This window comes from Streptomyces sp. NPDC058872, assembly GCF_042743065.1.
GTDB lineage: Bacteria > Actinomycetota > Actinomycetes > Streptomycetales > Streptomycetaceae > Streptomyces.
The window spans coordinates 1-56,167 of the sequence record NZ_JBHYMK010000019.1 but is presented as its reverse complement, the minus strand read 5'-3'; the positions used below and the strand labels follow the sequence as shown (position 1 = coordinate 56,167).

Here is a 56,167-nt window from a genome sequence, read left to right as displayed (position 1 = left end):
GGCCACCGCCCAGCGGGACGTCACGGGGGCCCGCGGCCCCCAGCGCCTCGGCACCCGACTCGCCGACCCGTTGCCGGGCGACGGGACGCGCCGTGCCGAGGTCCGCCTCTACGACTACGCGAGGGACGCGTTCATCGTCCGGACCGTCAACCTCGACACCGGGGCCGTCGAGTCCTCCGTCGCGCGGCGCGGCGTCCAGCCCTCCGCACACCCCGACGAACTGCGCGAGGCAGTGGAACTGATCCTCGCGAGCCCGCTCGCCGAGGGCCTCAAGGAGGACTACGCGGACGCCACCGGCAAGAAGCTCACCTCCGCCGACCAGCTGTGGTTCAACGGCGACGTCTACCGCACCTACCGCGAGGCGGACGTCCCCGCGCAGCTCGTCCGGTGCGGGCAACACCGGTGCGTCCGGCTCGTCACCAAGGTCCTGAACGGACCCTGGATCAACACCCGGAACCTGATCGTCGACCTCTCCACCAGGACCGTCACCCGCGTCGGCTGACCGCCGCGCCTCCCCATCGACCCGCGACACGCACGAGGGAGTATCCGCCCATGCCCACCCAGCGAAACCGGCGCACCCGCACCCGGGCCGCCGCCCTGACCGCCGTCGCGCTGCTGGCCGCCACCACGGCCGCGGCAGCACCGGCCACCGGCGCCACCCGGTTCCCCGAACCGCCGCCCGCGCTCCCGACGAGCAACCCCGCACCCGCCGCCTCCGGGTGCTCCACCGCCTACCGCATCACCCAGAAGCTCTCCGGCGGCACCACCTGGCGCATGTGCTGGCGCTACGACATCGACGCCGGACTCGTGCTCGACCGGATCACCTACCAGCCGCCCGGTGCCAGGGTGCCCATTCCCGTCCTCAACAGTGCCCGACTGGCCCAGATCCACGTGCCGTACGACGACGGCGGAGCCGAGTACGACGACCTCACCGGCGCCGGCTTCGGCTGGGGCCTGCAGAACCTCAAGCCGGCCGAGTGCCCCGGCGGGACCCTCACCACCATCAAGGTGCCCGAGGTCGGAGACGTGAAGGGCCTGTGCACCACCACGCGGGCGCGCGGGCACGCCTACCGGATGGCGAGTGACGGCGGCTCCAAGGTCTGGCAGGCACAGGCCAAGGACCTGCTCGTGTACACCGTCAACAAGACCGGCTGGTACGAGTACATCACCGAGTGGCGCTTCACCGCCGACGGCACCATCGGCACCAACGTCGGTGCCACCGGCAGCCTCTCGCCCGTCGACTACGACGCCACCGACGACCGCGGCTGGCCCCTCGGCAAGGGTTCCCGCGACTACGCCACCAGCCACGCCCACAACATCTTCTGGAAGCTCGACTTCGGTCTGGACGGCTCCACCAAGGACCGGATCGAGCAGTACGACTCGACCGTCACCACGCCCACCGGCGGCGGCGGGCCCACCGTGAAGACCAAGCGCACCGTCATCACCAAGGAACTCGCCGGCGACGCCAAGAACATGCGCTGGTGGCGGGTGGTGAGCGGGACCGGCAAGAACGCCGACGGCCACGCCCGCTCGTACGAGATAGCGCCCGGCCACACCGATACCCACGCGGGTCGCGCCTTCACCCGGCACGACGTGTACTTCACCCAGTCCCGCGCCTGCGAGAGGTTCGCGAGCAACAACATCGGTGGCTGCGCCTCCCCTGCCGGCGACAGCGTCGACACCTGGGTCAACGGCGAGACCCTGACCCGTCCCACGGTCTGGGTCAACATCGGGTTCCACCACATCGCCCGTGACGAGGACCAACAGCCGATGCCGGTCCACTGGCAGGGCTTCCAGCTCGTGCCCAGGGACGTAACCGCTATGAATCCGCTCACTCCGCCCGATCTCGCCTCCGAGAACGGACGTCCCGATCTGGGGAGTTGAGCGAGCAGCCTGACGATCCGGCTGCACCGCCTCCCGCTCGCGGAGTACCCTTCCTTGATCGTTGTCGGAGTGGTTGGAACGGGCGTCCAGGAGCAGAAGGCGGTGCGCGGGTGAGCTCGGGAGGTCTGGAGCTGCCCCCAGGTGACGCGGGTCACGAAGGGGGGCCGGCCGACCCCGCGGAGGCACCGCCGGGCGCGACCGTGCCGCCGGGCACGGTCGCCGTCGCCCGGCCGGTCGAGATAGGGGCGGAGCTCGAATGGGGGCCCGAGGCCTGGAGCGAGGTCCGCACCCGGGCCCAGCGCGCCGGCCGCGCCTACATCTGGCTCAACCTCGTCGAGCAGCGGTTGCGGGCCGTGGTCGCCGCCGTCCTGCGGCCCGTGTACGAGCCGGTGCACGGCGAGGAGTGGGTGGTGGCCGCGGCCGGACCGGCCGGCCAGGAGTGGGTGCAGCGGGCCGTCGCCGTCCGCGAGGTCTCCCGGCGCAAGGGCTATCTCCTCGACCCCGCCGACGACAACGTGCTGAGCTTCCTCACGCTGCCCCAGCTACGCGAGCTGATGGTGCAGCACTGGCCCTGCTTCGAGCCCTACTTCGACGACCGGCGCGAGGTCGAACTCGCCCTGGACGAGCTGGAGGTCACGCGCAACGTGGTCTCCCGCAACCGGGCGCTCTCGCTCACCGTCCTCGCCCAGTCCGAGCGTGCCTCCGCCCGCATCCTGGAGATCCTCGGCGGCGGCGCCGGCGTGCCGTCCGCCGACCGGCTGCCCGTGGACGCGGTCGAGGACCTCGTCGGCGACCGGTACGCCGACGTCGTCTCCGTCCACCCCGACCGGGTCCGGCTCCAGCGGCAGCTCCCCGCCGAAGACCTCTTCGGCGGCGCCCGCCGCCTCGACGCCACCGGCATAGGCCTGAACCTGCTCGTGCAGAACTTCTCCGGCCGCCGCATGGTCCGGCTCGCCGAGTCCGGCTGTCGGACCCGGCTCCTCTTCCTCAACCCCGCCAGCAGTGCCATCAAGCGGCGTGAACGCGAACTCGGTTTGAAAAAGGGGGAGTTGAGTCGTTCCGTTGAAATGAACATCCTGCACATGCGTCGGGTCCGCTCGAAGCTGCGCGACCCCGGAGCCTTCCAGATCCACGTCTTCGACGAGACCCCCCGCTTCACCGCCTACCTGGTGGACGGCGACGGAGCCGACGGGGTCGGCGTCGTCCAGTCCTACCTGCGCCGGGCCCGGGGCATGGAGGCCCCGGTCCTCGTGCTGCGGGGCGGCGGACGGAACGTGGTCCGACACGGCCAGTCCTCCCGTGACGGGGACCACGGACTCTTCGAGACGTACCGGGAGGAATTCGAATCGGTCTGGCTCGACTCCCGGCCCGTCTCCTGAGCCCGCACCGGGGCCGGTCGAAGACGTTGTCAGTGGCGCGTGCGAGGGTGGTCAGCACCACGGGGGAGATCACGTAAGGAGGACCCGATGGCTTGGCACGGGAAACCACTGGTCGGCTTCGACCTGGAGACCACCGGCACCGATCCGCTGGAGGCCCGGATCGTCACCGCCTCGATCATCGGCTTCCACGACGGACGGGTGGTCCGGCAGCGTGACTGGCTGGCCGACCCGGGCATCCACATCCCGGAACAGGCATCCGCGATCCACGGCATCAGCAGCGAGCGGGCAGCCGCCGAGGGACGGCCGGTGCGGGAGGTGGCCGACGAGATCGCCCGGACCCTGACCGACTACTGGGCGCAGGGCGTGCCCGTCGTCGCCTACAACGCCTCCTTCGACCTCACGCTCCTCGCCGCCGAGCTGCGCCGCCACGGACTCCCCTCCTTGGAAGAGCGGCTCGACGGGGTGGGCATCGGCCCGGTCATCGACCCCTACACCATCGACCGGGCCGTCGACCGTTACCGCCGCGGCAAGCGGACCTTGGAAGCGGTCTGCGAGGAGTACGGCGTGCTCCTCGAAACCGCCCACCAAGCCGCCGCCGACGCGCTCGCTGCCGTCCGGGTCGCCGTCGCGATAGCCGAGCGCCACCCCCGGGTGGCCGAACTGGAACCCGCCGAGCTCCACCGGCGGCAGATCGGCTGGTACCGGGCCTGGGCCGAAGACTTCCAGGCGTTCCTGCGCCGCAAGGGCGATCCGGAGGCGGTCATCGACCCGATATGGCCGCTGCGTTCGGCCGTCGCGACGGCCGGCTAGCCGTTCCTTCTGGCGGACGCTCCTAGCCGTTCTCCTTGAAGAAGGAGAGCAGCAGCTCGTTCGTCCTCTCCGGTCGGTCCAGCTGGAGCCAGTGGCCCGCGTCCTCGATCCGCTCGTAGCGCCAGCTGCCCGCCACGTACGCACCCGTCCGGGACATCGAGTGCTCGGTGAGGAAGCGGTCGCCCGTCGACCACACGCCCATCACCGGGACCGTCTCCGGCAGGGGAGCCAGCGGCAGGTCGGCGCCGAACTGGACCTCCGGCGGCAGGCCCGCACGGTAGATGTTCAGTGCGGCCGTCAGCGCGCCCGGCGCGCGCAGCGGCTCGATCACGGCTTCCGCGTCCGGATGCTCGCCCAACATCTCCCGCAGATGGGCGAAGTCGTCCCGGGCGAGCCAGTCCTCCGCCACCCCCGCCAGTTGGAACAGCAGCATGTACCAGGACCGTTGTTTCTGTTCCCAGCCGGCGGATCGGATGGCCGCCAGGTGCCCCACCGACAGCAGGCTCAGGCTTCGCACCCGGTCCGGCACCGCCTGGGCGAGACCCTGGGCGATGCCCGATCCCCAATCGTGGCCCACCACATGGACCCGGTCGAGTTCGAGGCGGGCGAGGAGCTCGACCACATCGCCGACGTGCTTGGCCGGGTGAGAGGCCTCGGGGCCGCCCTCGGGCCGTTCGGAGGCGCCGAACCCCCGCAGGGTCGGCACGACGCACCGGTAACCGGCCGCCACGAGGGCCGTCACCTGATGCCGCCACAGATGACGGCTGTCCGGGAAGCCGTGGAGGAGCAGCACCGCCGGCCCCCCGCCGCTCACCTCGACGTCGAGGGTCACCTCTGACAGTTCGACTCGCACTCCCCCACCCCTTTCGACGAAGAGCGTCCGACCCGGAGGGCCGGTCCCGACCATGGTGTCAGAACGGGTGCCAACGGACCTCGGGATCGCCGTCCCGCAACGAGGCGACCCGCCGCTCGAACTCGACCCGCGCCCTCGGATTGGTCGGCGCGTGCTGTGCCACCCATGCGCAGCTCGCGGTCTCGCGCGCCCCGCGCAGCACCGCACACCCTTCCCACTGCCGGACGTCCCAGCCGTACGCCTCGGTGAACGCCTCGTACGCGAGCGGGTCCAGGCCGTACCGGTCCCGGGAGAGGGCGAGGACCACGAGGTCGTGCTCCCGCAGATCGGAGGAGAAGGTCTCCAGGTCGACCAGGACCGGCCCGTCCGGACCCACGTGGACGTTCCGCGGGAGTGCGTCGCCGTGGATCGGACCGGGCGTCAGGCGGGGCGTCAGCGCGGCTGCCGCAGGGGCGAAGGAATCGCGCCGCTCCCGCAGGAACGCCGCATCGGCCGGGGCGATCGCGTCCCCCGCGAGTCGCAGCCATCGCTCCACCCCGCCGAGGAGTTCGCGGCGGGGCAGCGTGAACCCCTCCGGCGCGGGCAGCGCGTGCACGGCCCGGAGCAGGGGGGCGAGGTCACGGGGCTCCGAAGGGCGCACCGCCCCGGGCAGTCGGTGCCAGAGGGTGACCGGATGTCCCATGACGAGCCGTGGCTTCTCCGCGGCGGCCCGGACCGCCGGAACCCCCGCCGCTTCCAGCCAGGACGCCAGCGCGAGTTCCCGCTCCGCCCGCTCGAACAGCTCCGCGTCCCGGCCCACCTTCACCACCAACTCGCCCACGGCGAAGACCGCGTTCTCGCCCAGGGCGATCAGTCGCGCCTCGGTGGCGGACAGCCCCGTCGCCGCCAGCACCTCCCGGGCCCGCGCCTCGTCCATCGACCTCTCCCTTCAGCACGCCGGTGCACCACAGTCTTCCATCCCGGCGCCTCGCCCCACGGCCGGCCGACCGAGGGGCGAGGCGCCGATACCGTGGCAGTTTTCGGACAGGGGTGGCGGATCGTGCGCGATCGCCGTTCATCGGACAGAGGGGTCCTGGTGAGAAGGGGCGATGTCCCGTGCCCGCTATATGAGCAGATGGTGGATTCGCGATTACGAAGCCTTGTTGAATAAGTCACAGATGCATGAAGGGGCTTCTCTGGAATCCCTTCCATCGGACAGGGTTCGAACCGGTCACCGCGCCGCCCCCCACGAGGCGCGGTGACCGTTCTAGATTGGGTCCATGACGACGAAGGCGTATGCGGCCCTGCTCCGGGGCGTCAACGTGGGCGGGCACCGGAAGGTCCCCATGGCGGAGCTCAGGAACCTCGCCGAAGAACTCGGGCACACGGACGTCCGCACCCACCTCCAGAGCGGGAACGTCGTCTTCGTCACCGATGCGGGTGCCGACGAGGAACGGCTCGGGGCCGCGCTGGAAGAAGCCGTCGAGGACCACTTCGGCTTCCACGTCGACTGTCTCGTCCGCGACGGCGACTACCTCGCTTCGGTCGCCGAGCAGTGCCCCTTCCCGGCCACCGAGCTGGCCGGGAAGCAGCTCCACGCCGTCTACTGCTCCGGTCCCGTCGACCCCGAGCGCTTCACCGCCGTCGACCGCGAGGCCCACCTCCCCGAGGAGTTCGCGCTCGGTGACCGGGTGCTCTACCTCCGCGCCCCCGAGGGGCTCGGGAAGTCCGGGCTGGCTGCTGCGATCCACCGCCCGTCCGTCCTGAAGGGGCTCGTGACCACCACCCGCAACTGGAACACGGTGCGCAAGCTCGTCGAGATGACCCGGCGGGACTGAAGCGAAATGGCCCACTTCCCGACCCTCTGATTGGACCATGGAGGAGGGCCATTGAATGGCTAGGTTCGACGGCATGACGAACGCCGCACACACCGGGAATCCACCCCGTTCCACCGTCGACTTCTACTTCGACCCGGCCTGCCCCTTCGCCTGGATCACCTCCCGCTGGATGCTGGAGGTCGAGCGCCACCGGGACATCGACCTCCGTTTCAAGCTCATGAGCCTCTACCTCCACAACGAAGGCAATTCCCTGCCCGACTGGTACCGCGCACTGGTCGACGCCTCCATCGGCCCGGTTCGCGTGGCGGTCGCCACCGCCGAGCAGCACGGAGAGGAGCTCCTGCGCCCGCTCTACACCGCGTACGGCACCCGCATCCACGAGAAGAAGCAGAAGGACTTCCAGGCAGTGGTCGTCGAGTCCCTCGCCGAACTCGGCCTTCCGCCGGAGCTCGCTGCTGCCGCGCACGACCCGGCCCACGACGACGCGGTCCGCCGCAGCCACGACCGGGGCAAGGATCCCGAGGCGGGGGCGTACGTCGGCACGCCCACGATCCACATCGACGGCACCGTCTGGTTCGGTCCGGTCCTCAGGGCCGTCCCGCGGGGCGAGCGCGCCGCAGAGCTCTTCGACGGCTTCCGTGCGCTGGCCTCCCACCCCGACCTCTTCGAGCTCAAGCGCACCCGCACCGGCGGCCTCGACTTCGGATAGGGCGGCCCCGAAAGCTCCGCCCGCAGGTCGCGAGGGATTTTCGAAACGCATCCGACCGGTGGGCCACCCCACCCGCGGGAATCCCCTCCGGGTGTCGCGAAAGTTCAAGACCGGGCCCGGGCCCGCTTCGTACCGTCGGCGGCATGAACGAGATCCACACCCACCTCACCGTCTGTGCGGCCGAGGCGAGCCGGGTCGCCCGCGCCGTCATCGACGACCAGCTCGACACCCCCTCCGTCTGTGCCGACTGGACGGTCCGCGCACTCGCCAACCACCTGGTGCTCTACTCCGCACACGGGCTGGAACACCGTGCCCTGCGCACCCCGCTCCCGGAGGAGACCGTCCAACGGGACTTCGCCGCCGAGCCCGGCTGGGCCGAGGCGTACGGGGTCCAGCTCGACCGTGCCCTGCTCGCCTGGCAGCGCCCCGGCGTCTGGGACGGAGAGGTCGACACCGGCTACGTCACGATGCCGGCCACCACCATCGCCTCGCTCGTCGTCAAGGAGCTGGCCCTGCACGGCTGGGACCTGGCCCGCTCCACGGGCCAGGACTTCGTGGTGCCCGAGGCCACTGCGGGCTTCGTCCTCCGCGTCGTCGAAGAGCACGCCGAGGTCTACCGCCAGTACGAGGGCTTCGACTCGCCCGTCGACGTTCCCGACGACGCCCCGGCGTTCGACCGGGCCCTGGCGGCGAGCGGACGGAACCCGAAGGCCTAGTCCGCATCCGCGCCCAGAGCCGCACCGGCCTCCGGGCGGACGGAGACCGCACCGGCCTCCGCACGGACGGAGCCGCCGTCGCCGTGCTTCCTAGGCCGTCCGCGCGGCCGTCCGGCCCGTCGCCTGCGCCCCGTCGTACCGCTCCACCAGCAGGCGGGCCAGTTCCGGGGCCGGTCCCAGGACGGCGGCCAGGGCGTCCGCCCCGGTCGCGCCCGCCGCGATGCGGTCCGGGAGGCGGCCGGGGGCGATGACGTACGGCGCCACGGCCACCCGTCGGACGCCGGGCTCCGCACGCAGGGCGCTGACGGCGTCCTGCGTGCGGGGAAGGGATGCGGAGGCGAACGCGGGCCGCACGGAGCACCAACCGGTGCGCCGCAGCTCCCGCGCCGTTTCTGCGATCGCCGCGATCGCCTCCGGGTCTGTGGAGCCCGCCGAGGCCAGGACGACCCCGGTCGTGCTCTTGTCCCCGGGCGTGAGCCCGGCTTCGTACAGGCGTCGCTCGACCGCCGAGAGCAGCAGCGGCGAAGGCCCGAGGACCTCTCCCTGGCGGATGTCCAGGGAGGGGGGAGCCTGGCGCAGCACCGCCGGAATGTCGGCCTTCGCGTGGAAGGCCCGGGTCAACAACAGGGGCAGCGCCACCACCTCGCGCACCCCCTCGGCGGCGAGCCGGTCCAGCACACCGGGCACCGACGGCAGGGTGAAGTCCAGGAACGCCGTTTCCACGCGCAGTCCGGGGCGGAGCTCCCCGGCGCGGTGCACCAGCGCCTGGACGGTCGCCGCGTGCCGCGGGTCGCGGCTGCCGTGGGCGATCACCAGGAGCACGGGCGCGGAGTGCTTCCGCGCCGGGGCGCCGGCGGACGGGGGGAGGACGAGGCGGTTCACGGCGGGACTCAGCCCCTTCCCAGGAGGCCGCGGCGACGGAGCACCGTGCGCTCCAGCGGGCTGAAGACCAGCAGGTCGACGGCGATGCCGACGATCAGGATGAGGATGATCGCCAGGAAGATCCCCGCCATGTCGATGTTGTTGCGGCCGTTCTCCAGGAGCTGGCCGAGTCCGAGGCCCAGATCGGGGGAGGACGCGATGATCTCGGCGGCCATCAGGGAGCGCCAGGAGAACGCCCAGCCCTGCTTCAGGCCGGCGAGGTAGCCGGGCAGCGCGGCCGGCATCACGACGTGCCAGGCGCCCCGGAGGCCCGTCGCCCCGAGCGTCCGTCCCGCCCGCAGGAAGAGCGGTGGCACCTGGTCGACGCCGGCGACGAGGCCGTTGGCGATCGACGGGACGGCGCCGAGCAGGATCACCGCGTACATCATGCGGTCGTTCAGGCCGAGCCACAGCACCGCCGGCGCGACCCAGGCGACCGAGGGCAGGGACTGGAGTCCCGCGAGGATCGGGCCGATCGCTGCGCGCACGAACTTCACGCGGGAGACGAGCAGGCCCAACGGGGTGCCGATGGCGAGCGCGAGGAGGAATCCGAACAGGGCCCGCGACACGCTGGTCCACAGGACGTCGAAGAGGGTGCCCTGGAGCCACATCGTGGTCAGGCTGTCCCACACCGCGGACGGGGCGGGCAGCTTGAACTCCTCGGTGACCCGGAGGGACACCAGCAGCTGCCACACCACGAGGACCAGCGTGACGGCCACCACGGGCGGCAGGACCTTCTTGACCAGCACCTCACGGACCGGGGTCCGCTGGATCTGCACGCTGTCGAGGGCGTCCAGACCGGCTTCGAGGCCGGCGAGGTCATCGGTCTTGGGTGCCTTCGGGGAGGCTTCAGTGCTGGCCATGGCGACGGATCTCCCCACGCAGGTGCTCGGTGATCTCAAGGGACAGTTCCGCGACGGCGGAGTCCTCGATGCGGCGCGGTTGCGGAATGTCGATGGTCCACTCGTGTGCGATCCGGCCGGGCCGGGACGAGAGGAGGACGACGCGCTCGGCCAGCCGCACGGCCTCGCGCACGTTGTGGGTGACGAAGAGCACGGACAGCTTCGTCTCCCGCCAGATCCGGGTCAGTTCGTCGTGCAGCACGTCCCGGGTGATGGCGTCGAGCGCGGCGAACGGCTCGTCCATCAGGAGCAGGTCGCTGTCCTGGGCGAGCGCACGGGCCAGCGCGACCCGCTGCCGCATGCCGCCGGACAGCTCGTGGACGCGCTTGCCGTACGCGCCGTCCAGTCGGACGAGGGAGAGGAGCCGCTCGGCCTCGTCACGGCGCTCGTTCTTGGGCACCTTGCGCAGCCGCAGAGCCAGTTCGATGTTCTTGCCGGCGGTGAGCCAGGGGAACAGGGCGTGTTCCTGGAACATCAGGGCCGGCCGACCCCCCGGGGTCTCGATGGAGCCCGCGGACGGCCGGTCGAGCCCGGCGACCAGGTTGAGCAGCGTGGACTTGCCGCAGCCCGAAGCGCCCAGAAGGGTGACGAACTCGCCGGGGGCGACGTCCAACGAGATGTCGTCGAGGACGAGCTGCCCGCCGGCGGGTCCGCCGAAGGACTTGGAGACGCGTTCGATGCGGGCGGCATGGGAGACCGTCGTGCGGTCCTCGGCCTTGGCGAGCGTCGCGGTCGTGGCCATGGTCGTCACCTCCTGGGGGTTGGGCTGCGGGCTTGTTACTTCGCGCCGAGACCGGCGTCGGAGACCTCGGGCTGACCCGCTGCCCTCAGGACCTCGTTGAGCGGTTCCAGCCGGTAGATGCCGGACAGATCGGCCTCTTCCAGCAAGCCGGCACGCACCGCGCGGTCGGTCTGGGTCCGCAGGGTGGTCGCCAGGGGGTCGTCGGTGAACCGGATGGACGGCCATGCGGCGTCGATCACCCCGGCGTCCAGCGCCTTGCCCGAGAGGTCCTTGAGCTTGGCGTTGGCCGAGGCCTTCGCCTCGTCGGGATGGGCGTTGATCCACGCATTGGTCGTGACCGTGCCCCGCAGGAAGGCCTCGACGACGTCCGGGTGCTCCGCCAGGAACGTCCGCGACACGATGATGTTCGTGATGACGAACTTCTCGTCCGGCCACAGTTCGGCCTCGTCGAGCAGCACCTTCGCGCCCTTGGCGACCAACTGGGAGGCGGTCGGTTCGGGGACCCAGGCGCCGTCGACGGCGCCGGAGGCATAGGCGTTCGGGGTGACCTTGTTGTCCGTGCGGACCACCGAGACGTCGCCCTTGCCGCTCTGGGCGTCGACCTTCCAGCCCTTCTCGGAGATCCAGTGGAGGAAGGCCACGTCCTGCGTGTTCCCGAACTGCGGGGTGGCGATCCTCTTTCCCTTGAGGTCGTCCACCGTCTTGATCCTGGCCGGGTTCACCACGAGCCTGACGCCGCCGGAGGCGGCACCGCCGACGATCCGGAGGTTGCTGCCCTTGGTCTTCACGTACCCGTTGACGGCCGGTGACGGCCCGATGAAGCCGATGTCGACGGAACCGGCGTTCAACGCCTCGATCTCGGAGGGGCCGGCGTTGAAGACGGTCGTGACCAGTTCCGTGCCGCCCAGTTCCCGCTGGAGGAAGCCCTCCCGGTCACCGACGAGGGCGGTGGCGTGGGTGAGGTTGGGGAAGTACCCGACCCGCACGCTGGCGGCGGACAGCTTCGTGCCCTCGGCCACCACCTTCTTCGCGTCGCCCTTGGCCTGGGAGCCGTACCCGCACGAGGCGAGGAGGCCCACCAGGAGCGGGAGGACCAGCGCCAGGCGGTGGCGGGGGACGGGACGGGTGGTGGCAGGCACGGGAAGGGTTCCCCTCGATTCAGCTTCTGCGAGGTCTGTGTCTCTGTCGTTCGTGGCGGAACGGGTGGAGCGGGCGCACACCGCACGCGAGGTGCAGTGGGGTCAGCAGGCACATCGGGCCACACCTCCGCTGCCGGCGCCGAGGGCGCCGGAACCGATCCGGCCGCCCTCCTTGGCGAAGCCGGCGTAGAAGTCCTGGCTCGACATCAGAAGTCCCAGCCCTCTTCCCCGTCCACGGCGGCGACGGCCTTCGTCGTGGCGAAGGACTCGCCCGCCATGCCGGCCGCGAGCGTGGTGCCGTCCGCCGGGTCGATCAGCAGAAACGATCCGGTGCGGCGGGAGTCCGCGTACGCGTCGACCGCGAGCGGCTCGGCGGTGCGCACCCGCACGCGGCCGATGTCGTTGGCGACCAGCTGGCCGGGGCTCGGGTGCTGGGAGAGGTCGTCCAGGGTCAGCCGCGAAGGGATGTCCTTCACGATCGCCTTGACGGTGCGCGTGGTGTGCTTGAGCAGGACCCGCTGGCCGACGACGAGCGGTTGGTCCGCCACGTGACAGACCGTGGCCTCGACGTCCTGGCTGGCGGTGGGGGCGTCACCGCTCGGCGCGAGCAGGTCGCCGCGCGAGATGTCGATGTCGTCCGCGAGCCTGATCGTCACGGACTGCGGGGCCCAGGCGATGTCCACGGACTCGCCGAGCGCGTCGATCGCGGTGATCGTGGTGGTCCTGCCGGAGGGCAGGACGGTGATCCGTTCGCCGACGCGGAAGGCACCGGCGGCGATCTGACCGGCGTAGCCCCGGTAATCGGGGTGCTCGGCGGTCTGCGGACGGATCACGTACTGCACCGGGAAGCGCGCGTGGCAGGTCGTCAGGTCGTGGCTGACCGGGACGGTCTCCAGGTGCTCCAGGACGGTCGGGCCGCCGTACCAGTCCATGTGGGCGGACGGTTCCACGACGTTGTCACCGGCGAGCGCCGAGATGGGGATCGCGGTGATCTCCGGGACCCCGAGCTCGGAGGCGTACGTGGTGAACTCCTCGGCGATCGAGGCGAAGACCGACTCCTGGTAGTCGACCAGGTCCATCTTGTTCACGGCGAGGACCACGTGCGGGACGCGCAGCAGGGCGGCGACGGCCGCGTGGCGGCGGGTCTGCTCGACGACGCCGTTGCGGGCGTCGACCAGGACCAGGGCCAGGTCGGCGGTGGAGGCGCCGGTGACCATGTTGCGGGTGTACTGCACGTGCCCGGGGGTGTCGGCCAGGATGAACCGGCGCCGGGTGGTGGCGAAGTAGCGGTAGGCGACGTCGATGGTGATGCCCTGCTCGCGTTCGGCCCGCAGGCCGTCGGTGAGGAGGGCGAGGTCGGGAGCCTCCTGGCCGCGGGAGCGCGAGGCGTGCTCGACGGCCTCCAGCTGGTCGGCGAGGACCGACTTGGAGTCGTGGAGCAGCCGGCCCACCAGGGTCGACTTGCCGTCGTCGACGGAGCCCGCGGTGGCGAAGCGCAGCAGGGTGGTGGCCGCCAGCTGTTCGGACAGCTGCTCGGTGGACGTGCTCATGGTTAGAAGTACCCTTCGCGCTTGCGGTCTTCCATGGCGGCCTCGGACAGCTTGTCGTCGGCGCGGGTGGCGCCCCGCTCGGTGAGCCGGGAGGCGGCGATCTCGGCGATGACGTCGTCCAGCGTGGTGGCGTCGGAGTCGACGGCGCCGGTGCAGGACATGTCGCCGACGGTGCGGTAGCGGATCAGCCGCTTCTCCACGGTCTCGGTGTCCTTCGGGCCGCCCCACTCGCCGGCGGTGAGCCACATGCCGTTGCGGGCGAACACCTCGCGCTCGTGGGCGAAGTAGATCTGCGGGAGCTCGATCTCCTCGCGCTGGATGTACTGCCACACGTCCAGCTCGGTCCAGTTGGACAGCGGGAAGACGCGGACGTGCTCGCCGGGGGCGTGCCGGCCGTTGTAGAGCTGCCACAGTTCGGGGCGCTGGCGGCGCGGGTCCCACTGGGAGAACTCGTCGCGGAGGCTGAACACCCGTTCCTTGGCGCGGGCCTTCTCCTCGTCCCGGCGTCCGCCGCCGAAGACCGCGTCGAAGCGGTGCTGCTGGATGGCTTCGGTCAGCGGGACCGTCTGCAGCGGGTTGCGGGTGCCGTCCGGGCGTTCGCGGAGCTTGCCGGCGTCGATGTACTCCTGCACCGAGGCGACGTGCAGCCGCAGCCCGTGCCGGGCCACCACGCGGTCGCGGTACTCGATGACCTCGGGGAAGTTGTGCCCGGTGTCGACGTGCAGGAGCGTGAAGGGAACCGGTGCCGGGGCGAAGGCCTTCAGCGCCAGGTGCAGCATGACGATGGAGTCCTTGCCGCCGGAGAACAGGATCACCGGCCGCTCGAACTCGCCCGCCACCTCACGGAAGATGTGGACCGCCTCGGACTCCAGGGAGTCGAGGTGCGACAGCGCGAACGGACTGTCCGTGGTGTCGTGAGCATGGGCAACGGTGGTCACAGCAGACCCCTTTCGGTGAGCAGCGCGTGGAGCTGCGCCGCGGACTCCTGCACGGTCTGGTTCTGGGACTCGATCCGCAGATCGGGCGTCTCGGGCACCTCGTACGGGTCGTCGACCCCGGTCAGACCGCTGATCTCGCCGGCGGCCTGCTTGGCGTAGAGGCCCTTGACGTCGCGGACGGAGCAGACCTCGACCGGGGTGGCGACGTGCACCTCCACGAAGGCGGTGCCTTCGGCCTGGTGGCGCTTGCGGACCGCCTCGCGGCTGTCGGCGTACGGGGCGATGACCGGGACGAGGACCTTCACGCCGTGCGAGGCGAGCAGTTCGGCGACGAAGCCGATGCGCTGCACGTTGGTGTGCCGGTCCGCGCGGTCGAAGCCGAGGCCCGCCGAGAGGAACTCGCGGATCTCGTCGCCGTCCAGGATCTCGACCCGGTGGTCCTCGTCGCGCAGTCGGCCCGCCAACTCGTGGGCGATCGTGGTCTTGCCGGCACTCGGCAGGCCCGTGAGCCAGATGGTGGCACCGGTCACGTGGTTCTCCTGGGGGGTGGTGTCGGTGGTGGTCATCAGCCGTGCAGCCCGCATTCGGTCTTGGCGCGTCCCGCCCAGCGTCCGGCGCGGGCGTCCTCGCCCTCCAGGACGCGTCGGGTGCACGGGGCGCATCCGACGGAGGCGTACCCGTCCGTGAGGAGCGGGTTGGTGAGGACGCCGTGCTCCGTCACGTAGGCGTCGACGTCGTCCTGGGTCCAGCGGGCAATGGGGGAGACCTTGACCTTCTGGCGCTTCTCGTCCCAGCCGACGACCGGAGTGTTCGCCCGGGTCGGGGACTCGTCGCGGCGCAGACCGGTGGCCCATGCGCCGTACGCGGTGAGGCCCTCTTCCAAGGGCTTCACCTTGCGCAGTGCGCAGCACCGGTCGGGGTCCCGGTCGTGCAGCTTCGGGCCGTACTCGGCGTCCTGCTCGGCCACGGTCTGACGGGGGGTCAGGGTGATGACCTTGACGTCCATGACGGCGTCCACGGCGTCGCGGGTGCCGATGGTCTCCTCGAAGTGGTAGCCCGTGTCGAGGAAGACGACGTCCACGCCGGGCTTGACGCGCGAGGCGAGGTGCGCGACGACCGCGTCCTCCATGGAGGAGGTGACGCAGAAGCGGTCGCCGAAGGTGTCCACGGCCCAGCGGAGGATGTCCAGGGCGGAGGCGTCCTCCAGGTCACGGCCGGCCCGTTCGGCGAGTGCCTTGAGGTCGGCCGTGGTGGCGTCCTGATCGATCGTCATGTTCTTTCCCTCCCAGGGGTCGTTCCCGAAGTCGTCGGGGCGAGGAGCCCCAGGAACTTCAGCTGGAAGGCTCGACTGCACGCGGCGCATTCCCAGGCGCCGTGACCCTGCTCGTTCGGACGCAGGTCCTCGTCCCCGCAGTAGGGGCAGAAGAAGGGGGCCGCACGCTCGCTCATGCCGCACTCCTCGTCTTGTTCGTGGTGGTCACGACAGCGCCTCCTCGGAGGCGCGGGCCGCCCAGGTCGCGAACCGCTCGCCGTTCTCCCGCTCCGCCTGGAAGCGCTTGAGGACCCGCTCCACGTAGTCCGGGAGTTCGGCCGCCGTGACCTTGAGGCCCCGGACCTTGCGGCCGAAGCCGGCCTCCAGGCCGAGTGCGCCTCCCAGGTGCACCTGGTAGCCCTCGACGCGGTTGCCCGCGTCGTCCAGGACCAGCTGGCCCTTGAGGCCGATGTCCGCCACCTGGATCCGGGCGCAGGCGTTCGGGCAGCCGTTGATGTTGATCGTCAGCGGCTCGTCGAACTCCGGGATCCGGCGCTCCAGTTCGTCGATGAGCGAGGAACCGCGGCCCTTCGTCTCGACGATCGCGAGCTTGCAGAACTCGATGCCGGTGCAGGCCATCGTGCCGCGGCGGAAGGGCGAGGGGGTGACGCGCAGGTCCAGCGCCTCCAGGGCGGCGACGATCGACTCGACCTGCGCCTCTTCGACGTCGAGGACGAGCATCTTCTGCTCCGCGGTGGTGCGGACCCGGCCGGAGCCGTGCGCCTCGGCGATGCCGGCGATCTTCGTCAGGGTGGCGCCGTCGACGCGGCCGACGCGCGGGGCGAAGCCGACGTAGAAGCGGCCGTCCTTCTGGCGGTGGACGCCGACGTGGTCGCGCCAGCGGCCCGCGGGCTGCTCGGGGGCGGGGCCGTCGCTGAGCTTCCGCTTCAGGTACTCGTCCTCCAGGACCCGGCGGAACTTCTCCGGGCCCCAGTCGGCGACCAGGAACTTCAGGCGGGCGCGGTTGCGCAGCCGGCGGTAGCCGTAGTCGCGGAAGATGGAGATGACGCCCTCGTAGACGTCGGGCACCTCGTCCAGGGAGACCCAGGTGCCGAGGCGGACGCCGAGCTTCGGGTTGGTGGAGAGGCCGCCGCCGACCCACACGTCGAAGCCGGGGCCGTGCTCGGGGTGCTCCACGCCGACGAAGGCGATGTCGTTGATCTCGTGCGCCACGTCCAGGAGCGGCGAGCCGGAGACCGCGGACTTGAACTTGCGGGGCAGGTTGGAGAAGTCCTTGTTGCCGACGATCCGCCGGTAGATCTCCTCGATGGCGGGGGTGCCGTCGATGATCTCGTCCGCGGCGATGCCGGCCACGGGGGAACCGAGGACGACGCGCGGGGTGTCGCCGCAGGCCTCGGTGGTGGACAGGCCGACGGCCTCCAGCCGGTTCCAGATCTCGGGCACGTCCTCGATCCGGATCCAGTGGTACTGGACGTTCTGCCGGTCCGTGATGTCGGCGGTGCCGCGGGCGAACTCCTCGGAGATCTCGCCGATGACCCGCAGCTGTTCGGTGGTCAGCCGGCCGCCGTCGATGCGGACGCGGAGCATGAAGTACTCGTCGTCCAACTCCTCCGGCTCCAGGACCCCGGTCTTGGTGCCGTCCAGACCCTGCTTGCGCTGGGTGTAGAGGCCCCACCAGCGCATGCGCCCGCGCAGGTCGTTGGGGTCGATGGAGTCGAAGCCGCGCTTCGAATAGATCGTCTCAATACGTGTCCGCACATTGAGACCGTCGTCGTCCTTCTTGAACTGCTCATTGCCGTTCAGGGGGGTGAAGTGCCCCACGGCCCACTGGCCCTCGCCGCGGTGCCGCCCGGCCTTGCGGCGGGCGGTGGCGGGAGTGGGGTTTTCCGGGGTGGCGGCCATGGCGTTTTGTCCTTCGGGACTGCGAGAGGGCGGCTCTGACCTGCACACTCGCGCTCAGGTCAGAGGGTGGCGCGTCAGTGCGCAGCAGGGTGGGGCAGAAAGAGATTGCGGCGGTGCTGGTTCTCTCAGCGCGCCGAACAGATGGCGCTGGACATGCGGCCGAGGTCGACGTGCCGCCGACTCACCAAGGCAATTCCAGTTCCAGACATGACGGAAGCGTGTCACGGGACTTTGGACCCAGTCCAGCAACGTCCATAATGTGGACGTACTAGTCTCGCCCTGCGAGACGGTGTGCTCCAGGTCACGCACAAGGGGCCCTGCTCGGGCCCCTTGCTGTGGATCGGTGTGCGGCTCGGGCGTACGGCCGCATGTGGTGCGGACGTGCGGTTCAGGCGTGGGCGCCGGGCCAGGGGCCGGGGGTCTCGCTCTCCGCCACCTCTTCCACCGTGGTGTCGAAGAGGCGGAAACCGCGCCGCTCGTAGTTGGCCATGGCGTGCGGGCCGTCGAGCGAGCAGGTGTGCAGCCAGACCCGCTTCGTCGCCTCCCGCCCCGGCCAGCGTTCGGCCAGGTCCCAGGCGCGTGCGGCTCCGTAGGAGAGGAGGTGTCCCCCGATCCGCCGGCCCCGGAAGGCCGGGATCAGGCCGAAGTAGACGATCTCCACCACGCCGTCGTCCTGGGGGTCCAGCTCCACGTATCCGGCCGGCGTGCCCTTGTCGTACGCCACCCAGATCTCGGCCCCCGGCTTCTCCACGATCTCCTGCCACTGCTTGTACGTCAGCGAGAGCCGGTCGTTCCAGCGGATGTCGCCACCGACCGCCGTGTAGAGGAAGCGGCTGAACTCCGCCGAGGGCACCTCTGCGCGCCGGACGGCCACGTCGTCCCCCTCCGGCGGGGTGGCCGGACGGAGGTCGGACGGCGAGGTCTGTTCGAGGGACCAGGTGGTGAGAGTGATGCTCATGGGGTCATCGCATCATGCGGAGCGTCCAATTCCCAGGGCGGGGTGCAGCGCGAGAACCCTTCGGAGACGCCTGTCCACATGGTGGACAGGCCCGCTCCGTCCCCGAGGCGGCCCGGCCGGAGCCGCCGGTGCGCCCCGCATCCTCCTTGTCCCCGGCCCGTACCCCTCGGGACGTCCCGCTCCGCCCACCGGGAACCGCCGGTGCCCCCGGAGGCCTAACCCGGCACGGTTCCGGCCCGGACCGCCGGGGCCGTCGAATGGGGCAGCAGGTCCTCGGGGCGCTCCGGGCCCAGGACCTCCACCGCGATTTCTTCCCGGAAGCGGTACGGGCGGTGCGCCAGGACCCCCGCCAGGTTCCGCCGCACCCGGGACATCTCCGCCCGTACGGTCACCGTCCTCGTCCGGTCCCCGAAGACGTCCTCCGCCAACTCCGCCGCCGTCCGACCGTTCCGGTGCAGCGCCAGTGCGTAGAGCAGTTCGGCGTGCCGGGGGCTGAGCTCCTGTTGCCAACTGCCCGCCGCCCCCGAGACGGCCACCGTCCAGCGGCGCGGCCGGCTGAGGTCCAGCACCACCCGGCTCGCCGCCGCCTCCGGCCCTTCGGGAAGGTGCTCCTCCTCGACCCGCAGCAGCCAACCGCCCGGCAGCGGCTCCACCGCGCACACGCCGAGCGAGGGCAGCCAGACCCGGCCGGCCCGGAACGACTTGGGCAGCGGGACCCGCTCCGTCGGGGCGAGCCCCGTCACCGCCGCCGTCCAACCGTGCGGGTCCACCGCGATCGCCCGGCCGCCCACCCGACACAGGATCGGGGCGGCCACCGCCCGCAGCCGCTCGATCGACCGGTGGTGCCGCTCCCGCATCTCGGCCTCGGCGAGCCGGGCCACCGAGTCGACCAGCGCCAGCATCGCCGGGTGGAAGCTGGACGCGGGGCCGCTGACGTCCAGGATCCCCAGCAGTCGTTGGTCGCGCGGATCGTGCAGGGGGGCGGCGGCGCAGGTCCAACGGTGCAGGGCCTGCACATAGTGCTCGGCGGAGTGCACCCGCACCGCCCGGTCCATTGCGAGCGCGGTGCCGACCGCGTTCGTGCCGGTGGCGCGCTCGGTCCAGGCCGCGCCCTCCTCCAGACAGATGCCGTTCGCCTTCCGCAGGACCGAGAGGTTCCCCTGGCGCCACAGCACCCGGCCCTGCTCATCGGTGATCACCATGATCTGCAGGGAGGCGTCGGCGATGCCCGCGAGCCCCCCGCTGAGCGTCTGCATCACCTCGGAGAGCACCGTGTTCCTACGGCGCTCCTCCAGTTCCTCCCGCTGGAGCAGCACGGTGTCCGTGCCCTTGTCCGGGTCCAGGCCGAGCCTCGCCATGCGCTGCCAGGACGCGTTGATCACCGGGCGGGGCGCGATCGGCGGTCTCCGGCCCGCCAGGGTCTCTTCGCGCACCCGGTGCAGCAGCCGGTCGGCCCGGGCGGCGTCCATGGCGGCGAGCCGCCCCATGTCGAGCTGCGTGTTCTTCATCGGTCTCTCCCAGCCACCCGGGGTGCTGTATCGGTTCTGCATGGGGCAGATGCCCGGAGTGTCGGTGCCCATCGTGCCGTCCGCGACCGTCCGACGAAGCCCGGTTCGGGCAATCCTGCAACCCCTTGCAACTCTGGCGGCCGACCGACTCCCTGCGGGAGAGTGGGCAGAAGCGGCGGGTGGTGCCGTGTCGGCGCAGCACCACCCCCGCTTTTCCGCGCGTGCCGGCCCGATCGGTGCGACACACCCTTCGGGTCCACCCCTGGCACGCGCGGCCCCGCGCCCCCGGACGCCTCCTCAGACCTCTGCCCGAGCCCGCTCCACCAGGGACCGCAGGTCCAGGGTGTGCGGGAGCGTCCCGAGCGCCGCACCACCGTCCCCACCGAGCCGTGCCGCACAGAACGCGTCCGCAACCTCCGGCGGAGCCCACCGCACGAGCAGCGCGCCCTGGAGCACCAGCGCCAGCCGCTCCGTCAGCCGTCGGGCCCGCGCCTCGATGCCCTCCAGATCGGCCAGCTCGACGAGCACCCCCCGGATCGCCCGGTCCAGACGGTGGTCCGCGCCCCGCGCCGCCCCGACCTCCCGCAGCACCGCATCGAGTGCGGCGGGCTCGGTCCGCAGCGCCCGCACCACGTCCAGCGCCTGCACGTTCCCCGAGCCCTCCCAGACCGAGTTGAGCGGCGACTCCCGCAGCAGCCGGGGCATCCCCGACTCCTCCACGTAGCCGTTGCCCCCCAGGCACTCGAGCGCCTCCGCCACCACCGGAGTGCACCGCTTCGTCACCCAGTACTTCGCCGCCGGCACCGCGAGCCGCAACAGCGCCCGCTCCTCCTCCGTGCCGGCGTCGTACGCCGCTGCGAGCCGCAGCCCGAGCACGGTCGCCGCCTCCGATTCCAGCGCCAGATCGGCCAGTACGTTCCGCATCAGGGGCTTCTCGACGAGCAGCCCGCCGAAGGCGCTCCGGTGCGTGCAGTGGTGGACGGCCTGCGCCACCGCCTGCCGCATCAGCGCCGCCGAGCCGAGGACGCAGTCGAGCCGGGTCGCCGCCACCATGCCCATGATCGTCCCGATCCCGCGCCCCTCCTCGCCGATGCGACGGGCCCAGGTCGTGCCGTCGAACTCCACCTCCGCAGAAGCGTTCGACCGATTGCCCAACTTGTCCTTCAACCGTTGGATCGCGAAGGCGTTGCGCGAGCCGTCCGCGAGCACCCGGGGCACCAGGAAACAGGTGAGTCCCGCCGGAGCCTGTGCGAGGACCAGGAAGGCGTCCGACATCGGCGCCGAACAGAACCACTTGTGCCCGGCCAGGACGTACTCGCCGTCGACCGCCAGCGGACGGGCCTCCGTCCTGTTCGCCCGGACGTCGCTGCCGCCCTGCTTCTCCGTCATCGCCATGCCGAGCAGCACCCCGGGCTTCTCCGCCACCGGACGGAGCTCCCGCGCGTACACGTGGGAAACGGCCGCCGGCTCCCACACCGCCGCGAGCTCCGGCTCGGCGCGCAGCGCGGGCACCGCGGCGTGCGTCATCGACAGCGGACAGCCGTGCCCCGCCTCCGCCTGCGAAGCCACCAGGAAACCGGCCGCGCGCCGCACGTGCCCCCCCGGCCGGTCCCACGCATGGGTGAGCCCGGCCGCCACGGAACGGCCCAGGAGCCGGTGCCAGGCCGGATGGAACTCCACCTCGTCGATCCGCCGGCCGTACCGGTCGTGGGTCCGCAACCGGGGCGGGTTCTCGTTCGCCTGCTCGCCCCACTCCCGCAGCTGAGCCGATCCGGTCGCCCGTCCCAGCACCTCCAGTTCCTCGCGCACCTCGGGCAGGAGGTCCGGGTCGAGGTGCCGCTCGACCGCCTCGCTCAGCGCCCGGTCGCTCGTGAAGACGTCGTACCCGACCAGGGGCGGGACCTGATTGGTCACGGTGTGGGTGCTCGCTGCCATGCCGATACGGTAAGCAGGTGCAGGCAGCAAGAGAAACACCCGATCGGCCCGAGCGGCGCCCGTGGAGCAGGCTCCACCGCGCGCGCGTCCTCTACCGCAACGTCTCCAAGCGGAAGATGGGCTGGCTGCTGCTCAAGGACACCGTCAATTCGTGCATCGAGTACCGGATCCTCGGCCTCGCCGCCGAAGCGGCCTTCTTCACGCTGCTGTCCCTGCCGCCGCTGCTGCTCGGCCTCATCGCCCTCCTCGGGTACGCCGACGACTGGACCAACACGGACACCGTCGCCAGCATCCAGGAGAACATCCTCCACGCTGCCGGAACGGTCCTCTCCGACCGGGGCGTCCACGACATCGCCAAACCGCTCCTGGACGACGTCACCCAGGGCAAACGCCCCGAGCTCATCTCCCTCGGCTTCGCCATCGCCCTCTGGTCCGGATCACGGGCGGTGAACGTCTTCATCGACACCATCACCGTCATGTACGGGCTCGACGGCCACCGCGGCATCGTGAAGACCCGGCTCCTGGCCTTCCTCCTCTACATCGTGGCCCTCGTCATCGGTGCCGTCGTGCTGCCCCTCGCGGTCGTCGGTCCCGACCGCGTCGTCGAGCTCGTCCCCTGGGGCACCGAGCTCGTCGCCGTCCTCTACTGGCCCGCCGTCATCCTGCTGTCCGTCGCCTTCCTCACGACGCTCTACCACGTGTCCGTCCCCGTCAGGTCGCCCTGGATCGAGGACATCCCCGGCGCCCTCGTCGCGCTCGGCATGTGGGTGCTCGGCAGCTTCCTGTTGCGGATCTACCTCACCAGTCAGGTCGAGGGGCCGACCATCTACGGCTCGCTCGCCGCCCCCATCGCCGTTCTCCTCTGGATCGGCATCTCGGCCTTCGCGGTCCTCGTCGGCGCCGCCGTGAACGCGGCGATCGACCGCGTCTGGCCCTCCGTCGCCACGGCCGCCGCCCGCGAGGCCAACGAGCGGGCCCGCGCCGTCCAGGCCGCCGAACTGGTCGCCCGCGTGCGTGCCGAGGAGGAGGACGTCGACGAGGACGACCCGGACATGCCCTCCGAGTTTCCCGAGCGCTGGTCCAAGTTCCTCCCGCCGGACGACGTGAAGTCCCGCCTCCACTCGGGCTGGGACAAGGACTGAGGCACACGGCGGGTACAGGTCGAGGGCGCGCCCCGGCACCCGCGCGTCACCACCGGCCGGTTCCCTTCTTCACCCCCGCGTTGTCCGGTCCGCAAGCTCCTCCTGGTCCACCTCCGGACCCGCCACCCTCAGCCTCCGATCACCTGACGCCCCCCGGGGAGACCTCATGCCGCTGCCGACGCGCCCCGTTCGGCCGCTCGCCCTGCCCGTCACACTGCTCCTGGCCACCGCCCTGATGGCCGCCGGCCTGACCGGCTGCTCCGTGCTGTCCCCGTTCAACACATGTGACGACACGGCAGCGCGGCTGAAGGACCTGCGCTCTCAGCCGATCCTGAACTCCACCCCCGAAGGGGCGACCGCCCCGGTGGGGCTCGACTCGGTCGACTCGCGCTGCATCGACGACACCGGCGACGCCTGGCTGTACGCCGCCCGCGTCTACGCCTTTCCCGGCTCCCCGCAGGAGGTCGTGGATTTCTACCGCACCGCCGCCAAGGCGGACGGTTGGCACCTCCAGCACGACCCCTCAGACTCGAGCACCCCCGAAACAACGGCGGGACTGTGCTTCACCAAGGGCGGGGACGGCGAAGCCCTCCTGCTGACCGTGCAGTTCACCAGGGCCAGCGACCTGGAGTTCGCGTACGACTACGACGCCGGGCCGGAGTTCGATGCGGGCTCCGGATTCGAGATAGAGGTCGGATCCGAGACGGACGGGGCGAGAACCGGCTGCTTCGACTGACGCCCTCGGTCTTCACGGACAGGCGGGAGGGCGGACCGCAGCCTGCCCTGCCCCGAGGTGCCGGCGACGGGGGCAGGCAGGCTCGAATCGTGCCGCTCCGGAGGCTGCTGGTCAGCCGGTGACGGCGACCGGGGCGTCCCAGGCGTCGCGGGTCGAGGGTGATGGTGCAGCTGTCGCGGGTCTCCCTGCGGTTGGCCTTGCGCTGGTGGCCTCGGCTGTGGTCGGTGTACGGCTTCGGGTCCCAGGGCCAGTACGACCGCGACGGCCGTCTCCGCCAGCGCTGCGTAGCGGCCTTTTCCGGACAGCCGGTGCTTTGGCATTTCCCTACCCCGTCCGGCATGTCCGGCTCCTGTCTCCGGAGCCGGTTCCACACCTATCCGGAGGTGGCGCGCCCACAGCGGCTTCCGGTTCGGCGCCGTGTAGGTCAGGCCCTGTCGGAGGAGCCGGGATGTGAGGCCGGTTCGTCTGCTGCACGTGTCGGGCGGGTGAGGTCTCGGATTTAATCGGTGGTGCCCTGCCCCGGGGCGGGGCTATGGTTCTGTTCGTTCCGAGGCGCGACCATGTCGCCACCCGGGGAACGGTGTCGGTTCGTTGAGGAAAGACCGGAGGTGAGGACAGTGATGACTGTCACGGTGACGGGCTCTGCCCGCATTCAGGAGTTCATCGTTCGCACCCCCGTGGCCTCCGGCTGACACCCACTCGATCCGCGCGCTCGGAGCGCGCCGCCGGGGCCACCCTTCGAAGGGTTTCCCCTTGTTCCACGCTTCGTTCCGTCCGTCTTCTGTTTCCGACGGCCGTCACCCGCTCGCTCCCTACGGTTGGGACGAGCGCTGGGCCGCCGACTTCGAGCCGTACGCCGGCCGGGGTCTCCTTCCCGGTCGGGTCGTACGGGTCGACCGCGGTCAGTGCGACGTCGCCACCGTCGAGGGCCTGGTCCGTGCCGACACGTCCTTCGTGACCCCGCACGATCCGCTGCGGGTCGTCTGCACCGGAGACTGGGCCGCCGTCGATCCGGTCGATGCCGGCGATCCCCGCTACGTCCGGGCCTGTCTGCCGCGCCGTACGGCCTTCGCGCGTTCCACCTCCTCCAAGCGCTCCGAGGGCCAGGTCCTCGCCGCCAACGTCGACCACGCCGTCATCACGGTCTCCCTGGCCGTCGAGCTCGACCTCGGCCGGATCGAACGCTTCCTCGCCCTGGCCTGGGAGTCCGGGGCCCAGCCGACCGTCGTCCTGAGCAAGGCCGACCTGGTGCCCGACCCGGTCGGACTCTCCTACCTCGTCGAGGACGTGGAGACGGTCGCGCCAGGCGTGCAGGTGTTGCCCGTCAGTTGCACCACCGGTGAAGGGCTCGACGTGCTGGCCGCGACGATCGCGGGGGGCACGACCGTGCTCCTCGGAGTCTCCGGTGCGGGCAAGTCGACCCTGGCCAACACGCTCGTCGGCGAGGAGATCATGACCGTGCAGGCGGCCCGTGACGTCGACGGCAAGGGTCGTCACACGACGACCACCCGCAACCTCTTCGTCCTTCCCGGCGGGGGCGTCCTCATCGACACCCCCGGGCTGCGCGGGGTCGGTCTCTGGGACGCCGAAACCGGTGTCGGCCAGGTCTTCTCCGAGATCGAGGAGCTGGCGGGGGACTGCCGCTTCCACGACTGCGCGCACGACGCGGAGCCGGGTTGCGCGGTGACGGCGGCGATCGAGGAGGGGGCGCTGCCCGCGCGCCGCCTGGAGAGCTACCGCAAGCTGATCCGGGAGAACCGCCGGATCGTGGCCAAGACCGACGCCCGGGTGCGCTCCGAAATGCTCAAGGAGTGGAAGCGGATCGGCGCGGGGGGACGTGCGGCCATGGAGTTCAAGCGGCAGGGCCGGATCCGCTAGCGCCGAGGCCGCGTACCCACCCGCAGCGCGATGTCCGAAAACCGCGAGGCGGGTGGGTGCGGTGCCCCGCACACTGGGAGCCATGAGGGACGACGACACCCGCTACGAGGCGGTCAGCAGCAGGGACGCGCGGTTCGACGGAGAGTTCTTCTTCGCCGTCCGGACCACAGGCATCTACTGCCGCCCCAGTTGCCCCGCCGTCACCCCGAAGCGGCAGAACGTGTCGTTCTACCCCACCGCAGCAGCCGCCCAGGGGCATGGCTTCCGCGCCTGTCGCCGCTGTCGGCCGGACGCCGTGCCCGGCTCGGCCGAGTGGAACGCACGGGCCGATGTCGTCGGGCGCGCCGTGCGGATGATCGGCGACGGCGTCGTCGACCGCGAGGGCGTGCCCGGACTCGCCGGGCGCCTCGGCTACAGCACCCGGCAGGTCCAGCGCCAGCTCACCGCCGAACTGGGGGCCGGGCCCGTCGCGCTCGCCCGTGCCCAGCGGGCACACACCGCGCGCCTGCTGCTGCAGACCACCGGGCTGCCCGTCACCGAGATCGCCTTCGCCGCGGGCTTCGCCAGCGTCCGCCAGTTCAACGAGACGATGCGCACCGTCTACGCCCGCACTCCCACGGCCCTGCGGGCGGAGGCGGGCAGCGGTGCGGGACCCCGCACCGCGCTCGCCGCCGGCGTGCCGCTACGGCTGGCCCACCGGGGGCCGTACGCCGCCGGGGAGGTCTTCGACCTGCTCGCCGCCGAGGCCGTGCCCCGGGTGGAGGAAGTCGTCGGCGCGCCCGGCACCCGCACCTACCGGCGTACGCTCCGCCTCCCGTACGGCACCGGTGTCGTCTCCGTCGACGAGCGCTCCGCCGGCCGCTGGCTGGAGGCCCGCATCCACCTCACCGAACTGCGCGACCTCGCCACCGCGGTGCACCGGCTGCGTCGCCTCTTCGACCTGGACGCCGATCCGTACGCGGTCGCCGAGCGCCTCGGTGCCGCCCCCGGGTTCGCCGCCGAGGTGGCCGCCCGGCCCGGGGTCCGCTCTCCGGGCACGGCCGAGCCCGAGGAGTTCGCCCTGCGGATCGTCCTCGGCGCCGAAGAGGCGGCCCGGGTCGTCGAGCGGCACGGCACCCCGCTGGCCGTCGCCTGCGGTGACCTCACCCATGTCTTTCCCGAACCGGCCGCCCTCAGCGACCACCCCGTTGCGGGACCGTTGGCCCGGGCCCTCGTCGACGGATCCGTACGCCTCGACCCCGGTGCGGACCGCGAAGAAGCCGCGCGTGCCCTGGCCGCCGTTCCCGGGGTGACCGCCGGGACCGTCGCCCTGATCAGGATGCGGGCCCTCGGCGACCCGGACGTGCCGCTGGTGGCCGGGGCCGGGGGCGAGGAGTGTCGGCCGTGGCGCTCGTACGCGGCGTGCTACCTGGGCGCGGCCCCCTGGGGGGCGTAGCCCTCCAGGCCCCAACTGTGGATCCGGCGCGGGCGGATCCGGATCACCTCCTCGCTGAAGTGCGGGCCCAGCCCGTGGGGACCCACGAGGAGCTCCGCCTCACCGCGGATCTCCACGCCCCGCACGCGCCAGGGGCGGGTGCTCAGGAGGTCGTCGACCACCAGTGCCACCTTCGGGTTCTGCTGCAGGTTGCGCCACTTCTTCGTCCGGCCCATCGCGCTGCCGCCCACCAGGACCGTGCCGTCGTCCTGCGGGAAGAAGACCACGGGGTTGGCCTGCGGCTGGCCGGACGGGTCGACGGTCGCCATCCGGCCGAGCCGCCGTCCGTCCGTGAGGTAGGCGCGTTCGGTCTCGTCGAAGCCCTGGAAATCCCTCATGCGTCCAGGATCACGCAGATCGACTCCGGACGAACCGGTGCCGAGGCGGACCGGTGATGAGGTGAACCGGTGCCGAGGCGGACCGGTGGGAGGGGGCGGGCTCAGCCCCAGATCACCGCGCCCGCCCAGGCGCCCACGACCAGCAGACAGGCGAACAGCTCGACGAGCACGCTGGTGCCCGCCGCCCGCATCACCGCCCGGGTCGCCGCCCCGGCCTGGCCGTGGCCCCCGAGGCGGAGCCGCTCCGAGAGGTAGACCCCGCCGACGAAGCCGGGGATCGCGCCGAGCACCGGAATCAGCACGAAGCCCAGGAGGGCGCCGACCCCGGCGTACGCCACCATCCGCCGGGTGATGCCGACCCCCCGCAAACGGCGTGGCGGCAGCTGCCAGACCACCACCTGGGTGAGGAGGAGCAGACCGGTCGAGGAGGCCAACAGGATCCAGGCGAGGTCCGTGCGTTCGTGCAGCGACCACCAGAGCATCGCGGCCCACACCAGCCACGTCCCCGGCACGCCGGGCGCCAGCACCCCGAACAGGCCGAGCAGCATCACTGTCGCGACCATCAGGAGCTGCCACACACCCACGCAACCCAGCCTGCACGACGCCACCGGTCCCCGCAGGTCGCGCAGGGCGTACGGGGTACGGGGTACGGGGCCGGCACCCGCCCTCCCGGCCCGGGACTGACGACCTCGGGGGCACGGTCGACGTCCGGGGCGCCCGGAGGCCCGCCCCGAAGCGCCTCCCGCCCGGCCGGGCGACCGCACCCCTTCGAAGCGCCGGTCCCGTGCCCGGGCTCAGTCGCGGGCGACCCAGCCCTTCTCGTAGGCGTGCCAACCCAGCTGCAGCCGGGTCGTGACCCCCGTCAACTCCATCAGTCCCTTGACCCGCCGCTGTACCGTCCGCAGCCCCAGGTCCAGCTGCTTCGCCACGCTGGCGTCCGTCATGCCGGCCAGGAGCAGCGACAGGATCTCCAGGTCCATCACGTCCGGGCCCGGGGCCTCGTCCTCGGTGATCTGCGCACCCGCGCCGAGCCGTAGCGGCAGGGCCTCCCGCCACACCGATTCGAACAGGCCCGTCAGGGATTCCAGGAGCCCGCTCGCGTGCACGACGATCGCCGAGGGTTCTGCGCCCCGCCCGGTCAGCGGCACCATGGCCAGGGACCGGTCGGCGATGACGAGCTTGGTGGGAACGCGGTCCGCGACCCGGACCCTCTCCTCCCGGCCCAGTGCCGCCGAGAGTTCGAGGAGCCCCGACGGCAGGGTGAGCACCTCGCGCTCGATCACCACCCGGTAGCGCACTCCGCGCCCGGCCGCTTGTTCCTCGGCGTCGTTCTCCAGGCCGGAGACGGCGATCGGCTTGCCCGTCACGAGCGCACACACCTCTTCCTGCGCGCCCAGTTGGAGCTGGAGGAAGCGGTGGGTCACCGCGCTGGTGCCCGTCACCACCTCCACCAGGTCGTGCACGGCCGCTTCCGTCGCCTCCGCCCGGTACTCCTCGGCGAGCAGCGCTGCAGCCAGCTCGGCCTGCTCCAGTTCGTGGCGCTGTTGGGTCAGGAGCGCGCCGAGCGCCACTCCCGGCGGGGCCGCCACCCAACGGCCGGTGCAGGCCGAGGACTGGGCGGCGAGCCCCTGCGCCTCAAGGCGGCGCAGCGCCCGCTCGGTGTCCTGCTCGGGCAGGGCGAGCCGGTGCGCGAGGTCGGAGACCTCGGCCGCGCCCAGCGCGACCAGGGCGCGGTACGCAGACTCCTGGAGCTCGTCCAGTCCTATTGCTCCCAGCATCGATGCCCCACCCCTCGCCCCACCCCGGTGCGCCGTCCCCGGGCCTTCTGGGGACGGCCCACCGGAGCCATTCGTTCCGTTGGTGACCTGGCGGGAAACGGCCACGGCGCATTCCCGCCTCCTTCATCATCCCTGTACCTCCCTCACCTCTGCCAATGTGGCGCCACCGCAGCACCAACAACCTCCGCGGAAGGGTGTATTGCGCCTTTCTTCCGAATTCAGATGGGGAGAGCGATGCATCCGATGTCGCGTACGGTCCGGGGGGTGGCCGTCGCCCCCGTCGTCACCACGGCGTCCCCGAGGTCCCTGCCGAAGCCGGGAGGGGCACGCTGGAACAGGACTCCACGAAGAACCGCAGCAGGGTGTGGGCCCGCTCCGCGTCCGTCAATTCGGTGGGGAAAACCACCTCACGGCGTGATGGCAAGGTCTATTCTCGGGACATCCCGATTCCCTTCCTCCGGTACGACCTTCCGGAGGGCGGATGCAAGACCCTCGCCGCTACCGACGGCCAGCACATCGGCCTGACCGCGACGGGACACGCGGGCCACACCCCCGCGGCGCTCGCCTCGGCGAAGCTCTCGTCCCCCTACGACGGAGGCGCGAGCCGGCCCGAAGCGCAGGTCCCCCAGCAGGACGACGGCTGGACCGCCACCGCGAACCGTGCGGATGTGACGGGCGAGCAGGTCACTCCGGGGGGCCGAACCGACGGACGCGCACGGCAACTCCGTCACCCAGACCGTGGTCCGCGCTGACGACGTGCGTTGACCACGCCGGTCCGCCGGGCGTCCTTCCCGTGGGGGGTGGGGTCGTCCGGCGGACCACCCGTTTGCAGCAGCGCTTTTCCCGATGTCCCGGTTTCCGGCGCTGTGCGCGGTGGACAATAAGGGCATGACTCAGCAGGGGGACAGCTGGTGGGACAAGCTCTACGACGCGTCGGCGCCGGACACGGCCCCGACGGCCTCGGGCGACACGCTCGACGACCACTTCGACAGCGCGACCCGCGCCACCGTCGGACCGCCGGTCGGACTGCCGGCCCGGACGCCCGGCGAGAGCCCTGCGGCGGGTCCGGTCCGGGATCCCGAACCGCCCCGTGACCCCAGGGTCACACGGCTCCCCGACCGTGAAGCCGACCGAGAACCCGCCCCGGATCCGGGGCCGCCACCTCCGCCGTCCACCCCACCACCACCCGCCCCATCGCCGTCCGCTCCGCCGGCGCCGGCTGCCGACCAGCTTCCGCCCGCACCCCTCTCCCCGCCCGTGCCCCCGCCCGTCCCCCCACCATCTGCCGTCTCGCCGGTCGTGCTGGGGAAGGCGCCCTGGGAAGCACCCGACGCGGGTCCGCGCACGTTCCCCGGAGCCCCACCGCCGACGGTCGGGCCACCCACGGTCCAGGTGTCGGGGCTTCCGGCGGTCGACGAGGAACCGGAGACCGACACCGGGCCCGACACCGGGCCCGACACCGGGCCCGACACCGGGCCCGACACCGGGCCCGACACCGGTCCCGCCGCCGGGGCGGTCGTGTCCGTGCCCCGGCCGAGAACCGGCTTCGTCGGCAGCAGACCGCCCACGTACGAGGCCGAACCCACCGCCCTACCGGTTGCCCGCCCCGGCGAACTCGCCCAGCTGGTCGCCGACACCGTCCTCGACGGCGCCCGCTACGGCACCTGCACCCTGCGGGCCGCATCCGTGCGGGGAGACTCAGCCCGCTACCGGGGCGAACCCCGCCGCGACGCCCTCCTCACCGCCCGCTTCGGGCACGACGAGACCGCACTCGTCCTGGTGGCCGTCGCAGCTGGTTCCCGCGCCGCCGAAAACGCCCACCTCGCTGCCGCCGACGCTTGCCACTGGATCGCCGAGGCCGTCGGTCGCAGCCATGCCCGGCTCTCCGAGGACATCAGGTCCGGCCGCCGCGGCGACCTCAAGTCGGGACTGCACCGGCTCACCGACCGCACGTGCGGCAAGCTGCGGGCCCGCGCCGTCGAACGGGGCCTCGCCCCCGACGAGTACGCCGCGACCCTCCGGTGCCTCCTCGTCCCGGCCGATCCCGAGTGCCGCACCCGGGTCTTCTTCGGTACCGGCGGAGGGGGGCTCTTCCGGCTCCGCGACGGTTCCTGGCAGGACCTCGACCCGCTGCTTCCCGAACCGATCGCCGCCACCGCCCCTGCCAGCGCCCCCGCCAGCGGCGCCCCCGCCCCCGCCCCGGTCCTCGGCTCCCCGTCGACCGGCCCGGAGGCGACCCGGGACGGCGACCGGCTCACCGTGGACCTCGACATCGCCACCGCGCCACCGCTCGTCGAGGAGCCCGTGCCGCCGCCCGCCGAGCCGTTCCGCTTCCGGGCCTCGGTCGCCCGGCCGGGCGACACCCTGCTCCTCGCCTCTCCCGGACTCGCCGATCCGATGCGCGGCGAACCGGCCCTCGCCCAGGAGCTCGCCACCCGTTGGGCCGGTGTCGAGCCACCGGGCCTCGCCGCCTTCCTCGCCGACACCCAACTGAGGGTGACGGGGTACGCCGACGACCGCACGGGGGTGGCCGTCTGGGAGGCGTGATCCGCCGGGCCGTGTGTTGATGGAGCCATGGCCAAACAGAGCGTGGCGGAACAGTTCGTCGACATCCTGGTCCGGGCGGGCGTCCGGCGCCTGTACGGAGTGGTCGGCGACAGCCTGAATCCGGTCGTCGACGCGATCCGCCGTACCCCCGCGCTCGACTGGATCCAGGTCCGGCACGAGGAGACCGCCGCGTTCGCCGCAGGCGCCGAGGCCCAGATCACCGGCGGCCTCGCCGCCTGCGCGGGCTCCTGCGGCCCGGGCAATCTGCACCTCATCAACGGGTTGTACGACGCCCACCGTTCCATGGCCCCGGTCCTCGCCCTCGCCTCCCACATCCCGTCCGGCGAGATCGGCCTGGGGTACTTCCAGGAGACCCATCCCGACCAACTGTTCCGCGAGTGCAGCCACTACAGCGAACTGATCTCCAACCCGGCGCAGATGCCCCGGCTGCTCCACACGGCGATCCAGCACGCCGTCGGCCGCGGTGGCGTCAGCGTCGTCTCGCTCCCCGGTGACATCGCCTCCCGGACGGCCCCGGAGAAGACGGTGGAGACCGCGCTCGTCACCTCCCGACCCACGGTCCGCCCGGGGGACGGCGAGATCGACGCCCTCGTGCGGATGATCGATGCCGCGGACCGGGTGACGCTCTTCTGCGGCAGCGGCACGGCCGGGGCGCACGCCGAGGTGATGCAGTTCGCCGAACGGCTCAAGGCGCCCGTCGGCCACGCCCTGCGGGGCAAGGAATGGATCCAGTACGACAATCCGTACGACGTCGGCATGAGCGGCCTGCTCGGGTACGGGGCCGCCTATGAGGCGACCCACGAGTGCGACCTGTTGGTCCTGCTCGGCACCGACTTCCCGTACAACGCCTTCCTGCCCGACGACGTCAAGATCGTGCAGGTGGACGTCCGGCCCGAGCGCCTCGGCCGCCGCTCCCGGCTCGACCTGGCGGTCTGGGGCGACGTCCGGGAGACCCTGCGCTGTGTGACGCCCCGGGTCCGGGCCAAGTCCGACCGGCGCTTCCTCGACAAGATGCTGAAGAAGCACGCCGATGCGCTGGAGGGCGTCGTCAAGGCGTACACCCGCAAGGTCGAGAAGCACGTTCCCGTCCATCCCGAGTACGTCGCCTCGGTCATCGACGAGCTGGCCGACGAGGACGCCGTGTTCACCGTCGACACCGGCATGTGCAACGTCTGGGCGGCCCGCTACCTCTCGCCCAACGGGCGGCGCAGGATCATCGGGTCGTTCAGCCACGGCTCCATGGCGAACGCCCTGCCACAGGCGATCGGCGCCCAGTTCACCGACCGGAACCGGCAGGTCGTCTCGCTCTCCGGGGACGGCGGCTTCTCGATGCTGATGGGCGACTTCCTGACCCTCGTCCAGTACGACCTGCCCGTGAAGGTCGTCGTCTTCAACAACTCCTCGCTGGGCATGGTCGAGCTGGAGATGCTGGTCGCCGGCCTGCCCTCGTACGGGACGACCAACAAGAACCCGGACTTCGCCGCCATCGCCCGCGCTGCCGGGGCCCACGGCGTCCGCGTCGAGAAGCCCAAGCAACTGGCGAGCGCCCTCAAGGGCGCCTTCGCGCACAAGGGGCCGGCCCTGGTCGACGTCGTCACCGACCCCAACGCGCTCTCCATTCCGCCGAAGATCAGTGCCGACATGGTGACCGGCTTCGCGCTCTCCGCCAGCAAGATCGTCCTGGACGGGGGAGTGGGACGGATGGTGCAGATGGCCCGCTCGAACCTGCGGAACGTGCCCAGGCCCTGACCCTCTGCCACCACCTCATGAATGCGTACGGTGATGCGGGGCATGCATCCCCGTGAGCCTGTTCGACGCGACGTGTGGGTGGGGGATATGGCCGGGGAGGCACGACAGCCGACTCAACTGCTCAGGAAGGTGGGATGCGCGGATCTCACCGCAGTGCCGGAGGTGCGGCACGCCCTGCGGGAACTGCTGCGGAAGTGGGGCGGACCGGGTGACTCCGACGTGGCCGAACTGCTCACCAGCGAACTGGTGACCAATGCCCTGGTCCACACCGAGCACGGCGCCGTTGTGACCGCGACGGTCGTTCCCGAGCAGGTGAGGGTCGAGGTCCGTGACTTCGTGCCGGGCCTGGAGCGCCCGTGCGCGCCGCCCGCCGACGACGGCACGCACGGCAGGGGGCTGGTCCTCGTCCAGGCGCTCGCCGACTCCTGGGGGGTCGAGCAGCAGGAGCTGGGCAAGGTGGTGTGGTTCGAACTGACCGGCGGGGCCGCCGGAGGGGCGGCCCCGCCGGTCTCCACAGGGGAACGGCTCAGCCGAACTGCTGCTCCAGGTCCTTGAGCTTGCGCTCCAGGGAGTCGAGGCGGGGCAGCGCTTGGGTGTCGTCCTCGGCGGTGAGGTCCACCGTCCGGGGTTCGCCGGGACGGGGCTCAGCGCCCCTCACGGCTTGCAGGGAGGGCCGGGTGCGAAGCGGCAGTTGTCCGGGGTCCGCTATGGCGGGCTCCGCGACGGGGGCCTGCACGGCAGCCGTCGCGGAGCCCGACCCGGCGCCCGTCCCCGGCGCGGGAGCGCCACCGGGGGCGACGTTGAGCGCGGCCATCTCGACCTGGCGTCCGCCGCCCCGGCCGAGCCCGAAGGCGCGGTGCTGGCGGTTGATCGCCTTGAGCCTCGCCCGGTCCAGCTTGACCTGGTCGCGCCGGCGGATCCGGTTCTGCTCCCGCTCCTTCCGGTCCTCGCGCACCTCGTCGACCGCCTCGTCCAGGGTCCGCACGCCCTCCAGGAGCATCAGCGACCAGGCGGCGAAGGTTTCCCTGGGCGCCCTCAGCCACCGCACGATGCGGATCTGCGGCAGCGGACGGGGCACCAGTCCCTGTTCGCGCAGTGCGGCCCTGCGGGTCTGCTTCAGTGCCCGGTCGAACAGCACCGCTGCCGACAGGGACATGCCCGCGAAGAACTGGGGTGCTCCGTCATGGCCCATTCCGCGGGGTGCGTGCACCCAGTTGAACCAGGCCGCAGCGCCCGCGAACAACCAGACGAGCAGGCGCGAACCGAGGGCCGCGTCGCCGTGGCTGGCTTCGCGGACGGCGAGCACCGAACAGAACATGGCCGCGCCGTCGAGGCCGAAGGGGACGAGGTACTCCCAGCCGCCGACCAGGTTGAGGTTCTGGCGGCCGAACCCCACCAGGCCGTGGAAGGAGAGCGCCGCGGCAACGGCCGCACAGCAGAAGAGGAGCCCGTACGAGGCGAAGCCGTAGACGGCCTCCTTGCGTCTGCGACGTTCCTCGCTGCGTTCCCAGGAGTCGTCGGCCGCGGCCTGGTCACCGGCGCGCTTCCCGCGCGCGAGCACCGCAACCGCCGTGAGGACCCCGGCCACCATCACGCCGCCCGGAAGCAGCCAGTCCAGCGATATGTCGGTCAGTCTCATGCGGTGTCCCTTGCATCGCAGTAGGGCGTTTGGCGGCCCATACTGGCCGACCCCGCGGGGTGCCCAAGGGGTTTCCGGGCAAGAGCACGCCATCGGGGTCCGACGGCATACGAATAGGTACGTTCTGGTCGAACATCCATTCAGGGAGCGATGCTTGGGTTCGATTTACGCCACCCGGACAGGTGGCGTAACCGCCCGACCGCCTCAGCCGGCAGCGGCCATCCGGCGGGTGCGCTCGGAGTCGGACGTGCGGGGGCAGGTGAGACAGGTGTCCTCCGGGCGCAGCGTGTAGAAGAAGCAGCAGCTGACCCGGTCGCGCGTGGTCCGCGGAGCGTCGTCCGCCCCTTCGGCGCCGACCAGGTCGCGGAAGCCCGCGGCCCCCGCATAGGGCTTGTGCGGTGCGGGTGACGGGAGGAGCAGTGCGAGCTCGGCCACCGCCCGTTCCTCCTCGCCGAGCAGGGCGGCGACGTACCAGAGGCCCTCCACGATCTCGTCCGTGGCCATTCCCCACAGGGCCCGGCGCCCGCGTCGCATCCGGGGCCCGAAGCCGCCGACCACGGCCTCGAAGTGTTCGGCGAGCGAGGTGCGCACCTCGGCCCGCAGGGCTTCCGCGTCGGCGACGACCCGCGCCCCGGGCAGGGCGGCGGCGGGATCGTCCGGCAGGCAGGCGAACTCCTCGACGCGGGCGACCATGCGGCCGAGCGTGCGGTGGAAGGCCACGTTGCGAGCGGGGAGTCGGGGTACCCGGCGGTCCAGGAACCAGGGGACGGTGACGAGCAGGCAGGCCGGCCAGGCGTAGCGGTGCAAGCCGAAGCCCGCAACGACGTCGGGGCGGGCCCGGGCGCCGTGGTCGCGGAGGACTTGGGCCTCGTCCCAGGAGAGGAAGGCGTCGAGCGCGGGGCCGCCGGCCGCGAGGGAGTCCGCGGCGACCCAACCCGCGCCGCACGGCAGTCGTCCGTCCGGGGCGACCTCCTCCAGCCGGAGGGCGGGGAAGGCCTCGGCGAGCCGGGCGTAGGCGGGGGCGACGGGGGAGGCGGGCAGCAGGGCGGGGACGGCCATGGGGGACCACCGAATCGCGAGCGTTGGAAGGCTAGCCTTACCTTACTCGATTCTGCTCGGCCATTCCCCACGGCACCCCCTCCCACCTGCGAAGCGGCCCGTATGCCCCGGATGTCGGTCCGTTCGCCTATGGTGCATGGAGGACCCGGGCGACGCGAGCCCGGCCTGGCACGAGGCCGCAGGAGGACCCGGGTGGAGCAGGGCGCAGCGCGCGAGCGGGCGACGGACCGACCGTCCCCGCCCTTCGGCGACGCCCCACGCGCCGTCCCCCCGCGTCCGGAGGCGGTGTGCGCGGCGTCGGTGCGGACGGAACCGGTCCGCCCGACCGCCCCGTCCACGGAGCCCGTCCGGGGAGCGTCCGTGCGGACCGGTTCCCCGTCCACGGGGTCCGCCCGCGTCCCGGAGCAGGCGCGCGGCGGGGAAGCGGGCCGGGAGGCAGGATCCGCCCGGGGCGAGCACCCGCACGGAGCGGCGGCGAGCCCCGGCCCCCGCGCCGTACGGCGGCACTCCGTCCGGGGCCAGGTCCTCGACGCCCTGCGCACCGCCCTCGTCGGCGGAGAGCTCCTCCCCGGCGAGGTGTACTCGGCCCCCGTGCTCGCCGAGCGCTTCGGCGTCTCCGCCACCCCCGTGCGCGAGGCCATGCAGCGCCTCGCCGTCGAGGGGGCCGTCGAGGTCGTCCCCAACCGGGGCTTCCGCGTCACCGAGCGGACCCCCCGTGAGCTCGCCGAGCTGGCCGAGGTGCGCGCGCTCATCGAGGTGCCCGTCATGCTCGGACTCGCCCGTACCGTGCCGGCCGCCCGCTGGACCGAGCTCCGCCCGCTCGCCGACGCCACCGTCGCCGCTGCCGCCCGGGGCGACCGCGCCCACTACGCCGAGGCCGACCGGGCCTTCCACCGGGCCGTGCTCTCCCTCGCCGGCAACCAACAACTGCTCGCCGTCGCCGACGACCTGCACCGCCGCTCCCAGTGGCCCCTGATCAGTGCGCCCGCGCTTCGGCACGGCGAGCTCGTCGCCGACGCGGCCGAGCACACGGCCCTGCTCGACGCCCTGATCGCCCAGGACCTGACGGTCGTGCAGAGCCTGGTGCGGGAGCACTTCACCGGCTCGGACTGCTGAGGGCCCTACCGCGGCCCCGGCGGGCGCACGCCGGCCACGGCACCCCGCCGCACTCTCGGGCCGCCTCCGTGCGCCCGGTGCGAGGACGGCCCTCCGCCCTGCGCTGCAGCGGATGTGACGCCCCGCGGTGCACCGGATCCGACGTCGTGCGCCGGTCCACCGCGGATCACGGGACGGTCCCGGGGGCCGGGCCGGTCGACGGGGCACCCCACCGAGCCCCGGACGACTAAGGTCGGAGGTGTCAGCTGCCCGCACCGCGTCACCCGTGAGGTGTCCCATGCCGTCCGCGCCCCCGTCCCCGGTGTGGGACGGCACGGAAGCCGAGGCCACCGCCCTGCTCGGCTGGCTCACCGACCCCGATGCGCCCCGGCTCTGCCTCGTCACCGGTGCGCCGGGCAGCGGCAAGACGGCGCTGCTCGGCTGGCTCGCGGCACACGGTCAGCGCTCCGCCCGCTCTCGCCGCCGTACGCCCCGGGTGTGCGTTCCGCTCGCCGGACAGAGCGCGGTCGGGGCGGCCTGGACGATCGCGGATCGCCTCGGCGTCGTCGCCAGGTCGCCGGGCGACCTCGTCCACGCCCTCGCCACCAGCGAGACGCGTCCCATGGGCCGCGTCCTCCTCCTCCTCACGGACCTGCACGCCGCCGCCGAGCCCGCCGCGCTCACCCGGCTCATCGCAGAGCTCGCCGGCGTGGGGCGCATCCGGCTCGTCGTCGAAGCCCGCAGCGGAACCCCCGCCCCCGCCCTCCTGCGGTCCGAACGCAGGGTCACCGTCGTCGATCTCGACGGCGCATCCGAAAGCACCGACGGCGCCCCCGTCGAGCCGGCACCCCCGCTGCCCGACCTCTCCGACCCGCTGGCCGTCTGCGCCGCCGATCCCCTCCTCGTCACCACGGCCTACGTCACCGGTGCGGCACTCGCCGGGGTGCCGGGCACCCTCGACGGGCCCGAGCCGTCCGGCCGCCCCGGTGAGGCCGCCGTCGACGAGCACGGCGGGCTGCGCACCGCCTGGATGCGCGCCGGGCAGTCGCTCTGCCGCGAACAGTCTTCGTCGGAGCGGGCGTTGGTGCTGCTCGCCGCCCTCGGCGACGGCGCCGACCCCCGGCTGCGGCCCGCGCTCGCCGCGCTCGCGGAAGCGACCCCCTGGCGGTTCCGGTGGGCCCGCCACCGCGGCGACCTGAACCCGCCCTGGCCCGGACCGGTCACCGTGCTCGGCGCGGCAGGGGGCCCGCTGGCGAGCGTCGTCCTCGTCGCCGACCCCACCGGAACGGTACGCCTGCTCCACGAGGCCGACGCCAGGCCCGCCGGGCGCCTCGCGCACTCCGTCGCCGGCCGGGTCACCGCGCTCGCGCCGGCACCCGACGGCACGGTGCTGCTCCTGGACGACCGGGGCCGGCTGCACTCCGTGCGCGGGACGGAGCCGCGTGCCCCGTACCTGGAGCGGCTCACCACGGCGGTTTCGGCGACCCTGGCCCGGCATCCGGGCACGGCCCTCTCGGCGATCGCGGGTTCGGTGGTGGTGGGGGACCGGCTGGGCTCCGTCCATGCCTTCGGGCTGACGGGTCTGCACCAGTCCGCTTCGCACAGCGGCAGGGTCACGGCGGTCGCCGCGGTCGAGTCCGAGACTCCGTTCGTCTGTTCCGGCGGCGTGGACGGGACCGTCCGGCTCTGGACCCCCGGCCGGGAACCGAGTCCCGAACCCCTTGCCGAGCGTCCCTCGCCGGTGGTCTCCCTGCATGCGACCGAGACGCCGCGCGGGCCGCTGGTCGCCGCGGCCTGGGCGGACGGGCTGGTGGAACTCCACCGACCGGAGGGCGGCCCGACGCTCTCCTTCCGGCCGGGCCTTCCCGTCCGCGCGGTTGCGGTCACCGGCTCCGGTTCCCTGCTCGTCGGAACCGACGAGAGTCTGGTGTGCCTGGCCCCTAAGGACGACTGACGAGGCGTCACCAGACTCTCCGTGGTGTGCCCTCAGGTGGCTGCCCGGGGGGTCAGTTGGGCCGAGAGCCAGGTCGGCACCCCGCCGAGCAAACGGAAGAGGCGCCGTGCTTCGGCCCGCAGGCGACCCGCCTCCGGCTCGGTCTCGGTGGTCGCCAAGGCGGTGAGTGCCGGAGCCGTGCCGACCAGGTAGCCCAACTCCTCCCGAATCCGCAGTGATTCGGCGAAGCCGTGTCGCGCCTCGGCCAACTCACCCTCACGCAGGGCGAGTCCGGCGAGGTGGCGCCATGTGGAGGAGAGCAGGAGGGAGTCGCCCTGGGCGTGCGCCCCGGCGTGCGCCCTGCGGTACGCGGCCCGGGCCGCCTGGGGGGAGTCCCCGAGGTTCTGGGCGACCAGCCCGCGCCGGAAGTCGAGCAGCGGTCGCCCTTCGGCGGAGGGGGCGATCAGTGCCGCCGCCCGCCCCAGCGCCATCCGCGCCTCGTCGGCCCGGTCGCGCACGCCCAACAGCGTTGAGGCGTAGGCGAGGTAGCCGCGTTCACAGGCCGCGGCGCCGCGCTCTTCGTCGGTACGGGCGACGGCCTCGGCCGCCCGCAGCGCCTCCTCCGCGTCGGCCCAGCCCTTTTCGGTGTAGAGGCAGCGCTCGATCAACAGCGCGGCCCGTTCGAGTGCGGCTGCCGGTTCCGCGGCGTGCGGTGCGAGCAGCGCCGCCGCGTCCGTCCAGCAACCTCGGGAGCGGAGACGCCATATGGCGGTCTCCACGGGTGTCTCCTTGCCGTAGGCGAGGGACGGATCTTCGCCACCCCTTGATTCGGAACCAGACATGGCGGTATCCGCCACATTGCCCTCCCCGAGCGCGCCATTGAGCTGTTGAGTAGGACGGCATCTCAGCACGAACGGCAGCACCCGGCCAAGGGGTCGGGTGAAAAAATTCACAAGAGTCCGCGGGGGGTGGGGGCCCCGGTCCGGGCCGGATCAGGCGGGGGGCAAAGGGCCGTTCGGCCCGTGATCAAGCCGGTGATCAGGCCCGGGCCCCTTTTCCGGGGGCCCGGGAGAAGGCCCGTCGAGCGTCCGGTCAGCACCCTTGCAGAGTCGCCCGAAAGAGTGAATCGCCGAGCCCTCCGGAGGGCTCCGGACCCTCCCCGCCCGACGTCGCCCGACCGGCCCCGGCGCTCTCCCCGCACCCGCCCGCCGGACCCCGTCGGGCTCAGCTCATCCGCAGTGCGAGGAAGAAGTCGAGCTTGTCCTCCAGGCGGGAGAGGTCACGGCCGGTGAGCTGCTCGATCCGGCCCACCCGGTAGCGCAGCGTGTTCACGTGCAGGTGGAGCCGGGACGCACAGCGCGTCCAGGAGCCGTCGCAGTCCAGGAATGCCTCCAGGGTGGGGATGAGCTCCGCGCGGTGGCGCCGGTCGTAGTCCCGCAGCGGGTCGAGCAGCCGTGCGGTGAAGGCGCGCCGCACGTCGTCCGGGACGAACGGCAGCAGCAGCACGTGCGAGGCCAGCTCGTGGTGGCCGGCCGCGCAGACCCGGCCCGGGCGGGCGGCGGCCACCCGACGGGCGTGCCGGGCCTCCTCCAGGGCCCCGCGCAGTCCCTCCGCCGAGTGCACGGCCGCACTGACGCCGAGCGTGAGGCGCCCGTCGTCGGCGAGCCCGGCGGAGAGCGGCGCGCGCACGGAGGCGAGCAGCGTGTCCGCGTGCAGGCCGAGTGCGGGGGCGGGACCCTCGTCCTCGCTCTCCGGCAGGGGCCCCGTCGCCAGCGGGACGAGGGCGATCGCCTCGTCGCCGCTGTGCGCGACGGCGATCCGGTCGACGGACTCGGCGCCGACGGTCGCCGGGTCGACGAGGACCTCCTCCAGGAGCGCCTGGGCGACCGGGCCGGTGTCCACGGCGGGGCCCTGGCCGGCCTCCTGGTCCCAGTCCACGCGGGCCACGACCACCTGCCAGTGCGGGGCCGTGCCGAGCCCGGGCAGCAGGACCGGGGCGGCGACCCGCAGTCGGGCCGCGATCTCGGCGGGCGCGGCGCCCGTCTGCACGAGCTCCAGGACCTCCTGGGCGAGCCGGCGCCGCACCGTGCGGGCCGCGTCGCGGCGGTCCCGCTCGACGGCGATCAGCTGGGTGACGCCCTGGAGGAGGTCGAGCCGGGCGGCGGGCCAGTCCCCGGCGTCCGCCTCGACGGCGAGCAGCCAGTCCGACAGGACCGTCTCGCGCACGTCACGCGAGGCGGGCCCGGTTCCCCGGCCGGCGTTGCGGATCGGGAAGAGCGAGTACGTCGTCCCCGCGACGCCCACGCGGTGCGGGCCGCGCCGACCGGTCCGGGTGGCGGCCAGGTGCTCACCGGCCAGGGTGGCGGCGAGCCCGGCGTCCAGGGGCTCGCCCGCCCCCGCGATCTGCCGGCCGGTGGGCGACAGGACCCAGGCCCGCAGGTCCAGGTCGGAGCCGAGGAGGTCGAGGACGACCTCGGGGCCGCCGCCCGCCGGACCGGAGGTCATGAGCCGACGGTGCCGGTCGACGACGGCTGCCAGGTCGCCGGCCCGCTCGCCGGAGACCTGTCGAACAACGTGCTCGGTGATCGTCGCGAAAGCAACGGATTCATTGACCGCGAAAAGCGGCAGACGATGGCGCAAACACGCCTGTACGAGATCGTCGGGGATGTCGCCCAGCTCCGCCTCGCCCGCCGCCATGGCCGCCACCCCGGCCGAGGCCAGGATCCGGACGAAGGGTTCGGAGTCCGCCGGGTCCGCCCTCCAGGCGAGACCGGTCAGCACCAGCTCGCCGCCCGAGAGGTAGCGGCTGGGGTCCTTCAGGTCCGTCGTCATCACGCCGCGGACGGTTCGGTCCAGCTCCTCCTCGCCCCCGAGCAGGCGCAGCCCGAGCGCGTCGTTCTCCAGCAGTGCGCGCAGCCGCATCGTGTCGCCGCCGTTCCTTCGTTCGCTGATGGGGTGTGTCGCGTTGTCGACGGTGGCGTGGTGCCACCGTTTCCAGGGGAAAACGGCGAGGTTTCCGTTCCTCGCCTTTCGTTCGAATCTACAAGACGACGAAGGGCACCAGCCAACTCCTTCATGTTTTCGGTGACTGCACCCGGGCGATCGTGGCTTGTGTACTAGGCCACACACCGCGTGAACAGCACATGAACACGATGCCGAGGGCCGGCCGTCCCCCCGGGCCCGGGCAATCGCCCCCCGATCGCCAGAATCACTAGAAGAGAGCCACCATGGACTTCCTTCGCCCCGCCAGCTGGGAGGAGGCGCTCGCCGCCAAGGCCGAGCACCCCACGGCCGTGCCCATCGCCGGTGGTACCGACGTCATGGTCGAGATCAACTTCGACCACCGGCGCCCCGAGTACCTCCTGGACCTGAACCGTATCGAGCTGCTGCGCGAGTGGGAGGTCGGCGAGGAGAACGTCCGCCTCGGCGCCTCCGTTCCGTACACCCAGATCATGGAGAACCTCCGCGCCGAACTGCCGGGCCTCGCGCTCGCCTCGCACACGGTCGCCTCCCCGCAGATCCGCAACCGGGGCGGCGTCGGGGGCAACCTCGGCACCGCGTCGCCCGCCGGTGACGCCCACCCCGCCCTGCTCGCCGCGGGTGCCGAGGTCGAGGTCGAGTCGCAGGCCCGGGGTAGCCGCTTCATCCCGATCGACGAGTTCTACACGGGCGTGAAGCGGAACGCGCTGCAGCCCGACGAGCTCATCAAGACCGTCCACATCAAGAAGGCGGACGGCCCCCAGCAGTACTCCAAGGTGGGCACCCGCAACGCCATGGTCATCGCCGTCTGCGCCTTCGGACTGGCCCTGCACCCGGAGACCCGGACGGTGCGCACCGGCATCGGCTCCGCCGCCCCGACCCCGATCCGCGCCAAGGAGGCCGAGGACTTCCTCAACGCCGCCCTGGAGGAAGGCGGCTTCTGGGACAACGGAAAGATCATCACCCCGTCGATCGCGAAGCAGTTCGCCGACCTCTGCTCGGGTGCCGCCAACCCGATCGACGACGTCCGAGGCACCGCCAAGTACCGGCGCCACGCCGTCGGCATCATGGCCCGCCGCCAGCTCGGCTGGACCTGGGAGCAGTACCGCGGCGACCGCCGCACGCTTGAGGGAGCTGCCTGATCATGCGCGTCAATTTCACGGTCAACGGTCGTCCGCAGGAAGCCGACGACGTCTGGGAGGGCGAGTCCCTCCTCTACGTCCTGCGCGAGCGTCTGGGGCTGCCCGGCTCCAAGAACGCCTGCGAGCAGGGCGAGTGCGGTTCCTGCACGGTCCGCCTCGACGGGGTGCCGGTCTGCTCGTGCCTCGTCGCCGCCGGCCAGGTCGAGGGCCGCGAGGTGGTCACCGTCGAGGGGCTGGCCGACTTCGCCAAGCAGCGCGAGGAACACGGTCACGGCGGCTGCGCCTCCGGGGCCTGCGGCACCCCGCTCGACGAGGCCAAGCAGTGGCAGGCCAAGCCCGGTCAGGACTCCCAGACGGGCGAGGGCATCGAACTCTCCCCGATCCAGCAGGCGTTCATCGATGCCGGTGCCGTCCAGTGCGGCTTCTGCACCCCCGGTCTGCTGATCGCCGCCGACGAGCTCCTGGAGCGCAACGGCGAACCGTCCGACCAGGACATCCGGGAGGCCCTGTCCGGCAACCTCTGCCGCTGCACGGGTTACGAGAAGATCCTCGACGCGGTCCGCCTGGCGGCCGCCCGTCAGGGAGAGGCGGTCTGACCATGGCGCAGAACACGCGCACCGTTCCGGCGGGCACGCCCACGAACGTCACCCAGAACCACACCAAGGGCGGCATCGGCGAGTCCACGCTCCGCCCGGACGGCACCCTCAAGGTGACCGGCGAGTTCGCCTACTCCTCGGACATGTGGCACGAGGACATGTTGTGGGGCCAGACCCTGCGTTCCACCGTCGCCCACGCCGAGATCGTCTCCATCGACGTCTCCGAGGCCGTCGCGATGTCCGGCGTCTACGCCGTGCTGACCTACGACGACCTGCCGGCCGAGATGAAGAACTACGGCCTGGAGATCCAGGACACCCCGGTCCTCGCCCACGGCCGGGTGCGCCACCACGGCGAGCCGGTGGCCCTGGTCGCCGCCGACCATCCGGAGACCGCCCGCCGCGCCGCGGCCAAGATCAAGATCGAGTACCGGGAGCTCCCCGTCGTCACCGACGAGGCCTCCGCGCTCGCCCCGGACGCACCGCTCATCCACCCCGGCCGCGACGACCACCACTCCGGTCACGTGCCGCACCCCAACGTCGTGCACCGCCAGCCGATCATCCGCGGCAACGTGGAGGAGGCCCGCAAGCGCGCCGATGTGATCGTCGAGGGCGAGTACGTCTTCGGCATGCAGGACCAGGCGTTCCTCGGCCCGGAGTCCGGCCTCGCGGTGCCCGCCGAGGACGGCGGCGTCGACCTCTACGTCGCCACCCAGTGGCTGCACTCGGACCTCAAGCAGATCGCCCCCGTCCTCGGCCTGCCCGAGGAGAAGGTGCGCATGACGCTCTCCGGCGTCGGCGGTGCCTTCGGTGGCCGCGAGGACATCTCCATGCAGATCCACGCCTGCCTGCTGGCGCTGCGCACCGGCAAGCCGGTCAAGATCGTCTACAACCGCTTCGAGTCCTTCTTCGGCCATGTGCACCGCCACCCGGCCAAGCTCCACTACGAGCACGGCGCCACCAAGGACGGCAAGCTCACCCACCTGAAGGCGCGGATCGTGCTGGACGGCGGCGCCTACGCCTCGGCCTCCCCGGCCGTGGTCGGCAACGCCTCCTCGCTCGGCGCCGGCCCGTACGTGATCGACGACGTCGAGATCGAGGCGGTCGCGCTCTACACCAACAACCCGCCCTGCGGCGCCATGCGCGGCTTCGGCGCGGTCCAGGCGTGCTTCGCCTACGAGGCGCAGATGGACAAGCTGGCGGCCAAGCTGGGCATGGACCCGGTCGAGTTCCGCCGGCTGAACGCCATGGAGCAGGGCACGGTCATGCCGACCGGTCAGGTCGTGGACTCGCCGGCCCCGGTCGCCGAGCTGCTGCGCCGGGTCAAGGCCCGTCCGATGCCGCCGGAGCGCCAGTGGGAGACCGCCGGCCAGGGGGCGGACGTCCGCGCCCTGCCGGGAGGCCTGTCCAACACCTCGCACGGCGAGGGCGTGGTCCGTGGCGTCGGCTACGCGGTCGGCATCAAGAACGTCGGCTTCTCCGAGGGCTTCGACGACTACTCGACGGCCCGCGTCGTCCTCCAGGTCATCAACGGCGAGCCGGTCGCCATGGTCCACACGGCCATGGCGGAGGTCGGCCAGGGCGGCGTCACGGTGCACGCCCAGATCGCCCGCACCGAGCTCGGCGTCACCCAGGTGACCATCCACCCGGCCGACACCCAGGTCGGCTCCGCCGGTTCGACGTCCGCCTCCCGGCAGACGTACATGACCGGCGGCGCGGTGAAGAACACCTGCGAGGCCGTCCGCGAGAAGGTGCTGGAGATCGGCCGCCGCAAGAACGGCTCCTACCACCCGGCATGGGCCACGGCCGAGCTGCTCCTGGAAGGCGGCAAGGTCGTCACCGACGGCGGTGAGGTGCTCGCGACCCTCGCGGACGTCCTGGACGGCGAGGAGCCGATCGACCTCGAACTCGAGTTCCGCCACCGCCCCACCGTCCCCTTCGACCTGGTCACCGGCCAGGGCGACGGCCACGTCCAGTACACCTTCGCCGCGCACCGCGCGGTGGTGGAGGTGGACACCGAGCTCGGCCTGGTCAAGGTCATCGAGCTCGCCACCGCGCAGGACGTCGGCAAGGCGCTCAACATGCTCTCCGTCGTCGGCCAGATCCAGGGCGGTACCACGCAGGGCCTGGGCGTCGCGGTGATGGAAGAGATCATCGTGGACCCGAACACCGCGAAGGTGCGCAACCCCTCCTTCACGGACTATCTGATCCCGACGATCCTCGACACGCCGACCATTCCGGTCGACGTCCTCGAACTGGCCGACCCCAAGGCGCCGTACGGCCTGCGGGGACTCGGCGAGGCCCCGACCCTGTCGTCCACTCCGGCCGTCCTCGCGGCGATCCGGAACGCGACGGGCCTGGAGCTCAACAAGACGCCGGTCCGCCCCGAAGCGCTCACCGGCACCCTGTAGGACCCCTCCGGGCGGTGCGTGCGTCCCGGGAACGTCACACCCTCCCCGCCCGCACCGTCCGGAGCACCCCCCGCAGTACCGCAGTACCGCAGTACCGCAGTACCGCAACACCGCAGTACCGCAACACCCCGTTCGTCTCGGGCCGTCCCCCGGGTCGTGCAGCCAACGTGATTTCCCAAATCCCGCAGTCCCAAAGATCCATGCGGGTGCCCCTTTGAACCTTGGGAGTAGGCCCCATGACCCAGTCCTCAGTGGAGCCCAGGACCACCGCGGAGGACGCGGGCTCCGGCTCGCGCAACCCCGCCGGGCGTTCTTGGCTCGACCGGTACTTTCACATCTCGGAGAGAGGATCCACCGTCGCGACGGAGATCCGCGGCGGCGTCACCACCTTCATGGCGATGGCGTACATTCTCCTGCTCAACCCCCTGATCCTCAGCGGCAAGGACGTCGACGGCAACCTGCTCAGCCAGCCGGCGCTCATCACCGCCACCGCTCTCGCCGCAGCCGCGACGACGCTGCTCATGGGCTTCTGGGGCAAGGTCCCGCTCGCCCTCGCCGCCGGCCTCAGCGTCTCCGGTGTGATGGCCTCGCAGGTCGTCCCCGTCATGACCTGGCCGCAGGCCATGGGCATGTCCGTGGCCTACGGTGCCGTGATCTGTCTCCTGGTCGTCACCGGCCTCCGCGAGATGATCATGAATGCGATCCCGCTCGCCCTGAAGCACGCCATCACCATCGGCATCGGCCTCTTCATCGCGATCATCGGTTTCGTCAAGGCCGGCTTCGTCCACGAGAACCCCGCCCCCGGCGGCGGTCCCGTCACCCTCGGCCCGGCCGGTGAGCTCGAAGGCTGGCCGGTCCTGATCTTCGCCTTCACCCTGCTGCTGATCTTCGCCCTGCAGTCCCGCAACATCCCCGGCGCGATCCTGATAGGCATCGTCGCCGGCACGATCGTCGCGGTCGTCCTCAACGCGATCGCCGACATCCCGGCCAAGGCCTGGTTCTCCGGCGCACCGGAACTCGACGGCAGCGCCGTCTCCGCGCCGGACTTCTCGCTCATCGGAGAAGTGTCCTTCAGCGGCTGGGGCGACGTCGGGTACATCACGATCAGCATGATCGTCTTCACCCTGGTGCTGGCCGGTTTCTTCGACGCCATGGCGACCATCCTCGGCGTCGGCACCGAAGCCAAGCTCGCCGACGACAAGGGGCGGATGCCCGGCCTCTCCAAGGCGCTCTTCATCGACGGCGCCGGCGGTATCGTCGGTGGTGTGGGCGGAGCCTCCGGTCAGACGGTCTTCGTCGAATCCGCCACCGGCGTCGGCGAGGGCGCCCGCACGGGTCTGGCCTCCGTGGTCACCGGCGGGTTCTTCGCCCTCTGCCTCTTCTTCACGCCGCTCACCGCGATCGTCCCGCAGGAGGTCGCCGCGGCGGCCCTGGTCGTCATCGGCTCGATGATGATGCAGAACGCCAAGCACGTGGACTGGAGCGACCGGTCCGTCGCCATCCCGGTCTTCCTCACCGTGGTCCTCATGCCGTTCACGTACACCATCACCACGGGTGTCGCGGCCGGCGTGATCTCCTACGTCGTCATCAAGACGGCGCAGGGCAAGGCGCGCGAGGTCGGGGCCTTCATGTGGGGCCTCACCGCGATCTTCATCGTGTACTTCGCGATCCACCCCGTCGAGAGCTGGCTCGGCGTCAGCTGACGCCGTTCCCGCAGCCCTCCCCACACCCTCCAAGGAGAACCCAGATGCTGGACATCGCCGAAGAGCTGCACCGGTGGGTCGAGCAGGGGCGTGCGTTCGCCGTCGCCACCGTGGTGGCGGTCGGCGGCAGCGCGCCCCGGCAACCGGGAGCCGCGCTCGCCGTCGACGGCGAGGGCACGGCGATCGGATCGGTCTCCGGCGGGTGTGTGGAGGGCGCGGTCTACGACCTGTGCCTCCAGGCCCTCGAGGACGGCAAGACCGTCGTCGAGCGCTTCGGCTACAGCGACGAGGACGCCTTCGCGGTCGGTCTGACCTGCGGCGGCATCATCGACATCCTCGTCACCCCGGTCCGCGGCGGGGTCTTCCCCGCCGCGTTGAAAGCCGCCGCCACGGGGGAGGCGGCGGCCCTGGCCCGCATCGTCGGGGGGCCCGACGGGCTCATGGGACGGGCCCTCCTGGTCCGTCCCGACGGCTCGTACGAGGGCGGGCTCGGAGGTCACCCCGAGTTGGACCGCACCGCTGCCGGCGAGGCCCGTGCGATGCTCGACGGGGGCCGCACCGGCACCGTGGAGATCGGTGCGGACGGCAGCCGCTGCGGGCAGCCGTTGAGCCTCCTGGTCGAGTCCTCCGTCCCGGCCCCCCGCATGATCGTCTTCGGCGCCATCGACTTCGCCGCCGCCCTGGTCCGGGTCGGCAAGTTCCTCGGCTATCACGTCACCGTCTGCGACGCGCGGCCCGTCTTCGCGACGCCGGCCCGCTTCCCCGAGGCCGACGAGGTCGTCGTGGAGTGGCCCCACCGCTATCTGGAGTCCACGGAGGTCGACGGCCGGAGCGTCCTGTGCGTCCTCACGCACGACGCCAAGTTCGACGTGCCGCTCCTCCGGGCGGCCCTGAGGCTTCCCGTCGCCTACATCGGCGCGATGGGCTCCCGCCGCACCCACGAGGACCGCAACGAGCGCCTCCGCGAGGTCGGCGTCACCGAACTCGAACTCGCCCGCCTGCGCTCCCCGATCGGCCTCGACCTCGGTGCCCGCACCCCCGAGGAGACCGCCCTCTCGATCGGCGCGGAGATCGTCGCGAGCCGACGCGGCGGCAGCGGCGCCTCCCTCACGGGCGCCCACACCCCGATCCACCACGACGGCCCCCGAGAGCCGGACGGACACATCGGCTCCGTGGTGGCCTAGAAGGCCGGTGAAGGCCTTCCCCGGCGGGCGTTCCACCCGCCCCGGCGGGCGCACGGCGACGGCACGTCATCGCGCGGCCACCGGCCGAGTGCCTCCGGTCGCGTGCTCCGGCTGCGCGCTCAGGCCGCGCGGCGCGCGCACCGGTGCCGGACGCCGCGGGGCGGAGCAGAAGGGCTCAGACGCCCAGGAGCGCGCGGAGGTGGGCGCAGGCAGCCGCCTCGGTGGGGTGCACGGCGATCGGCTCGTACGCGCCCCGCTCGTAGACCCCGGTCTCCCAGCCGCCGTGCCCCGTCCGCAGGTAGACGAAGTCGGTGGGGGTGGGGGCCGGTTCGTGGACGCCTTCGATCCGGTAGTGGGTGGCGGGCACCCCGGCCTCGCGGAGCGCCCGCTCCAGTGCACGCCGGTCGCTCACGCGGGGACGCGCACCAGGTAGCCGTGGTCGAGGAGCCACTTCACGTTGAGGCGCTGGCCCTCGCCGGGGTCCAGGAAGACCGGGTCCAGCTTGATCTGTCGGCCTCCACCCGGCTGTTCGAACCAGGGGGCGATGGAGCCCTCCCAGACGACGAAGCCCTTCGTCACCTCGTACAGGTGGTAGTCGCAGGGGAATCCGGGGTCACGGGTGTTGAGGTTCTGCGGGGGCAGGGCGCGCCGGGCGTAGGCGTCGCCCGCCGGAGCCAGGTAGGAGCCGTACTCGGAGCCGAAGCGGTCCAACCGCTCTCCCGCGAGGAGGAGTTCGGGCTCCTTGTCGACGCGTCCGTTGACTTCGGCGAAGCCGTCGTTCGGCGGGTACTTCCAACCGCCGCCGTCGGACGGCCCCTCCCAGTACTTCTTGAGGAAGGCGTCGGGGGAGAGGTGTCCGGTGCGGTGGTAGCGGACGAGCAGCGGACCGACCGGTTCCTGCCGCTTGTTCGGCAGGAACTCGGGGCCGAGCCGCGCGTCGCCCTTGAACTCTCCGGTGCACGGGGCCGGAGGGGCGGCGGCCGGTCGTTCGGCGGGGGCGGCCTGTGCCGAGGGGGTCGAGCCGAGGGCGACGGTGACTCCCATGGCGGCGAGGACGGCACGGATCCTGAGGGCGGTGCGGCTGCGCTCCACGCGGAAGCTCCCTGGGGTGGGAGGAACAAGGGCGTCGCACACGGTAGTGGATCACCAGCGGGGAGTGATCGACCGTGGTCGTGAATCGGCCAAGTGTCCCGGCCGGCTCCTCGGGCCTTTGGGGTTCTTCAGGCCTTCCGGAGCCCGCTCAGCAGGAGCTCGGCCAGCTGTTCGTACGCCTCGGCGTCGGCGAGTCCGGTGGCCGCGGCCACCTGGCGTCGTTGGATGCGGACCATCACCGAGGAGATGACGTCGGCGGCGAAGGCCACGTGCACCTCCCGGAAGGCGTCGGCCCGCACGCCCTCCTCGATCAACTGCTGCACCCGGCCCGCTGCCGCGCGGGTGTTGCGCTCGTACACCTCCGCCGCCGGTTCGAAGGCCGCGACGTCGTCGAAGAACTGCGGTGACACGGGTGCCAGTTCGGCCGAAACGGCCCGCAGGTAAGCGGAGAGCCGCTCGGCGGGGTCGGTTGCGGCGGCGAGCACCGCTTCGACCCGACTCGTGGCGCGCCGGAAGAAGTGCACGACCGCCGCCCGCACCAGTTGCTCCTTGCTGCCGGCGAGGCCGTACAGGGTCCGCTTGGAGCAGTGGAGTCGTGCGGCGAGATCGTCGAGCGTCAGTCGGGCGAAGCCCTCGCCGACGAGGAGGGCGACGAGGTCCTCGAAGAGGGCCGAGCGGCGCGCTGCTCCGCGGCCCGTCAGCTTCGGGACGTCAGCGGCTGAGGTCTCGATCATCCCGCCAGTATTCCAGGCCGTCCCGGCGGGAGGTTGCGGCAGCACCCTTCTGCGCTACTCTAAGCGGTACTGCAGTACCTTCCCCAGTACCACTTGCGCGCCGCTGGAGTCGCCATGGATGTCGACCGCCTGCTTCCCACCCCCGAGGCGGCGGACCTCATCGCCCTCACCCGGGAGATCGCCGACAAGGAGCTCTCCCCGCGGGTGGACGAACACGAGGCCGCCGAGACCTATCCCGAAGGGCTCTTCGCCACCCTCGGAGAGACCGGGCTCCTGGGTCTTCCGTACCCCGAGGAGTACGGCGGTGGGGGCCAGCCCTACGAGGTCTACCTCCAGGTCCTGGAGGAGCTCGCCGCGCGATGGGCCGCCGTCGCCGTCGCGACGAGCGTCCACACCCTCGCCTGCCACCCGCTCCACACCTTCGGCAACGCGGAGCAGAAGGAGCGGTGGCTGCCCGCGATGCTGGAGGGGCGGACCATCGGCGGCTACAGCCTCTCCGAGCCGCAGGCCGGCTCCGACGCCGCCGCCCTCACCTGCAAGGCCGAGCGCCTCGACGACGGCAGTGCCTATCGGGTCAGCGGCACCAAGGCGTGGATCACCCACGGCGGAAAGGCCGACTTCTACGCGCTCTTCGCCCGCACCGCACCCGGCAGCCACGGCATCTCCTGCTTCCTCGCCCCCGGCGAGACCGAGGGCCTGAGCTTCGGCGCCCCCGAGCGCAAGATGGGCCTCCAGGCCGTGCCGACCACGGCCGCCTACTGGGACGGGGCGCTCCTGGACGCCGACCGGCTGCTCGGGGACGAGGGGCAGGGCCTCCAGATCGCCTTCAGCGCCCTCGACAGCGGCCGCCTCGGCATCGCCGCCTGTGCCACGGGGCTCGCCCAGGCTGCCCTGGACGCCGCGGTCGCCTACGCCAACGAGCGCACGACCTTCGGCCGCAGGATCGTCGACCACCAGGGCCTCGGCTTCCTCCTCGCCGACATGGCCGCCGCCGTCGACGCGGCCCGCGCCACCTACCTGGACGCGGCCCGTCGGCGCGACCTCGGTCGCCCCTTCAGTCGCCAGGCCAGCGCGGCCAAGCTCATCGCCACCGACACGGCCATGAAGGTCACCACGGACGCGGTCCAGGTCTTCGGCGGCTACGGCTACACCCGGGACTTCCCGGTGGAGCGCTACATGCGCGAGGCGAAGATCATGCAGATCTTCGAGGGTACGAACCAGATCCAGCGGCTGGTGATCAGCCGGCAGCTGTCGGCCACGTCGAAGTAGCAGGTCAAGGCTGGCCCGGGGGAGCGGAGGGCAATCCCGAGGCGCGGCGGCCGGGCACTTCGGGGGACGGCTGGAACGCCGTGTCGACGACCGCGCGGAGGCGCTGGTCGTCGGCGTGGCGGTTGCGGCGGCCCCACAGGGCGGGTCATGCCGCCCCGCCCTGTGGGGCCGGCGCGGTCGGTGTCGTCGAGGGCGAAGCGGCGCGGCGCGGTGAACGGGGCTCCGCATCCGATCCGCGCAGGGCTCAGGAGACGGCCACCCGGTAGTCCGCACGGGCCGCGACCAACGTGCCCAGCAGCCGCAGTGCCGTCTCCGACGGGGAATCCGGCTCGACGGTGAAGGCGACCAGCATGAGCTCCGGCTCCTCGGTGCGCAGCACCTCCTGGAAGAGCGTCAGTTCCCCCACCTGCGGGTGGTGCAGCACGTTGGTGAACGAATCGCAGTTCGCCACCGAGTGGTCCTCCCACAGTGCGGCGAACTCGGCGCTGTCACAGAGCAGTTCATCGACCAGCGTGCGCACCCGGCTGTCGGTCGGGAATCGTGCCGCCACCATCCGCAGGTGCGCGACCACGGACCTGGCCTTGACCTCCCAGTTGGTGAACAGCGCCCGGGTCGGTGGGTCGAGGAAGATCGCCCGGGTCATGTTGGGCAGGTCCGCCAGGTGCTGCCCGAACACCGCGTGTGCCAGCCGGTTCCAGGCCAGCACGTCGGACGTCGGGGAGAGCGCCATCACCGGTACGTCGCCCATCATCGCCATTAATCGCTCCAGGCCCGCGGGCAGTTGCCAGGTCGCCCCGGTCGTGCGGCCGACCCCCGACCGGTTGGGGCGGGCGAGCGCCACCAGGTGCGCGTGCTCGGCGTCGTCCAGGCGCAGCGCCCGGGCCAGCGAGTCGAGGACGGCGTCGGAGACGTTCTGCCCGAGGCCCTGCTCCAAGCGGGCGTAGTAGGAGACGCTGACGCCGGCCAGTTGGGCGAGCTCCTCCCGGCGCAGGCCCGGCACCCGCCGGCGCTCTCCGTAGCATCCGAGTCCGACCTCCGCCGGATTCAGCTTGGCCCGACGGGACTTGAGGAATTTCCCGAGCTCACCCATGCGCTTCATTATGCGGAAGGGGGGACTGCCAAGCCTAGCCTTCGCAGTGGGACGCACAGCAGGTGTCTGGCTAGCCGGCGGACGGTCTCCCACGCTTGCTGGCATGACCACGCTTCCCGACTCACGGAACCGCATGAGCACCCGGCTCAGACTGACCCTGTTCGTCCTGCTGGGCGCGCAGTTCATGCTGTCCGTCGACTTCTCCATCCTCAACGTCGCACTGCCGCAGATCGGTTCCGGGGTCGGGCTGTCCTCCGACGACCTGCCCTGGGTGGCGGCGGCCTACGCGCTGCCCGCCGCGGGCTTCACCCTCCTGTTCGGCCGGATCGCCGACCTCTTCGGCCGCCGCCGGCTGTTCCTCGCGGGCATCACGCTGCTCGTCGTCGCCTCGGTGCTCGGCGGCGTGGCGGACAGCGGAGGCCCGCTGCTGACCGCGCGCGTCCTCCAGGGCCTGTCGACCGCGATGGCCGCCCCGGCCGCACTCTCCCTGCTGACCACCTCGTTCTCCGAGGGCGCCATGCGGGAGCGGGTGCTCGGCCTGAACGGCGCCCTGCTGTCCGGCGGATTCACCGTGGGCGCCCTCGTCGGCGGCACCCTGGTCGGCCTGCTCAGCTGGCGCTGGGCGTTCCTGATCAACGTCCCGGTGGCCGTCGCGATCCTGATCGCGACCCCGCGGCTGATAGCCGACAGCCGGGCCCCGGAGAAGGTACGGCTCGACGTGCCCGGCGCCGTCTCGGTCACGGCCGGTCTGCTCGCCTTCACCTACGGCATCATCGACAAGAGCGTCCTCATCGCCGCCGTCGGCGTCGTGCTGCTCGGCGTGTTCTGGGCGATCGAACTGCGCGCGCCCGCACCACTCGCCTCCGTCCGGATCCTCAAGCGCCCCACCGTGAAGTGGGGCAACTTCGCCGGACTCGTCGTGTTCGCGATGGAGAGCGCGCTGATCTTCCTGATGACGCTGTACCTGCAGGAAGTGCTGCACTTCGCCCCGCTGACCGCCGGCCTGATCTTCGGCGTACCCGGCCTCGCCGCCGTCGCCGCCGGCGTCATCGCGGGCCGGGCCATCGGCCGGTTCGGCACCCGGACCGTCCTGACCGTCGGCATGCTGGTGCAGGGCCTCGCCACCGCTCCGCTGATCCTGCTCGGCACCGACCGGGTCATGCTGCTGGTGCTGCTCCCCGCCCTGTTCGTCAGCTTCTTCGGACACGTCACCTCCATCGTCGCCTACACCGTGACCGCGACCTCCGGCCTGCCGGACTCCGAGCAGGGCCTCGCGACCGGCCTCGCCGCGCTCAGCCAGCAGGTGGCCGTCACGATCGGCATCCCGATCCTCGGCGCGGTCGCCGCCGCCCGCGCCGTGCAACTGGACGGCATTCGGCTCGCGGTCGCGGTCGACGTGATCGTGACCCTGCTCGCGGTCGGCCTCGTCTGGGTGGGTCTGCGTGCCCGCGCCGAGACGCCGCCGCCGTCCGTCACCGACCCACAGGTCGAGGCCAGCGAGCAGGCCGCGACCCACTGAGCGGACGGCCCGCAGAACAAGGCAGCCAGGAAGAAGATGACCGGGACCGTTCCCGGGACCATCGGAGGGCGAACGACGGAGCGACCCGGCGGACATTCCGCCGGGTCGCTCCGTCGCCGCGGAGCGGGCGAATTCCCTTCGGCCGCCGCGCGCATTCACCTTTCGACGCAAGGAACGGACCCGGCTGTGACCATGAAGAGAATCACCGTCAACGAAATGGACTTCGCCTATCTGGAACAGGGCGACGGGCCGCTGGCCCTGCTGATGCACGGCTTTCCGATGTCCCCGGCGACCTACCGGTACCTGATGCCGGCCCTCGCCGAGGCGGGCTACCGCGCCGTCGCCCCCTACCTGCGCGGCTTCGCGCCCTCGACGCTCCCGCCGGACGGCTCCTTCGCGATCGCCGACCTGGTGGCCGACATCAACGGCCTGCACGAGGCGCTGGGCGGCGACGGCAACGCCGTCCTGGTCGGACACGACTTCAGCGCCCCCGCGGCATGGGGCGCCGCCCAGGACGCCGAGCGCTGGTCGAAGGCCGTCGTCTGCGACGTCCCCCCGTTCGCGGTGTTCGGGCCGATGGTCCTGACGCCCCGCGGCACCGACGCGCTCAGCCACTTCTGGTTCTTCCAGACCGCGGTGGCCGAACAGGTGGTCGCCGCGGACGACCTCGCCTACCTCGACTGGATCTACCGGAAGTTCACCGCGGACGGCTTCGACGCCACCGAGGACCTGAAGCACGCCAAGGACGCCCTCCGGGCGCCGGAGAACCTGGCCGCGGCCCTCTCGCTCTACCGGACGGCCTTCCCGCCCGCCCGCTTCGGCACCCCGGAGTGGGTGCAGGAGCACGCTGCGGTCTGGGGCGCCCCGCCGAGCCGGCCCACGCTCAACCTCTTCGGGGCGGAGGACCCCAGCTTCGCGATCACCGACGCGACCCTGGCGGCCATCGTCGACGGCCTGCCCGAGGGCTCGCACGCCGAAGTGGTCCGGGGAGCCGGCCACATCGGACTGGTCGAGAAGCCCGCCGAGGTCAACCGGCTGATCCTTCGCTTCCTGGCCGGAGAGCTCTGACCGGCCGCACGGACGGGACGGCCCGGGTGGCCGGCCGCGATGGCCGGCCACCCGGGCC

50 protein-coding genes and 2 pseudogenes (1 of these 52 cut by a window edge) are annotated in these 56,167 nt (G+C 72.0%); 24 read left to right on the top strand and 28 right to left on the bottom strand.

Translation table 11 applies throughout. The features are described 5' to 3' along the window. The 4 genes from ACFW22_RS14875 to ACFW22_RS14860 all read left to right on the top strand — a co-directional run. Window positions 1–502, top strand: partial view of a Tat pathway signal sequence domain protein gene (locus tag ACFW22_RS14875; RefSeq protein WP_386403379.1) — the 3' portion only. Its footprint begins 365 nt before the window's first position; the window shows 502 of its 867 coding nt (coding positions 366–867); the start codon falls outside the window, past its left edge; the stop codon is at window positions 500–502. 50 nt (window positions 503–552) lie between these two features. Next, on the top strand, window positions 553–1,884 hold the full coding sequence (locus ACFW22_RS14870; protein ID WP_386403376.1) for a copper amine oxidase: 1,332 nt from the start codon (window positions 553–555) through the stop codon (window positions 1,882–1,884). A gap of 110 nt (window positions 1,885–1,994) precedes the next feature. Beyond that, window positions 1,995–3,263 (top strand): SAV2148 family HEPN domain-containing protein, encoded by a 1,269-nt coding sequence (locus ACFW22_RS14865; RefSeq protein WP_384873112.1) that lies wholly within the window; start codon window positions 1,995–1,997, stop codon window positions 3,261–3,263. Between the two features lie 87 nt (window positions 3,264–3,350). Then, entirely contained in the window at window positions 3,351–4,073 is a 723-nt protein-coding gene (locus ACFW22_RS14860; RefSeq protein WP_386403373.1) for a 3'-5' exonuclease, read from the top strand. 22 nt (window positions 4,074–4,095) lie between these two features. Here the strand turns inward: ACFW22_RS14860 and ACFW22_RS14855 are convergent, their stop codons facing one another. Together ACFW22_RS14855 and ACFW22_RS14850 are read right to left on the bottom strand one after the other, a co-directional pair. Next, window positions 4,096–4,926 (bottom strand): alpha/beta fold hydrolase, encoded by an 831-nt coding sequence (locus tag ACFW22_RS14855; RefSeq protein ID WP_386403370.1) that lies wholly within the window; start codon window positions 4,924–4,926, stop codon window positions 4,096–4,098. 58 nt (window positions 4,927–4,984) lie between these two features. Further along, window positions 4,985–5,842, bottom strand: a complete 858-nt coding sequence (locus tag ACFW22_RS14850) for a phosphotransferase enzyme family protein (RefSeq protein WP_386403367.1) — start codon at window positions 5,840–5,842, stop codon at window positions 4,985–4,987. Between the two features lie 343 nt (window positions 5,843–6,185). Between ACFW22_RS14850 and ACFW22_RS14845 the strand changes: the two genes are divergently transcribed. The 3 genes from ACFW22_RS14845 to ACFW22_RS14835 all read left to right on the top strand — a co-directional run bounded on the left by ACFW22_RS14845 (window position 6,186) and on the right by ACFW22_RS14835 (window position 8,168). After that, window positions 6,186–6,743 carry a DUF1697 domain-containing protein gene (locus ACFW22_RS14845; RefSeq protein ID WP_386403364.1) on the top strand — a complete coding sequence of 186 codons (558 nt, stop codon included), beginning with the start codon at window positions 6,186–6,188 and terminating at the stop codon, window positions 6,741–6,743. Window positions 6,744–6,798: 55 nt separating this feature from the next. Then, window positions 6,799–7,452, top strand: coding sequence for a DsbA family protein (locus tag ACFW22_RS14840; RefSeq protein ID WP_386403361.1), 654 nt, complete (start codon window positions 6,799–6,801; stop codon window positions 7,450–7,452). Window positions 7,453–7,595: 143 nt separating this feature from the next. Next, on the top strand, window positions 7,596–8,168 hold the full coding sequence (locus ACFW22_RS14835) for a TIGR03086 family metal-binding protein (RefSeq protein ID WP_386403358.1): 573 nt from the start codon (window positions 7,596–7,598) through the stop codon (window positions 8,166–8,168). Between the two features lie 90 nt (window positions 8,169–8,258). Here ACFW22_RS14835 and ACFW22_RS14830 read toward each other — a convergent pair whose 3' ends face one another. The 14 genes from ACFW22_RS14830 to ACFW22_RS14765 form a co-directional block, all read right to left on the bottom strand. After that, on the bottom strand, window positions 8,259–9,050 hold the full coding sequence (locus ACFW22_RS14830; RefSeq protein WP_386403355.1) for a sirohydrochlorin chelatase: 792 nt from the start codon (window positions 9,048–9,050) through the stop codon (window positions 8,259–8,261). Between the two features lie 8 nt (window positions 9,051–9,058). Continuing rightward, entirely contained in the window at window positions 9,059–9,952 is an 894-nt protein-coding gene (locus tag ACFW22_RS14825) for an ABC transporter permease (RefSeq protein WP_386403352.1), read from the bottom strand. Beyond that, window positions 9,939–10,733 carry an ABC transporter ATP-binding protein gene (locus ACFW22_RS14820; protein ID WP_386403349.1) on the bottom strand — a complete coding sequence of 265 codons (795 nt, stop codon included), beginning with the start codon at window positions 10,731–10,733 and terminating at the stop codon, window positions 9,939–9,941. The genes ACFW22_RS14825 and ACFW22_RS14820 overlap by 14 nt, the downstream gene beginning before the upstream one ends. A gap of 35 nt (window positions 10,734–10,768) precedes the next feature. Then, on the bottom strand, window positions 10,769–11,872 hold the full coding sequence (locus ACFW22_RS14815; RefSeq protein WP_386403345.1) for an aliphatic sulfonate ABC transporter substrate-binding protein: 1,104 nt from the start codon (window positions 11,870–11,872) through the stop codon (window positions 10,769–10,771). Window positions 11,873–12,078: 206 nt separating this feature from the next. Beyond that, window positions 12,079–13,422: a sulfate adenylyltransferase subunit 1 gene (locus ACFW22_RS14810; protein WP_386403342.1), complete on the bottom strand. Its 1,344-nt coding sequence runs from the start codon at window positions 13,420–13,422 to the stop codon at window positions 12,079–12,081. Window positions 13,423–13,424: 2 nt separating this feature from the next. Beyond that, on the bottom strand, window positions 13,425–14,360 hold the full coding sequence (cysD, locus tag ACFW22_RS14805; protein ID WP_386403339.1) for a sulfate adenylyltransferase subunit CysD: 936 nt from the start codon (window positions 14,358–14,360) through the stop codon (window positions 13,425–13,427). After that, window positions 14,357–14,944, bottom strand: a complete 588-nt coding sequence (gene cysC, locus ACFW22_RS14800; protein ID WP_386403335.1) for an adenylyl-sulfate kinase — start codon at window positions 14,942–14,944, stop codon at window positions 14,357–14,359. The genes cysD and cysC overlap by 4 nt, the downstream gene beginning before the upstream one ends. Beyond that, window positions 14,926–15,633, bottom strand: a complete 708-nt coding sequence (locus ACFW22_RS14795; RefSeq protein ID WP_386403332.1) for a phosphoadenylyl-sulfate reductase — start codon at window positions 15,631–15,633, stop codon at window positions 14,926–14,928. Before ACFW22_RS14795 ends, cysC begins: the two co-directional genes overlap by 19 nt. Further along, window positions 15,630–15,809 (bottom strand): hypothetical protein, encoded by a 180-nt coding sequence (locus ACFW22_RS14790; protein ID WP_386403329.1) that lies wholly within the window; start codon window positions 15,807–15,809, stop codon window positions 15,630–15,632. The genes ACFW22_RS14795 and ACFW22_RS14790 overlap by 4 nt, the downstream gene beginning before the upstream one ends. A gap of 28 nt (window positions 15,810–15,837) precedes the next feature. Beyond that, window positions 15,838–17,535, bottom strand: coding sequence for a nitrite/sulfite reductase (locus ACFW22_RS14785; protein WP_386403326.1), 1,698 nt, complete (start codon window positions 17,533–17,535; stop codon window positions 15,838–15,840). A gap of 125 nt (window positions 17,536–17,660) precedes the next feature. Then, window positions 17,661–17,744, bottom strand: coding sequence for a putative leader peptide (locus tag ACFW22_RS14780; RefSeq protein ID WP_351188065.1), 84 nt, complete (start codon window positions 17,742–17,744; stop codon window positions 17,661–17,663). Window positions 17,745–17,923: 179 nt separating this feature from the next. Further along, window positions 17,924–18,493, bottom strand: a complete 570-nt coding sequence (locus ACFW22_RS14775) for a GNAT family N-acetyltransferase (RefSeq protein WP_386403323.1) — start codon at window positions 18,491–18,493, stop codon at window positions 17,924–17,926. A gap of 215 nt (window positions 18,494–18,708) precedes the next feature. Continuing rightward, entirely contained in the window at window positions 18,709–20,001 is a 1,293-nt protein-coding gene (locus ACFW22_RS14770; RefSeq protein WP_386403320.1) for a GAF domain-containing protein, read from the bottom strand. Window positions 20,002–20,298: 297 nt separating this feature from the next. After that, complete coding sequence (locus ACFW22_RS14765; protein ID WP_386403317.1) at window positions 20,299–21,936, bottom strand: acyl-CoA dehydrogenase family protein; 1,638 nt, start codon at window positions 21,934–21,936, stop codon at window positions 20,299–20,301. Between the two features lie 17 nt (window positions 21,937–21,953). Between ACFW22_RS14765 and ACFW22_RS14760 the strand changes: the two genes are divergently transcribed. Beyond that, a complete protein-coding gene (locus ACFW22_RS14760; protein ID WP_384873058.1) occupies window positions 21,954–23,078 on the top strand; it encodes a YihY/virulence factor BrkB family protein in 1,125 nt (374 codons plus the stop codon). 166 nt (window positions 23,079–23,244) lie between these two features. Then, window positions 23,245–23,814 carry a hypothetical protein gene (locus ACFW22_RS14755; protein ID WP_386403313.1) on the top strand — a complete coding sequence of 190 codons (570 nt, stop codon included), beginning with the start codon at window positions 23,245–23,247 and terminating at the stop codon, window positions 23,812–23,814. A gap of 111 nt (window positions 23,815–23,925) precedes the next feature. On the opposite strand, the pseudogene ACFW22_RS14750 reads toward ACFW22_RS14755, so the two are convergent. Then, window positions 23,926–24,064: pseudogene (locus tag ACFW22_RS14750) on the bottom strand (peptidoglycan-binding protein); the annotation flags it as partial. Window positions 24,065–24,567: 503 nt separating this feature from the next. On the opposite strand from ACFW22_RS14750, the gene rsgA reads away from it, so the two are divergent. Both rsgA and ACFW22_RS14740 read left to right on the top strand, forming a co-directional pair. Next, window positions 24,568–25,692: a ribosome small subunit-dependent GTPase A gene (gene rsgA / locus ACFW22_RS14745; RefSeq protein ID WP_386403310.1), complete on the top strand. Its 1,125-nt coding sequence runs from the start codon at window positions 24,568–24,570 to the stop codon at window positions 25,690–25,692. 82 nt (window positions 25,693–25,774) lie between these two features. After that, the gene (locus ACFW22_RS14740; RefSeq protein WP_386403307.1) at window positions 25,775–27,127 is read left to right on the top strand and encodes a bifunctional transcriptional activator/DNA repair enzyme AdaA; all 1,353 of its coding nucleotides are present in this window, start codon (window positions 25,775–25,777) and stop codon (window positions 27,125–27,127) included. Here the strand turns inward: ACFW22_RS14740 and ACFW22_RS14735 are convergent. The 3 genes from ACFW22_RS14735 to ACFW22_RS14725 all read right to left on the bottom strand — a co-directional run bounded on the left by ACFW22_RS14735 (window position 27,097) and on the right by ACFW22_RS14725 (window position 29,282). Next, window positions 27,097–27,504: a PPOX class F420-dependent oxidoreductase gene (locus tag ACFW22_RS14735; protein ID WP_386403304.1), complete on the bottom strand. Its 408-nt coding sequence runs from the start codon at window positions 27,502–27,504 to the stop codon at window positions 27,097–27,099. The genes ACFW22_RS14740 and ACFW22_RS14735 overlap by 31 nt on opposite strands. A 101-nt stretch (window positions 27,505–27,605) precedes the next feature. After that, window positions 27,606–28,088 carry a DUF456 domain-containing protein gene (locus tag ACFW22_RS14730; RefSeq protein ID WP_386403301.1) on the bottom strand — a complete coding sequence of 161 codons (483 nt, stop codon included), beginning with the start codon at window positions 28,086–28,088 and terminating at the stop codon, window positions 27,606–27,608. Between the two features lie 210 nt (window positions 28,089–28,298). Further along, on the bottom strand, window positions 28,299–29,282 hold the full coding sequence (locus ACFW22_RS14725; protein WP_386403298.1) for a helix-turn-helix domain-containing protein: 984 nt from the start codon (window positions 29,280–29,282) through the stop codon (window positions 28,299–28,301). 888 nt (window positions 29,283–30,170) lie between these two features. On the opposite strand from ACFW22_RS14725, the gene ACFW22_RS14720 reads away from it, so the two are divergent. From ACFW22_RS14720 to ACFW22_RS14710, 3 genes and pseudogenes are all read left to right on the top strand, one after another. Beyond that, the gene (locus ACFW22_RS14720; RefSeq protein ID WP_386403295.1) at window positions 30,171–31,829 is read left to right on the top strand and encodes a protein phosphatase 2C domain-containing protein; all 1,659 of its coding nucleotides are present in this window, start codon (window positions 30,171–30,173) and stop codon (window positions 31,827–31,829) included. Between the two features lie 27 nt (window positions 31,830–31,856). After that, window positions 31,857–33,599, top strand: coding sequence for a pyruvate dehydrogenase (locus tag ACFW22_RS14715; RefSeq protein WP_386403292.1), 1,743 nt, complete (start codon window positions 31,857–31,859; stop codon window positions 33,597–33,599). A 42-nt stretch (window positions 33,600–33,641) separates the two neighbouring features. Beyond that, window positions 33,642–34,088 (top strand): annotated as a pseudogene (locus tag ACFW22_RS14710) (ATP-binding protein); the annotation flags it as partial. A 37-nt stretch (window positions 34,089–34,125) separates the two neighbouring features. Here ACFW22_RS14710 and ACFW22_RS14705 read toward each other — a convergent pair. Beyond that, on the bottom strand, window positions 34,126–35,238 hold the full coding sequence (locus ACFW22_RS14705) for a DUF2637 domain-containing protein (protein ID WP_386403289.1): 1,113 nt from the start codon (window positions 35,236–35,238) through the stop codon (window positions 34,126–34,128). Window positions 35,239–35,442: 204 nt separating this feature from the next. Then, window positions 35,443–36,297, bottom strand: coding sequence for a (2Fe-2S)-binding protein (locus ACFW22_RS14700; protein ID WP_386403286.1), 855 nt, complete (start codon window positions 36,295–36,297; stop codon window positions 35,443–35,445). 192 nt (window positions 36,298–36,489) lie between these two features. Between ACFW22_RS14700 and ACFW22_RS14695 the strand changes: the two genes are divergently transcribed. Then, window positions 36,490–37,413, top strand: coding sequence for a GntR family transcriptional regulator (locus ACFW22_RS14695; protein WP_386403283.1), 924 nt, complete (start codon window positions 36,490–36,492; stop codon window positions 37,411–37,413). A 277-nt stretch (window positions 37,414–37,690) separates the two neighbouring features. Beyond that, entirely contained in the window at window positions 37,691–39,346 is a 1,656-nt protein-coding gene (locus ACFW22_RS14690) for a WD40 repeat domain-containing protein (RefSeq protein ID WP_386403280.1), read from the top strand. 32 nt (window positions 39,347–39,378) lie between these two features. Here the strand turns inward: ACFW22_RS14690 and ACFW22_RS14685 are convergent, their stop codons facing one another. Beyond that, window positions 39,379–40,167, bottom strand: a complete 789-nt coding sequence (locus ACFW22_RS14685) for a hypothetical protein (protein WP_386403277.1) — start codon at window positions 40,165–40,167, stop codon at window positions 39,379–39,381. Between the two features lie 382 nt (window positions 40,168–40,549). Beyond that, window positions 40,550–42,247: a PucR family transcriptional regulator gene (locus tag ACFW22_RS14680; protein WP_386403274.1), complete on the bottom strand. Its 1,698-nt coding sequence runs from the start codon at window positions 42,245–42,247 to the stop codon at window positions 40,550–40,552. Window positions 42,248–42,552: 305 nt separating this feature from the next. Here ACFW22_RS14680 and ACFW22_RS14675 point away from each other — a divergent pair, with 305 nt between their 5' ends. The 5 genes from ACFW22_RS14675 (at window position 42,553) to ACFW22_RS14655 (ending at window position 49,337) form a co-directional block, all read left to right on the top strand. After that, window positions 42,553–43,446 (top strand): FAD binding domain-containing protein, encoded by an 894-nt coding sequence (locus ACFW22_RS14675; RefSeq protein ID WP_386403271.1) that lies wholly within the window; start codon window positions 42,553–42,555, stop codon window positions 43,444–43,446. A 2-nt stretch (window positions 43,447–43,448) separates the two neighbouring features. Further along, window positions 43,449–44,042, top strand: coding sequence for a (2Fe-2S)-binding protein (locus ACFW22_RS14670; RefSeq protein WP_386403268.1), 594 nt, complete (start codon window positions 43,449–43,451; stop codon window positions 44,040–44,042). A 2-nt stretch (window positions 44,043–44,044) separates the two neighbouring features. Further along, window positions 44,045–46,450, top strand: coding sequence for a xanthine dehydrogenase subunit D (pucD, locus tag ACFW22_RS14665; protein ID WP_386403265.1), 2,406 nt, complete (start codon window positions 44,045–44,047; stop codon window positions 46,448–46,450). 236 nt (window positions 46,451–46,686) lie between these two features. After that, complete coding sequence (locus tag ACFW22_RS14660; protein WP_386403262.1) at window positions 46,687–48,153, top strand: NCS2 family permease; 1,467 nt, start codon at window positions 46,687–46,689, stop codon at window positions 48,151–48,153. Window positions 48,154–48,197: 44 nt separating this feature from the next. Next, window positions 48,198–49,337 carry an XdhC family protein gene (locus ACFW22_RS14655; protein WP_386403259.1) on the top strand — a complete coding sequence of 380 codons (1,140 nt, stop codon included), beginning with the start codon at window positions 48,198–48,200 and terminating at the stop codon, window positions 49,335–49,337. Between the two features lie 175 nt (window positions 49,338–49,512). On the opposite strand, the gene ACFW22_RS14650 is transcribed toward ACFW22_RS14655, so the two are convergent. The 3 genes from ACFW22_RS14650 to ACFW22_RS14640 all read right to left on the bottom strand — a co-directional run bounded on the left by ACFW22_RS14650 (window position 49,513) and on the right by ACFW22_RS14640 (window position 51,163). After that, entirely contained in the window at window positions 49,513–49,749 is a 237-nt protein-coding gene (locus ACFW22_RS14650) for a hypothetical protein (protein WP_386403256.1), read from the bottom strand. Next, window positions 49,746–50,381, bottom strand: coding sequence for a TNT domain-containing protein (locus tag ACFW22_RS14645; protein WP_386403545.1), 636 nt, complete (start codon window positions 50,379–50,381; stop codon window positions 49,746–49,748). Before ACFW22_RS14645 ends, ACFW22_RS14650 begins: the two co-directional genes overlap by 4 nt. 176 nt (window positions 50,382–50,557) lie before the next feature. Continuing rightward, entirely contained in the window at window positions 50,558–51,163 is a 606-nt protein-coding gene (locus ACFW22_RS14640) for a TetR/AcrR family transcriptional regulator (protein ID WP_384887681.1), read from the bottom strand. A 114-nt stretch (window positions 51,164–51,277) separates the two neighbouring features. On the opposite strand from ACFW22_RS14640, the gene ACFW22_RS14635 reads away from it, so the two are divergent. Further along, window positions 51,278–52,432, top strand: a complete 1,155-nt coding sequence (locus tag ACFW22_RS14635) for an acyl-CoA dehydrogenase family protein (RefSeq protein WP_386403252.1) — start codon at window positions 51,278–51,280, stop codon at window positions 52,430–52,432. A 244-nt stretch (window positions 52,433–52,676) separates the two neighbouring features. Here the strand turns inward: ACFW22_RS14635 and ACFW22_RS14630 are convergent, their stop codons facing one another. Further along, window positions 52,677–53,522 carry a helix-turn-helix transcriptional regulator gene (locus ACFW22_RS14630; protein WP_386403249.1) on the bottom strand — a complete coding sequence of 282 codons (846 nt, stop codon included), beginning with the start codon at window positions 53,520–53,522 and terminating at the stop codon, window positions 52,677–52,679. Window positions 53,523–53,625: 103 nt separating this feature from the next. Here ACFW22_RS14630 and ACFW22_RS14625 point away from each other — a divergent pair, with 103 nt between their 5' ends. Continuing rightward, on the top strand, window positions 53,626–55,041 hold the full coding sequence (locus ACFW22_RS14625; RefSeq protein WP_386403246.1) for an MFS transporter: 1,416 nt from the start codon (window positions 53,626–53,628) through the stop codon (window positions 55,039–55,041). A 192-nt stretch (window positions 55,042–55,233) separates the two neighbouring features. After that, window positions 55,234–56,109 (top strand): alpha/beta fold hydrolase, encoded by an 876-nt coding sequence (locus ACFW22_RS14620; RefSeq protein ID WP_386403542.1) that lies wholly within the window; start codon window positions 55,234–55,236, stop codon window positions 56,107–56,109. Window positions 56,110–56,167: the final 58 nt, after the last annotated feature.

Coding starts and splice junctions, on each gene's coding strand:
- ACFW22_RS14870 (WP_386403376.1), top strand. CDS start 553: ATGCCCACCCAGCGAAACCGGCGCACCCGCACCCGGGCCGCCGCCCTG.
- ACFW22_RS14860 (WP_386403373.1), top strand. CDS start 3,351: ATGGCTTGGCACGGGAAACCACTGGTCGGCTTCGACCTGGAGACCACC.
- ACFW22_RS14850 (WP_386403367.1), bottom strand. CDS start 5,842: ATGGACGAGGCGCGGGCCCGGGAGGTGCTGGCGGCGACGGGGCTGTCC.
- ACFW22_RS14845 (WP_386403364.1), top strand. CDS start 6,186: ATGACGACGAAGGCGTATGCGGCCCTGCTCCGGGGCGTCAACGTGGGC.
- ACFW22_RS14840 (WP_386403361.1), top strand. CDS start 6,799: ATGGCTAGGTTCGACGGCATGACGAACGCCGCACACACCGGGAATCCA.
- ACFW22_RS14835 (WP_386403358.1), top strand. CDS start 7,596: ATGAACGAGATCCACACCCACCTCACCGTCTGTGCGGCCGAGGCGAGC.
- ACFW22_RS14825 (WP_386403352.1), bottom strand. CDS start 9,952: ATGGCCAGCACTGAAGCCTCCCCGAAGGCACCCAAGACCGATGACCTC.
- ACFW22_RS14820 (WP_386403349.1), bottom strand. CDS start 10,733: ATGGCCACGACCGCGACGCTCGCCAAGGCCGAGGACCGCACGACGGTC.
- ACFW22_RS14810 (WP_386403342.1), bottom strand. CDS start 13,422: ATGAGCACGTCCACCGAGCAGCTGTCCGAACAGCTGGCGGCCACCACC.
- cysC (WP_386403335.1), bottom strand. CDS start 14,944: ATGCGGGCTGCACGGCTGATGACCACCACCGACACCACCCCCCAGGAG.
- ACFW22_RS14795 (WP_386403332.1), bottom strand. CDS start 15,633: ATGACGATCGATCAGGACGCCACCACGGCCGACCTCAAGGCACTCGCC.
- ACFW22_RS14790 (WP_386403329.1), bottom strand. CDS start 15,809: ATGAGCGAGCGTGCGGCCCCCTTCTTCTGCCCCTACTGCGGGGACGAG.
- ACFW22_RS14785 (WP_386403326.1), bottom strand. CDS start 17,535: ATGGCCGCCACCCCGGAAAACCCCACTCCCGCCACCGCCCGCCGCAAG.
- ACFW22_RS14780 (WP_351188065.1), bottom strand. CDS start 17,744: ATGTCTGGAACTGGAATTGCCTTGGTGAGTCGGCGGCACGTCGACCTC.
- ACFW22_RS14775 (WP_386403323.1), bottom strand. CDS start 18,493: ATGAGCATCACTCTCACCACCTGGTCCCTCGAACAGACCTCGCCGTCC.
- ACFW22_RS14770 (WP_386403320.1), bottom strand. CDS start 20,001: ATGAAGAACACGCAGCTCGACATGGGGCGGCTCGCCGCCATGGACGCC.
- ACFW22_RS14765 (WP_386403317.1), bottom strand. CDS start 21,936: ATGGCAGCGAGCACCCACACCGTGACCAATCAGGTCCCGCCCCTGGTC.
- ACFW22_RS14755 (WP_386403313.1), top strand. CDS start 23,245: ATGCCGCTGCCGACGCGCCCCGTTCGGCCGCTCGCCCTGCCCGTCACA.
- ACFW22_RS14740 (WP_386403307.1), top strand. CDS start 25,775: ATGAGGGACGACGACACCCGCTACGAGGCGGTCAGCAGCAGGGACGCG.
- ACFW22_RS14735 (WP_386403304.1), bottom strand. CDS start 27,504: ATGAGGGATTTCCAGGGCTTCGACGAGACCGAACGCGCCTACCTCACG.
- ACFW22_RS14725 (WP_386403298.1), bottom strand. CDS start 29,282: ATGCTGGGAGCAATAGGACTGGACGAGCTCCAGGAGTCTGCGTACCGC.
- ACFW22_RS14720 (WP_386403295.1), top strand. CDS start 30,171: ATGACTCAGCAGGGGGACAGCTGGTGGGACAAGCTCTACGACGCGTCG.
- ACFW22_RS14715 (WP_386403292.1), top strand. CDS start 31,857: ATGGCCAAACAGAGCGTGGCGGAACAGTTCGTCGACATCCTGGTCCGG.
- ACFW22_RS14705 (WP_386403289.1), bottom strand. CDS start 35,238: ATGAGACTGACCGACATATCGCTGGACTGGCTGCTTCCGGGCGGCGTG.
- ACFW22_RS14700 (WP_386403286.1), bottom strand. CDS start 36,297: ATGGCCGTCCCCGCCCTGCTGCCCGCCTCCCCCGTCGCCCCCGCCTAC.
- ACFW22_RS14690 (WP_386403280.1), top strand. CDS start 37,691: ATGCCGTCCGCGCCCCCGTCCCCGGTGTGGGACGGCACGGAAGCCGAG.
- ACFW22_RS14685 (WP_386403277.1), bottom strand. CDS start 40,167: ATGTCTGGTTCCGAATCAAGGGGTGGCGAAGATCCGTCCCTCGCCTAC.
- ACFW22_RS14680 (WP_386403274.1), bottom strand. CDS start 42,247: ATGCGGCTGCGCGCACTGCTGGAGAACGACGCGCTCGGGCTGCGCCTG.
- ACFW22_RS14675 (WP_386403271.1), top strand. CDS start 42,553: ATGGACTTCCTTCGCCCCGCCAGCTGGGAGGAGGCGCTCGCCGCCAAG.
- ACFW22_RS14670 (WP_386403268.1), top strand. CDS start 43,449: ATGCGCGTCAATTTCACGGTCAACGGTCGTCCGCAGGAAGCCGACGAC.
- pucD (WP_386403265.1), top strand. CDS start 44,045: ATGGCGCAGAACACGCGCACCGTTCCGGCGGGCACGCCCACGAACGTC.
- ACFW22_RS14660 (WP_386403262.1), top strand. CDS start 46,687: ATGACCCAGTCCTCAGTGGAGCCCAGGACCACCGCGGAGGACGCGGGC.
- ACFW22_RS14655 (WP_386403259.1), top strand. CDS start 48,198: ATGCTGGACATCGCCGAAGAGCTGCACCGGTGGGTCGAGCAGGGGCGT.
- ACFW22_RS14645 (WP_386403545.1), bottom strand. CDS start 50,381: ATGGGAGTCACCGTCGCCCTCGGCTCGACCCCCTCGGCACAGGCCGCC.
- ACFW22_RS14640 (WP_384887681.1), bottom strand. CDS start 51,163: ATGATCGAGACCTCAGCCGCTGACGTCCCGAAGCTGACGGGCCGCGGA.
- ACFW22_RS14635 (WP_386403252.1), top strand. CDS start 51,278: ATGGATGTCGACCGCCTGCTTCCCACCCCCGAGGCGGCGGACCTCATC.
- ACFW22_RS14630 (WP_386403249.1), bottom strand. CDS start 53,522: ATGGGTGAGCTCGGGAAATTCCTCAAGTCCCGTCGGGCCAAGCTGAAT.
- ACFW22_RS14625 (WP_386403246.1), top strand. CDS start 53,626: ATGACCACGCTTCCCGACTCACGGAACCGCATGAGCACCCGGCTCAGA.
- ACFW22_RS14620 (WP_386403542.1), top strand. CDS start 55,234: ATGAAGAGAATCACCGTCAACGAAATGGACTTCGCCTATCTGGAACAG.